Origin of the sequence: Neobacillus citreus, assembly GCF_018343545.2 — a bacterium.
Classification (GTDB): Bacteria; Bacillota; Bacilli; order Bacillales; family Cytobacillaceae; genus Neobacillus; species Neobacillus citreus.
Window position 1 is genome coordinate 1 of sequence record NZ_JAGYPE020000047.1, and the last position, 47,363, is coordinate 47,363.

The window sequence follows — 47,363 nt, forward strand, 5'->3', positions numbered from 1 at the left end:
TTTTACAAAAGTAAAATATACCTTTTGAATAATCCAAATCAGGATAATCAGCCAGATGGCAAGAATAATGGAGCCTGCAATCCAGTTCTTTGGTTTCCCATTGGTCATCATTTCCTGTGCTTTCAAATCGCAATCTTGGACCACATCTTTTGGAATCATTTTTAAGGCCAGCTTGATTCCTAATGGAACTAGAATGATATCGTCAAGGTAGCCAAGGATAGGGATAAAGTCGGGAATGAGGTCGATTGGACTAAAGGCATACGCTACAACACAGATGGCAAAAACTTTTGCATACCAGGAGACTCTTGGGTCTTTATATGCCAAATACAAGACAAATATCTTTCGTTTCAAAGCTTTCGCCCAGGCTTTTAATTGTTTAAACATGTTATTTCTCCGTTGAAATATTTTTAAATCTTATGATTCTTCACAAATGCTTGGATATGTTTCACAGCTTCCTTCAAGGCGTCTATCGTTGCTAAGGTATCCCCTTTTACTTCTAGGCTGTGTTCTGTATTTGGTATTACAACCGTATCTACAAGATGATTAGTTATTATAGCTGAAATCTTTTCCTTGTTATAATGGTGGTCCAGGTCTCCTATTATGCAGAGTGAAGGAAGTTCGGTGTTTAAAAGAGCCTGATACACCTTATCCATTTTGATAAGCGGCGTTAACCAGATTCCAAAAGCATTGCGGATGAATTTTCTTTGTGTCCACTCTATCGCCATTGGAATCGTGCCAATCGATTTGCTTAACAGAAAACATTGGTCATAAGAACGTTCCTTTAATACTTCATCAACAACAGCTTTTACATCCTCATACATCCATTGATCTTGGTCTGGATCAGGAAGCATTTTAAAATGTTCATTTTTTGCAAACTGGTAGTTTATGTGAAGAACATCAATGTTTTTGTCCAGACAAATTCCAGTTGAATAATGAAACAGCGGCCGCTGTGTGGTATAACCAAGTCCCGGAAGCATAATACAGATGCTTTTTGCTGGTTGTTTGCTGCGAATCCATGTGTAGGGAATGGTGGAATTTTCAGTTCTTAGCACTTGCCCTTCTATAAATTCATACATTGATTGTTTCACCTCGATGGTTGTTTATTTACTAGAAAAACTTGATTTCCTCAATCAGCCCGCATTTTTGAAACCCTATATTTTGATATACCTTATTGGAGTCAGGATTTTTCACATCAGCATAGAGCATTGGAATTCGCTTCTCTGACTCTATGATTTCACAAAGTTCAGCGACCAGCGCACTGGCATAGCCGTTTTTTCGATGTTGGATTGGGGTGAATACAGCATTGATTCTAGCATGTCTTGGAGAACGGTGGGAAATGTTCGCTTTCGCCACTGGCTGGCCATTGACGATCCAAAGGTACAACCCGCCACCAGCAATCATCGCCGCAGCCCTTGTCTGCTGAGATGACGGTTCAACAGTGGTCCCAAACGCATCCCTCATAAAGCCCGCGAGATAATCTGCAACAACGTCAACATGCTGTTCCGTTGCTTTAAGGATTTCTCCCTTCACACCTTCAGGCTTTATGAGCTTTGGACAATGGTAGGCTTCCATGGTCATATCCTTTTCGTATTGAACGTTATTTATTTTTGAAAAAATTTCAGTGAACATCCGTGCCGTTTTGGGGTCTCCAGTAACTCCCTGCAAGGGCACTTCTGCGAGCTGGTTTATAAGTTCATTTATTAGGGATGTTCGTTCCTTCGATGGGATATCGTTCGAAATCCACAGCCAGCCCTTATGTCCGGGCGTTTGGGCAAAAATCATTTTTTCGTCTGGTGTTTTGAGACATAGGGAGTTAGGGTCTTCACTGATTCGATGGATTAGATTGTATTGGACTTCATCCGAAGTAAATGGACTTCCTTCTGTGATTGCGGTATCATTGTGGATTAATTTTAAAAACATAGTTTTCCACTCCTCATTAATACCTATTAGGATTGTAGATTTTCATACGTACTTTTATGAAGGACACTTTGCCCCCCTTTTCAAGCGGTTTTGTCCGAAGGCTGCACTAGTTCGGACACTTCCACCTCTTTTTCAAGCAATTTTGTCCGAAGGTTACCTAGGTTCGGACACTTCCGCTCTTTTTCAAACGATTTTGTCCGAAGGTTGCTCTAGTTCGGACACTTTGACCTCTTTTTCAAACGATTTTGTCCGAAGGTTGCTCTAGTTCGAGACACTTTGACCCTTTTTTCAAACGTTTTTGTCCGAAGGCTGCTCTAGTTCGGACACTTTGACCCCTTTTTCAAACGTTTTTGTCCAAAGACTGCACTGGTTCGGACAACTTTGACCTGGGATTTTAGTCGATTTGTCCTTTTTAATCACTCATTCGGTCCGTAGACCCTTTTTGTAATATCCGGTATTTCCCTTTTCTTAATTCTTTCCCCTAAAGTAGTTCGCAGACCTGGCGCTAACAGTTCACACCGAGCAAGCTCAGCCATTTCTTCAAAATTAGGTTTCCTTGCGTGGATGATCTCATTACATTTCTGAATAGTCCACTGCGGATAAGGGCGCTCAATCAACGTAAAGCCCTGCCCGACTTCCACTAGACCTTCCTTTAACACCCGAAAATACCAGCCGGTCCGTCCGGTATTTTGGATAAGCAGTGCGAGGGTTTTGATTTTAAAACGGCGGGCCGGCTTCCAGCATGGTTGGCGGGGCTGGTATACCTGAACAACCGCTTCGCCGATTTGAAAGGTATCACCTATCGAAATCAAATCCTCCCTAGCATTTTCCATCAGAAAATTCTCGCCCATAGCTCCTGGTCCAATTTGAGAGTTGTCCAATTCCTTTTGCCAGTCCACATAATGTTCCGAAGCATACGCAAATACAGCTTTCTCCGGACCGCCATGGTGCTCCGTATCAAATACCCCGTCTCCCGCCAAGCCTGTTTTGCCGACCCAAATAGACCCCTCAACAGGTTCTTTAAAAATCGCACTCGTCCACTCACGGTCCATCAAACTGGCGGCATCCTTATCACCGACTGTTTTTGGCTGCCCGGCAAAAACCTTATTTAATAAAAATTCCATTCTTAATCCCCCAATTCATTCATCATCCGAACCCTATTTAGTGCTCTTATTTTGAAAAAACATTTGGTTATGATATCCAAATTCTATCACAGCAATTTACGAATATTAACAAAAATCGGATTAGGACTATTTATTTTGAAACCTTCACAAGGTAAATTCGTAATAAAATTTACGGGGGGGATGTAAAATGGGATTCAAAATGAAAAAGAAAAAGAAGGAAGAGAAGGGCGACAAATGGGAATTCTTTGAGTCAGGTTTCGATCTCATTGAACCTATATACCTTCTTATCAGATGGGGCGTCCGAGTAATAATAAAAATCCTGCATTAAATAAGGATAGAATTGAAATAGCCCAGTATGAATACCAGGCTAAATAAATCCTATTCTTTTCTAGTCAATCCTCGACTGACTTCACCATATCTCCGCACCGCATTCCTCCACATCAGGAAGCCGGTTTCCATCAACGACATTGTCAGCCCTGTCCAGAAAAACATACAAGAAAGTGGATAGCTTTCAAATTCTTTTGAAAAATCATCGTCTTTTACGGGAGCTGCCGGTTTCGAAGCCTCAATCGGCTCATTATTAACTTCCTCCACAACTGTGGATGTTGCCGTATCAGGTGTTTGTATTTTGCTTTCAACAGGTTTCCGTTTTGCATCCTTGACTGCCTTAATACTGACTACTTTTTTCCTCGGCGTCGTCCTAACAGTTTTCGATGGACCCTGTGCCCGGATAAACGCATCTGCTTCGATGGCCAGACCCGACATGGACTTCATGGCCTCAACAATGACCTTTATTAACTCATCTTTTGAAAAATCTCTTACTGATATCCAGCCGCGTGCATCAACCGTATAGCTATTTTTCCTAATGACTTCTTCAGACATGTACTTGCCAAGCACATAGCCATTGCCGCTCTGCTGCAATTCCCTGGCCAGAACCAGGCCTCTCTGCTTGCTCTCGGGATAGTTAAAGTTCACTCTGCCGTTGCTGATTTCTTTCTCCTCCAGCTTAAACGTGCGGAAAATCTCCTTTTTCTCCTCAAACGATAACATTGGTCTCGACTCCCCTTCCTTTTTAACTTATTTATCTATTTTTTATAGTTGTTATTCAATTTCTAGTAATAGACTTCTCGAAATATATCCTTTTTCCTGCAAAACTTTTCAAAGGTTATGAAAAAAGTAATTTTTCCTCGATTGAGAATGATTTCCTTTAATCAAGGGGAATTTAAGATTGGAAAGGAGGTTCCATTATGCCTTATTTGATTAGAATTCTTCATCTTATTTTACCCTGGTTTTCCATTGCTTTTCTTCCAAGAAAGTCTCTTCGGCAGTTCTTCCCTGTTTCCATAGTTGCTTCATTATTTGTAACAGTGCTGTGCTTGCTGGCTATTCCTTATAAATGGTGGACTGTTAAAGGTGGATGGAAGGGGAAACTTTTAAACGATAGCAGCTTTATTCTGGGACCATTCTTCGTGGGGACCCTATGGATATTCCATTTTACCTTTGGGAAATTCAAACGGTATATGCTGGTTAACCTGATCATGGATGTATTATTTTCTTTTCCATTGAGCTTTCTTTATCAAAAATTAAAGCTTTTTACATTGGTTAACTTTAAACCTAAGCACATCTTTTTATCTTTTATCAGTTTTTCTCTAATCATTTATGGTTTTGAACGATTAAAAAGGGGCCTTAAATAAAAAATTGAGCGGCTGAAAAATTAAACCGCTCAATACTTTTTTTAAAAATTTAACCGATAGGACCGGACGATAATGCCGTCATTTACCGGTTCAAAACCGTATATCTGTCTAGCAATCAATCAAACTAAAACTACCCATAAAATCATCGTTACAACGATAGTAACTGCACCCTGCAATAAGGTTGCCATAGTCTGGGCTTTGTAAGCATCGGTAACTTTCATTCCGCTGAACTGCGTTACAACCCAGAAGAAGCTGTCGTTTACGTGGCTGACTGTCATCGCACCTGCACCAACCGCCATGACAACTAGTGCCAATGGAACGGCTCCCTCAATACCAAGAGTCGGCAGCATTGGAGCGATCAAAGATGAAGTAATAACCAATGCAGCAGTTGATGAACCCTGTGCCGTTTTTAATGCAGCAGCAATAATGAAAGGAATCAATAAGAACAGTGCGCCGCTAAATGTGTCGCCGATTGACCAGCTTTGAATCGCATCCGCAATTCCAGTGTTTTTGATAACGCCGCCAAACGCACCGCCAGCTCCGGTAATTAACAGGATTGGAGCAGATTCTACTAAACCTTCTCCCACCCATTTTGTTAAGGTCTCTTCATCAAATTTTGGCAGCAAGGCAAAAGCAGCGATGACACCGGCAAGCAACGCGACAAGCGGTGTGCCCAAGAATACTAAAAATTTAGCGATATTTCCTTCTGATCCAAGGAAAGTAACAACAGACCCAATACCAATCAAAACGATCGGCAAGACAATCGGCAAGAATGATAGAAACGTAGATGGCATTTTTCCAAAGGAACGAACGATTTCGTCATAGTTCAATTCCTCACCATCGTCTTCTACCTCAATTTTGTTCGCTACTTTTGTTGCCCAGAAATAGCCGACGATGGTTGCTGGAATAGCTGTAATAAGACCAATTAAAATGATAGTTCCCAAGAAGTTGCTTGCGCCAATGTTTCCTGCCGCGGCGATTGGCCCCGGTGTTGGCGGAACAAGCGTGTGAGTAGCGTACAAGCCGGTTGCAAGCGCCACAGACATCGATGCGACCGCTACCTTTGCACGCTTTGCTAGTGCTTTTCTTAAGCTTGATAAAATAACGAACCCGGAATCACAAAATACAGGAATCGAAACAATGTATCCAATTAAACTCATCGCAAGCTGCGGTCTTTTTGGACCTACAACGCGGAGTACGACTTCAGCCATCCTGAGGGCCGCTCCTGATTTTTCAAGGATTGTCCCAATAACGGTTCCGAACACGATAACGAGACCGATTCCCCCCATCAATCCTCCAAATCCGGTATTCACGTTTTCCACAATCTTCATCAGCGGCATACCTGAAGCAAAACCTACAAAAAATGTACCTAATAATAATGACAAAAATGGGTGAAGCTTAAATTTCGTCGTGGCGATGACAACTAACAGTACGCCAATCAATAAAACTAGAAATAACATCTGTATTACCCCCTTGTTGTTTTGTAAAAATCTTTGTCTCTTTACAGTAAGTTTTTTCTCTCTGCCAACCCCTGTTCGTATTCCAAAACCCTTATGTTAGTGAAGCCAAATAAGTCCTCAGCACTTGCTCCGCTGTCTGCTCGAGCAATTCCGCTCCTCGGTCCATGGCCTCTTTTAGCGTCATCGGAGCATTGATGATACTATGAACACTGGAAATCCCATGCTCATAAAGCTGCTCAATCCCTTTGCCAATCGACCCGGCAAGGACAAATACCGGTATGCCCAGTTTCTTCGCCTCTTGAGCCACGCCCATCGGCGTTTTTCCGGAAGCGGTTTGAAAATCCGTCTGGCCTTCCCCGGTAAACACACACTGAGCACCGTCCAGCTTTTCTGCAAGCTTGGTGTACTCGATGACGATATCGATGCCCCTTCTTGTTTCGGCTGGAAAAAAAGCCTGGAAAGCTCCGCCAATTCCGCCTGCTGCCCCGGCACCCGGCTTGTCATGAAGTCGGATACTCGTTTTGGCTTCAACCAAATCGGCCCAATGGCGTAAATATCCATCCAGAATTTCCACCATTTCCGGGGTGGCCCCTTTTTGCGGACCGAACACATGGGATGCTCCGCTCAGCCCCACTAAAGGATTCTGAACATCTGTGGCAATTAGAAACTGGGCCCTGGCAATGCGCAGGTCAAAATCCCGGTCATCAATGGAAGCAATCCGGGCAAGCTCACCTGCACCAGCCCCATCCTGCACAGGATTTCCATCCGAATCCAACAGCTTCATTCCTAGTGCCTGAAGCATACCAATTCCCCCGTCGTTGGTAGCGCTTCCACCTATGGCCAAAATAAATTTTCGGCAGCCATCGTCTAATGCTTTTTTAATCAGTTCCCCTGTCCCGAAGGTGGTCGCCAGCATCGGATTACGCTGTTCAGGCTTAATCAAATTTAAGCCGGATGCGGTCGCCATCTCGATAACACAGGTTTCCTGATCGCCAAGCATTCCATAGGCTGCCTTCACCGGTTCTAATAATGGGCCTTTCACCATGACATCCACCATTCGGCCATTTGTTGCCGCAACTAAACTATCGGTTGTTCCCTCTCCTCCATCAGCAACAGGCACAAGCACCGTTTCAGCTGAAGTGTTCGCCCTTTTGATACCCCGCTCAATCGCCTGGGCAGCTTCAAGTGCAGTAAGTGATCCTTTAAACGAATCGGGTGCAATAACAATCTTCATTGTGTTTTCCCCTTTTTTCTACAATATTCTGCTTAAAACAATTATAATCTTCAGACATTTGACATTCATCAGTCGCCATAAACAAAAAAATAGAAAACTTTTTTGAATTTTTTGTGTATAATAAATAAAAACGCTTACAACGGAATGGTGATGGCATATGCTAACACAAGAAATGGCAGCTGAAATCGTCAAACAAACGATGATTCGTCTCAACCGCAACATCAATATTATGGATCATACCGGGACGATTATTGCATCAGGGGACCAAAGTCGTATTCATCAGCTCCACTCCGGAGCATTAGAAGTTTTGAGAACAGGCAAGCCTTTATTTATCAAAGAAGATGACCCGCAGCAATGGGAGGGTTCCCTGCCTGGCATCAATCTTCCCATTACATTCCAAGACATGATTATTGGTGTTATCGGAATCACGGGTAAACCTGAGGAAATTATGGAGTTTGGTGCGTTGGTCAAAATGATCACTGAGATGATGATTCATCAATCTTTTATCGCCGAACAATTTGAATGGAAGCAGCGGCTGAAGGAGCAAGTCTTTGAAGAGTTATTGAAAGACCAATACGATGTGGAGTCCATTAACCAGCGGTTGAATTTAATAGAAATCAAACTAACTCCATCTTTTCAGATTGCTATTATTGAAGTTTCACAAACCCCGTTAAAAAAACGAGAATTACTGCAAATTCTCGAGAACTCTTTTGACGAGGGCAGCTCGCTGGTGGGATTTTTAAACAGCAGCCGAATCTTTTTGCTGACATCCCAGCTGCCTGAGTCAAAGCTGATACAGAAATTGAAAACTGTTTTAAACTCTACCAATCTATTTTTAAAAATCGGAATCGGTTCAACAGCAATGGATTTTACTCAAATACACCATTCCTTTCAGGAGGCACAGCAGGCTTTACTGTTTGGAGGCAAAGATCAAGCTTTGACCACTTTTGCAGAAATTGAACCACAAGCCCTCTTGGCGGGATTGGATGAGCGGGCTAAGCGGCAGTACCTAAACCGAGTCATCGGGAATCTATCGGACAAGCTGATCGAAACATTGGATTATTTTTTCAAAAGCAATCAAAATATCGGGGAATGTGCCAAGCGCATGTACATCCATCGCAATTCGCTTATTTATCGGCTTAAAAAAATCAAGGAAGTAACTGGACTCGACCCGCAGGTGCTAAATGATGCGGTGACCCTGCAGCTTGCAGTTTGGCTTTTGCAAATGAACCGGAAGGAAAACTAATTCCAACGGACAACAAAAAAGGCTGACTTGAAACGGGCCTCCCTAAACGACCATTCAAGTCAGCCTAATAAGTATTATTTCTTAAGGTTATTCCTCATCAGACCAGCTATAAGTCTATCATTTTGATCAGTCGAGCTTTCCAGCTGCTTGATAACCAATTCCTGACGTTCAACCGTGTGATTTTGACTAAGTTTTGCTTTACCCTCAATTTTGGTAATATTGATCCGAAAACCTACAATACCTTTCGTCATTCCTTCAATGAAACCAGGATCTACATCCTTTAACTGATAGGAACTATTGGGCTTTTCATATGTAGTAACCATTTCTGCTAACGCATCAAGCAGTTCCTGGCCATCTTCCACAATCTCCAATTGGCCATATACATGAACTGCAACATAATTCCAGGTTGGCACAGCCTTATTGGTTTCGTACCATGAAGGGGAGATGTAGCAGTGCGGGCCTTGAAATATGACTAAAACCTTTTGGCTTGCAATATCCTTCCACTGTCCGTTCGGACGGGCAAAATGGCCATATAAAACACCTTCCTTTTTATGAATGGTTAATGGAAGGTGAGTGGCATATGGTTCCCCATTATGCTGCGAAACCAACGTGGCAAAGCTGTTATTTTCCATAAAGTCATAAATAATTTCTTCATCTTCGATTTTGAAATGTTTGGGTATATACATTTTTTCTACCTCGTTATCTAAAATAATTGTATAAATTTAAAAGGGACATTTTAAAGCAAATGTCCCTTTTATGTTAAATGTCAGCTTCGAAATTAGCTTTCTCATAAAGATAATAAACATAGTCGGTCGGTACACCCTTATGTCCTAACTGTCTTAAAACCGCTGTAATATTTCCTCGATGATAGGTTCCGTGGTTTACGACGTGCTGTAGAAGTTCAAAGTAAGTTGTTGTTAATGTCCCAAAACGCGGATGATTTACCACAGTGGTTTCATTAAGGTTTTCAAGACCATCTATAAATTCGTGGTACTTTTTACCCAATTGCAGAAGGTCTTCCTCTAATTGATCCATACTTCTATCCGCATTTTCCTCTTTTAATTGGTTGACACCTTCGATTATTTTTTCAAAACTATCCCCTTTCAGGGCTCTTAACCAAACATAATCAACTTGGTACATATGGTATAACGTATCGTATAAGGTTGGAAATACACTCTGCACCTGTTGAAAACAGATTTCCCCCGGCAGGTTTTTCAAATGATTTAATACAAGTTGATTTGCCCAGAGATGATATTCTAAAATTTGTGCGTTCAAACCCTTTCACCTCCATCAAAACATAACAAAAAGATATTCGCCCAATTGTTAAAAAATCCCTTCAACAGAATCTTAATTTTAAAAAATATCCTGCCTCGGTGCTTACAAATTAAGCGTGAGATACCTTATTCCGGCAGCCCATGCAGGTTGTCCGCAATTCCTTTATAAAAACTGTAGATATCTTTTAAACCGAGATTATCTTCAGATCCAATCCCGATAAAATCAAAATGATCCCAGCCTGACTGCACACCAAAGTGATTCCATACTCCTTTTTCAACATGGCCGTCAAACATCTTATGGGCATGACCGTGCGGGTATTTCGCGGAGACTACATTTACAATCCCGTCATTCGGCCACCAGGCAGAATCAATAACAGGCTCAGGGCTTTTTCTCGAATAAAATCCCATTAACATGCTGGATGCCTTCATTAACGGATTCATCGAATACTGCGGATAAGCACGGCCAGTCAGTACTCCTTTATAGGTGGCATCTCCGGTATAGGAAAAATAGTAGACATCCGGATGTGTCTTTACCCATGCATTGAGCTTCGCCGCCCCGTAAGTAGTTAAATCATTTAAACTGCTGTCTTTGCTGGTCCAAATGGAACTATTAAACACCCTATCAACATATACAAAGTAGGACTCTCCCTCTTCCCGCTGGAGCCCCCATTGGTCAAGTTTATAATCATAGACGATGTTTTCATCACTTGCTCCTGATAAACTCCCAGCGTAAAAGACCATCTGATTCAACCATGGTGTCATCTCTTCTTCGTCCGCAAACGTTGAGCCATTATGCGGAGTCGCAAGGGTTGTTACACTATGGACCCAGTCTTTTCCGCCTTTAAACAAATCGGATAATCCCTCTTCAGGATGCTGCTCGAAGTATTCTCTTTCAGCAGCACTTCCGTTTTCCAGCAGTTCGACCAATGTCCTGATGGTTTGTCCTCCCATACTATGGCCGACAAGGTGAATTTTCTCGGTGGCATCCCATTGGCTGTATATCCCAGGGTAGGTTCTGCCAAACCGTTCATGCCCGTGCTCTTTAGCATGGGCCGCCCCGTAGTCTACCGTTCCGCCTTTGATGTACGCATAAAGCTCAACGGCCCGATCCCAGTTGCTGGAAACAGGTCCCACTGCGGCTGTATAGGTTTTATGTCCTTTTTCATTTAAGTACTCTTCAAGGTCGCGGACCCCGCCCCAATATTTAATTCCCCCCATTTCATCCCTGCCCCAGCCGGTTAATCCATGGACAAGGATAATCGGAAAATCATTCAATTTTTGTGAAGCTCTTGTTTTAGTTTTTCCTGAGAGCGTTGCGAAAAAAGAACTTGTTAATAGACATGGACTTGGAAACAATGTTAAACTCCCAATCATTAAATTGCCCCCCCTTCCTTTTGCTGAATTTTCGCAATTTTTTAACCCTATTATATCATATTGGTATAATCAGTTTTCAAATTAATAGAAGTGTACAGGTACACACCCCGAGTTCTTTTCTGCACTTTTTATCAAACTTATGCAAAAAAACTCTATCTTTAGATGTGGGGATATAAACCTCATCTTTTGTATAAATTAACAAACTTTCGCTCTTGTTTTCGATATACAAACGTACGTTTGTTTTGGTAAATTTATCATAGGGGAGGTGAAGAAAATGAGTCTGAAAAAGAAGAAGAAAAAAGAGGCGTCTGGAGACATTCTAATTAGAAAATTTCCATTGCGTTTAGCTGAAAGTGAAAGAGAATTGGTTGACAGATTAAGAATAGAATCGGCCAGACTTTGGAATGACATTTTGGATCTTCATTGGTGGCTCTATAATGTTTACAAACTTTGGACGAATGCATCAGATAAGAAAAAATGGTTTAATGCAAAATCTCACACTCTTCATTCTCAAACCATCCAAGCTATCATCGAATTACATGAAGAAACTTGTGAACGTACAAAAAAACAACGCGACGAGGGAAATAAAAATTGGAAGTATCCATGGAAGTACAAACGTTTCTTCTCAGTGAAATACAAAAAATCAGCCTTAAGTTTAGAATCAAATGGGTACTTAAAATTTAGTAATGGAGGAAAAGAAAAACCGTTGTATGTTAAAAAACCGAAGCATATTGATTTCGGTTCGATTAAGAATGCAGAAATCGTTTGGCACCAAAATGAATATTGGCTCCACTTTGGTGTAGAATTGACAAAAAAAGAAAAAGTGACAGGTGAAAACAATGCTGGCGGAGATTTAGGTATCATTCATGCCATTACGCTTTCTGACGGTAAAAATCACCTCATCATTTCTGGGAAGGAGCTTCGTTCTTTGCACCGATTAAGAAATAAAACTATAGCGAAACTCCAAAAGAAAATTAGTAAAAAACAAAAAGGTTCCAATGCTCGTTATAAATTGATTCTTCGCAAACGCCGTTTTTTAGAAAAAATGGAACGGAAAATCGAGTACATCGAACATTGTATCTCTAAGCAAGTAGTGAATTGGTGCGAAGAGAACCAAATTAAGATGCTTTTCATAGGGACACCTGAGGGTGTTCAAAGAGGAACGAAGAAAAAGAGAAAAACCAGAAATGAACAAAGGCAACAACTATCCAATTGGAGTTTCGGAAGGCTGACAAAATTAATCACCTATAAACTGAAATTGATAGGGACTGAGGTTTTAGTGCAAGAAGAGAGTTACACTTCAGGGACCTGTCCGAAATGCGGAATTTACACTAAACAGAGTAGTCGTAATTTTAACTGTCCGTGTGGAGAAAAAGGCCATCGTGATGTAGTGGGTGCTATAAACATATTGGACAAAGGGTTGAATGGGGAAATAACGAAAGGAAGAAACCTTCCTAAAATCGAAAATACAAAGTATCGTCGAGTGAATCTTGTACCGATTGCCAAAAACAAGAAGTATAAGCTAACAGTGGCGTAGTGCCTATGATTGGGCTGCGGGATGTGGTTTTAATCACATGTCGTAATGAACTCTGGAGAGGTAGTAAGACCTGGAGGCTAAGGCCGAAAGGCAACCTTGATGAAGGTTTGAAAAAGAATCCCCTGCATTTATGCATGGGGAGAAGTCAATGTTCAATTTTCTTCCCTTTTGGTGAAACTTTATATAAACTAATACGTAATACATGTTTGTACCATTCTAAATATTACGATAGGCAGGAGATATTAAATTGGGTTCTTATATTATGCTAATTGGACAGTATGCTTTTGAGGCATATTATTGGTTAATTTTAATATCAATTTTTGGTTCTTGGTTCCCGCGTTTTCAGGCAACAAAAGTGGGCGAATGGATTTATAAGCTGGTTGAGCCTTATTTAAACGTCTTTAGGAAGTTCATTCCTCCATTAGGTCCAATCGATTTTTCGCCAATCATTGCCCTATTTGTGTATCGATACATCGGCGGATTTGCCCTTGAGGGACTGCGCTCATCCATTAATTTTATTGGGGTTTAAAAAACATATGAAAATTGAAGCGCCTAAAATTCCTGCCGAGTTACGTGACAGGAATTTCCATGAGATTTTTTATGAAGAAGATCCAGAGTTAGAAATGTGCAAGATTAGCGACTCCGTTTTTGAAAATGAAGCGGCTGTCCGGGTCCGGCTTTTCAATGTGGTGTTGAAGAATTGCCGATTCACCAATACTGATTTTCAAAAAATGGACCTAACGGATGTAATCTTTGAAAACTGCGATTTATCCAACGCCGATTTAAGCAAATCTTCCATTCATAGGGTCATCTTTAAGGATTGCAAATTATTAGGGGTGAATTTTGAAGACTCCCGGTTTGGAAACGTCCAGTTCATCAATTCCGTTTTAAACTTAACGGCATTGGCCACTTCCAAGTTTGAAAAGGTACTTTTTCAAGATAGTTCATTAAAGGGTACTGATTTTTATGACTGTAAATTCAAAAGTACCGAATTTCAATTTTGCAATCTGGATGAAGCCAGCTTTGACCATACCTCCCTTAAGGGCGTGGATATCAGTTCCTCGAATTTCAATACACTGACCGTCGCAATTGAAGATTTAAAGGGATGCAAGGTATCAACGCATCAGGCTTTGCAATTTTCTACTTTGATGGGGTTAATTATTAAAGATTAATGATAAAAAAGGAGTTTCGACCACGATTGATTCGAAACTCCTTTTTTATTTTCCTACGCTTGTTCGTTTCTTTCCATTCTCCGCTGCTGCTCGGCGATGATTTCATCATCCTCGGAATTGTCCCTAATGACTTTCTGGGTGAGGATGGAGCCCACGATGATAAGCAGCATAACCGCAATATAATATCCCTTTTCATTCAGCTCTAGGTCAGCGTTATAGATACCAATCGCAAATAAACAAACCCCTGCAAACAGCGTGAAATAGGCCAAGAATGTGAACGCTGCCGTGTTTCTTCTTTTATGTTTTTGTGGATACATCAAGTAGCCCCCTTTTTCTATCTCTTTCTTGAAATAAAAATAACTGCAACTTTATTATAAGTAAAAACAGGCATTTAAGTAAACTATTTCCATATTGGAATAACGAAATATTAGGACCCGTTAACAAATGCAGGCTTTTTAACATACATTTAAAACAGGGGTGAAAAGGATGCCGCGAGCAAAATATAGATCATCGGATGTTAATCTGATGGCAAGGATGATGAGAGCAGAAGCCGAAGGTGAAGGAAAAATGGGTATGCTGCTCGTCGGGAATGTCATCGTTAATCGTCTAAAAGCAGATTGTTTAGACTTTAAAGGACTAAGGACCATTCCACAAGTCATTTATCAAGTACAAGGCGGAAATTATTCCTTTGAAGCTGTTCAAAAGGGTAATGTGTTTTACCAAGCAGCGAGAAGTTCAGAGAAAAGATTAGCCAAACAAACTTTGGATTATTGGAGGAACCAACCGGCTAAACATGCCTTATGGTACTTTAATCCTTATGCTCCATGCCCGCCAACCTGGTATGACCAGCCACATTCTGGGCAATATAAACAGCATTGTTATTATGAGCCGAAAGAATGTCCCAATGCCTATAGTTGGTAAAAAAGGAAAATCCCACAGAACTTGCAACAGGTTTACTTGTGAGGTGCAAAGCGGTAAATCACAACCTTAACCACATAGTAGATCACATAATTTTCACAACACAATTCACTGTATATTGCACAGTCCATAAGGCTTTGAGATGAAAATATCTCTAAGCCTTTTTCAAATTTTTTTTATCTGACTAAAGCAACCGTAAGTTGTATAAGTTCATTAGACACTGTTTGATAAATAAGGGGAGAAATTTCCCTTATTTAGTAAATAAGATTAAGAATAACTTAAATAGGCGGAGAAATTTCCCCTATTTACTCAAAAAACATCAATATTGGAGATTTTTCTTTATTTAAGCGAAAAACCTTCCCTTATTTACGCCGGAATGAGCCCTATTCTCCATTTAGCGGAAAAATCTTCGCTTATTATTGTGAATTCAAGTGTGTTTAGCTGTGTGTTTAAAATGATTGCACCTCCTAAAGTAAACCCGTTACAGAATTTGTGGGATTTTTCTTTTTTAAGATTTTTCTTCATAAATAATAGTTTAAGTTAATGATAGTATATCCCTATATAATCTGGTAAAATTATCAAAATTAACTTAGGGAGGAATTATCCATGATTACCTATCCTTTTTTGAAAAAAGGAGCAACAATTGGAGTCACTGCACCTTCATCGGGTGTCCCTGTTAACTTGCACGATGTGGTCAAGCAAGCATGCAGCCGGCTGGAACAGAAAGGATTTCAAACGATCTGCGGCGAAACAGTTTGGACGCAGGACAAAGCCAAATCAGCACTAGCGATAACACGGGCAGCAGAATTGAATGCGATGCTGAGCGATGCTGAAATCGACCTCATTCTCCCTCCTTGGGGCGGCGAGCTTTTGGCTGAGATTCTTGAGTATATTAACTTCGAAAATATCAAAAACAAATGGGTGTTGGGATACTCCGATACTAGCGCCCTGCTGCTGGCTATTACACTAAAGACAGGGATTGCAACGGCCCACGGGACCAACCTGGTCGATATTCGGGGAGAATATTGGGACGAAACAACTGCGATGTGGGAGAACGTTTTATCGACACCAAGTGGCGGGTCTGTCCTTCAGCACTCCTCCCCCCTTTATCAAAAGGAATGGCAGCACGATAATCCCTCACCATGTGTATTTCATTTAACCGAGGAGACCCGGTGGAAAACCACTTCTAGTAGTACTGTTAAAATTAGCGGCCGCCTGCTCGGCGGGTGTGTTGATATCATCAGACATCTTGTCGGCACTCCATATGGTGATGTGCAAAGCTTTAGAAAACAGCATATCCCTGGCGAACCTATCATTTGGTATTTGGAGAATTGCGAATTAAGTACGACTGATTTGCGGAGGTCATTGGTGCAAATGAAGCTCGCCGGCTGGTTTGACAATTGTTCGGGTCTGCTTTTCGGCCGGAGTTCGGCGAATATGCCTGTAGAGAACTATACTATTGAGGATGTTTACCTGGACCTTGCTGAAGATCTGCAAATACCGATTGTTTATGATATTGACTGCGGCCATGTTCCGCCACAGATTACTTTTATCAATGGGGCTTTTGCGGAGGTAGAAGTTGAGGAAGGAAAAGGGACAGTCCTGCAAATATTTAAATAACGTCGGCAAAGGACCGGTCCATGTTTGCTTAAGTTCCCCCCATAAAAGCAAAGGGTCAGGCTCCCGCTTCACTTTCCCGTTAAAGCGATGGGTCCTGACCTCTAATTTTAAAGCGGATTTTGCCGCCCGGACGAAGCTGGGCGATCTTCCATATATCCTCTTTGGCAATTTTTCCGATTGTGGCATAGCCGCCGATCGTTTGGGCGTCGGCCATTAGGATGATCGGCTGACCGCTGTTAGGAACTTGGATCGTCCCAAATTGAGTGGCTTCCGAGAGGATATCTCCTCCGTTTTTAAACCTTAGCTCAGGACCTTTAAGGAGGTATCCCATCCGGTCCCCGCTCCTCATCGTATACGGAGTTTGGAAAAATTCCTGTAAGCTTTCCGGTACAAACATCTCTGAATGCGGACTAATCCAGACACTAACCTCTACCTCATCCGAGTAATTCGGGATTTCACTTGGAATCAACCCTCGATGAAACCCAGTTGATTTCTCTTTCTTTGCGTAGAGGATACCATCCTTCTTAATGGAACTTCCCAGAAGCCCTTTTGGATAAACCGATGCGCTGCCCAACAGTTCTTCTGAATGGAACCCACCTTCAGGAAACACATAGGCGATACTGCCTTTATTAGGACTAGTAAACTTTAATGACTGCCCTTGATGAATCGAAAAGGATTTCCAGAGCGGAACAGCTTTTCCGTCCACCTTGGCCCCTAGATCCGCCCCTGTGATGACGATTCGATGATCCGACAAAGCCTCGAATTCCTGTCCTCCTAAGAACAATTCCAGCACTGGGCTGCCGGCTGGATTCCCTAAGATGTAATTTCCCATTTCGTATGCATAGGCGTCCATCGGTCCAGATACAGGAACGCCAAAGCGCTGAAAGCCGAACCTTCCTTTATCCTGAATGGATCCGTAGACACCAGCCTTTCGAACCTTCAATAAAGGAATCATGCAGGTGCTCCTACTGACCGGACAAAAACATTTTCCTTTTCTAAAGCTTGGCGAATCAGTGCGGTATGTTCAACCACATTTGCCCCATCCCCATGGAAACAAATCGTGTCTGCTTGCAAAGGAATCCAGCCTCCTGAAAGACCCTTCACCCGCTTATGGAAAATAATCTCTTTCACCTGTTGCAAAATCTCATCATGGTTTTTCAAAACAGCATTCGGCAAAAGCCTTGAACACAGCCGTCCGTCATCCGTATATTGTCGGTCCGCGAACGCTTCGGAAGCTGTTTTCAAGCCTGCTTCTTTTCCGGCCTTCACAAGTTCACTATTGCACAACCCAAATAAATAAGCATCCGGAACCGTATCATACACAGCTTCAGCGATGGCTTTTGCCACTGCCGGATTCTCAGCCGCCGTATTGTATAAGGCGCCGTGAGGCTTCACATGCTGAATAGCCATCCCCTGAATCTGGGCAAATATTTTTAGTGCCCCAATTTGATACACCATGCAATTATAAATTTCCCGCGGTGTCATCTGCAGGTTTCTCCGGCCGAATCCTTGAAGGTCCGGATACCCCGGGTGGGCGCCAATCGCCACGCCGTTTTCCTTTGCTTTTTTCACCGTATCGTTCATCACGTTATAATCTCCGGCATGGAAGCCGCAGGCGATATTGGCAGATGTAATATATTGAAACAGATTCTGATCATCGCCAATGGTATAGGCGCCGAAGCTTTCCCCCATATCTGCATTTATATCGATTCTCACTCAGGAGCCCCTCCCTTCTAAAAATCCCCTTTTTCTAATTCTCTACGATAAACTCACTGATAGATTCAGGATGCTTTGCTAATTGCACTTGTATGGCGCTAAATTCAGTTTGGGAGATGGCTGTAAACTGAAGCGTGTCTCCCGTACGAATAAAAAACGGTTCCTCCCGGTCAGGCCGATAAATCTCAAGCGGTGTTTTTCCGATAATATTCCATCCCCCAGGACATTCTATTGGATAAATCCCCGTCTGGCTCCCGCCGATTCCAACTGTCCCCTTTGGAACTTTTGCCCTTGGGTTCGGAAGCCTTGGTGTCGTCAATTTTGGATTCAATTCTCCAAGGTAGGGGAATCCCGGTAAAAAGCCAATCATGTAAACCGTATATTCCGTTTGGGAGTGAAGCGAGATAATCTCACTGTCCCGCAATCCGGTATGCCCCATCACTCTTTCCATGTCCAAAGCAAACTCTACATTATAGCAAACTGGAATTTGCAGTTTTCTAGGATTCCAGTCTGGTTTCCCTTTTGATTGATGTTCCCATTTTGCTAACAACGACTGAATGAAGGGTTCTTTTTTTTTCAAATCCTTCTTTAAATAAACCGTTACCGTGTGATAGCTTGGGACCACTTCTTCAATTAAAAAAGATTCTTTTTCCAACATGTGACAGAAGCTTTGCACCTGGTTAAAGATTTCTTTCCCAACCTGATTGCTGAAGGCAAAGCGAATGCTGCGTTCCCCCGTGATGTTTACTCTTGGAAAAATAACTTTCGTGTTACTCATGTTCCGCTAACACTTGAATGCAAGTGTAGATCCCCCGTTTTAAATCCTCATGCGACCAGCTTGGGATCTTTCCGTGTTGAATCGCCAGCTCATGGGAGGCAGGAATATGAATAAAACCTGAAGGCATTTTCTTATTTTGTGTTTTAGCATAATGCAGACTTTGATACATAACATGATTGCATAAATACGTTCCTGCTGTATTAGAGATTTCAGCCGGCAGACCTGCCTCCTTCAATTGGTTGACCATGGTCCGAATCGGCAGGGTTGTCATGTAGCCGTCTGCGCCTTCAGCCTGAATCGCTTCATCAATAGGGGTGTTGCCACTGTTGTCTGGTTCTCCGTCATTGACATTGATGGCGATTCGCTCCGGTGTCATTTTAAAGCGACCACCCGCCAAACCTAAGGAAATCACAGCATCCGGCTTAATTGCCTCAAGGTGTTCCAACAGCTGTTTCCCAGCTTTCTTAAAATCTACCGATAAGATTTCACCATGAATCTTGTAGCCGCCAACTTCCTGACCGTTCAGTTCTTCCACAATTCGCATTGTTGGATTGATCGTAAAGGATAGAAACGGTTCAAAGCCTGTTAGTAAAAGTGTTTTCATTGCAAAACCCTCCACCTGGTTTTATAAAAAGTGCTTTTTTAAAAGATATCTGCGAATTTTATACATATATCTGCGGATTTTCAATTTTATCTGCGAATTTCTAAATTTATCTGCGTTTTTTTCATTTTATCCGCGAATTTCCAAATATATCTGCGAATCCTAAAATAACCATGTACTTTATAGACGAATCGGCCTGTTCCGTTCCAAACAGAAGCCGTTTCGGTCATCGCGTTTGACCTCGATTTCAGCTTTTTGCAGAGCCTCCAAAATCGCTAAATCAAAGACGATATGCGCTTCGACGCAGCTTTGAAGCACTTCACCGTATATCACTTCATCCGCTGTTTCAGAAATGATTTCGGCCGCAATCCACTCTGGGTACCTAGAGATTCCAATTGTTCTATACGACGGTGCCACCGAAGCAGAGCGATAGAAATGAATCCCCGGCGCCTCTTCAATTGGAAAAACATTTGGCAGCCACTGGTTTCCGTACTTTATAAAACGCCCCTGCCAGTATCCATTCTCTTCCTCAATCAGCGTCCCACGAATTCGACTGCTGACCTGACAAACAATTTTATCTACATTATCTTCATGCAGTGTCCGATACTCTCCGTTCGATAACCGAGCGATGCCATAGATTTTCGCACTTGGCAAAAAGTAAGATACCGGGAAACGCGGCGGACTATTATAGCCAGCAAACGGCTGTACCCACTCATGTGAAGGGATGCCGTGATCATCAATGATGACATCAGGAGCCCATCTCTTCAGCACTTCCGGATAAATATTAGCTTCTCCAAAAACCGTTTCATGGAAGCGAACCAAGGAATATTCCAAACCTACCGCATTGTACCTGGCCGCATGATGCTTCCATTCCGGATGCTCTTCCGTCAGCTTGGTCAGCAATTCGTATCCATCTGGGTTTGCCAATGGAAGGATCACCACGTTGACTTCCTTCAGCCAGTTTTCATATTCAGCCACGGCACGATTGATAAACTGAAGGATCGCAGGTGTACTGGATACCTCATTCGAATGATGTCCCGCTTCAATGAACACAGTCTTTTTAAAAAGAGACATTTTTAAAGGAGAATAGAACTCTTCCCCAGCATCCAGGAAGCACTCAATGACTGGGATCGCCTTGCCAAGATACGAATGGTCTGGATAGACAACTCGATAAGGTGATGAAGTGTTCAGCCATTGCTGAACGTCGGGATGTATATGCTCAGTCGGTTTTTCAAACTCCTTAATCTCCAGGTTTACGACCACTTCCCCGTTGGTAATGACGGCTTCAGAGAACCTGCCATCTTCCGTAAAGAAAATCGCTTTTGTCACTAAGTTTTCCAGCGGCTTATCTTCCCATTTGTACACGCGAATCTGAGCTTCCGGCTTTTCGCCGACTCTTACATGCATAAATGGATGAACGCCCCCAGGTGCATCAAACGACTTACCTTCCAGTTCTTCTCCCATATAGGCAAAATAATCGAGCGTATTAAAATATAGGTCTTCGTGGAGAGCTTCCAGTGAAGAAATACGTTCCTCGTCCACTCCAAGCTTCTGTTCCTCTTCACTCATCCAGACATCGATTTCAATTCGGTCGAATAATGGACGGTTGCGGCCCTGGCCGGGATTGTACTTCGAAACTTCTTTTCTAAGCTTCGGCAGCACTTCTTCGACATAATAACAGTAAAATCGTTCTCGGTCCGTTTGAATAAGATGTTCTTCTTCACGTCCTCCATCACCACTGATGCGAACAACACTTGAAACAGGATAAACGTAACGCTGATGATCTAGGTAAAGAAGCTTGGATACAGGGACATCCAAACAGCCTGCAAGCTGCTTTTCCTCTTTCTCATTCCATATATGGACCTCATATGTATGGTCAAGGTCCTTCACCAGCTTGAAATGGACACAATCGGCCTTCAGACCGAGCTTCTCTTCCAGGCAGCGGTCTACAGGATACAGCTCTTGAATCCAGCGAATCGGAAGCTCAAGGCCCATCTCCCCTTGTTCCTCCCGCACATAAATATCCATTTTCGTAATGGTCTCCCCTGCCGTTTGTAAGGAAGGCAGAACCTCTTCCATCATCCAATGAAAACCAGGCTTAAAGGCGGAGCGGATGGATAGGGAGTGAATAGCAGGGAAAATTGCTTTCCACTCAGCCACCAGACGGTTTCTCACCTCTAATGGTTCCGATAAGAAAATCTCAACATTCACTGCCTCAAGATTCTTGGATGCTTCTAATACCTTGAATGCTAAATCCACTTCCCGCTCACCGGACCATACCGATTCAAACAAAAGCGGGGCTTCTTTTTTCTGGGATAATAGATATTCCTGTTCCCAATAGCCAAATGCTCCTCCTTCACTCCAATGCTTAGCTTTCGCCAATTCATTCAGAGCGGCAGGCAGTGCTTCCCTCTTCCCTGTTAAGCGGAGTTGGTTTGCTTCTAAAAGCTCGAGCACCGCTGCATCAGAGCCCTCTTTTATATCAAATTGAAACCGGGCAGCCTGATTCCCCGTAATCGGAAAAATGATACTAGTAGAATACATGGCAGCTCTAGCTGCAAAATGACAAATTTCAGGTAATACACTTGTTGTCATAAATGGTTTTTCAACTGATATATTTAAGTTTAATAGCTTCGAAGGAGAGGCTTCTTGATTTTTTCCAAACCCGGAAAAACTCCAAAGATGGCTGAGGCTGTGGATATCAGAATAAACTTTAGGTTCTGATTCAGCACCGGTTTGGGTCCCCTCTTCCCAGCCCCAGTTCACCGCAATCAAGTCGGTACCTGCATATAAGTGGCCGTCTCTTAATTCAACAACCGGACTGTCCATCCCGGCTTCCGGCTTCATCGCTGCAAGTAACTGAAGGAGCAATGACAATTCCGATTCATTTTTATAAGAAAAAATAATTTCTTCGTTTTCCCATCGTGCCTCTGTTTTTGAACTTGAACCGACAAAACGGATATTCACTGCCTCTTCGCTTGGTTCAAAAAAGGTGAATGATAGGGAAGTAGTTTCAAATCCCAGACGGGCACTGAAATCGATTAAACCTTCCGGTGCCAACCCCTCTGGCAAATCGATAAAAACAGAAACTCCGTCAACCACACCATCGCCATTTTTATCCCTTAGAAGTCCATCCTTCGTCCAAATCGCCAGAATATTATTCATGACCATCACCTACATCTTCATATTCGGGTCAAATTTATCTCGGAGCCAGTCGCCAAGTAAATTGAATCCTAAAACAGTCAACATAATCGCAATCCCTGGGAAAGTCGCCGTCCACCAAGCGGTTGTGACATAGTTCCGGCTGTCGGCAAGCATTCCTCCCCAAGAAGGAACGGTCGGGTCAACGCCCAAGCCTAAGAATGTTAACGATGCTTCCAATAAAATAAACTCCGCAATATACATTGTTCCAAGCACGAGAATTGATGACATGACATTCGGTAAAATATGTTTGCGGATAATCCTAAACTGGGTGCCGCCGATTGCTTTCGCTGCCTGAATATATTCCTGTTCCTTCAGCGAAATAACCTGTCCTCTGATGAGGCGGGCAAAGCCGACCCAATACGTTAATCCTAGGATAAGGATAATTTTCCAAATACCCGTTCCAAGCACGCTCATAATAACAATTGCAAACAGGATAAACGGAAAGGCTAATTGAATATCGGCAACCCGCATGATTAAATCATCCATCCATTTTCCAAAGTAACCGGAAATCAGGCCAAGGATGGTTCCTATAATCATGGAAATCAATACGCCAAAAAAACCGACCATTAAGGAAATCTTCGCCCCATAAATGATTCTGCTTAATAGGTCGCGCCCCACCTGGTCAGCCCCAAGGAGAAATACGGACTTGCCGGTTTCGTCTGCCCAGGACGGCGGTGAAAGCCTTGATGAAAGGCTTGCCTTAGTTGGCTCGAACGGTGCAATCCATTGAGCAAACAGCGCACAGCTTACACTGAGAAGAACAAGTAAAATCCCGATAAAGCCGGCCGGATTCTTTTTCACAAAACGCCAAAAGCTTTGGAGAACGGTTCTTTTCTTCGGAAGAATGGCAACCTCCTCCTGAACCTGCTGCTGTAAGGTTGTCATGCTCGTCCACTCCCTCCGGTCTTAATTCTTGGATCAATCAATGAATAGCTTAAGTCGACAATTAAATTCACTACGACCATGATCACAGCTAGGAAAATAACGCCGCCTTGAATAACAGGATAATCACGCTGGTTGATGGCATCGATAATTAAGCGTCCAATTCCAGGCCATGAGAAAATCGTTTCGACGATAACCGTTCCGCCAAGCAAGGAGCCAAATTGAAGACCAAGAAAGGTGATGGTCGGCAGCAAAGCATTACGGAAAGCGTGCTTGATAATGACCGCCCAATCGCTAATACCCTTGGACTTTGCCGTTGATACATATTGCTGATTCATGACCTCGAGCATGGAAGAACGGACAAGTCTTGCCAAAATACCGGACAGAATCATCCCTAATGTAATGGATGGCAAAATCAGATGCTGCGGTCCTTCAAAACCAGAAGAAGGCAGCCATTTTAAATTAACGGCAAAAATCAGAATCAGCATGATTCCTAGCCAGAAGTTAGGAAAAGATATACCAATCAAGGAAAAAATACGCCCGAAGAAATCGACGATGGAACCGCGCTTGACGGCTGAAATAATTCCAACCGGAAAGGCAATTAAGATTGAAACGATTGTTCCGCCGATGGCAAGCGCTAATGTGGCACCGGCTCTTTCCATAATTAAATCCATGACTGGCATATGGCTACGGAAAGATTCGCCAAAGTCAAATGTTACAAGTCCTTTTAAAAAGATTAAATATTGCACATAAAGCGGCTGATCGAGCCCGAGATTTCTTCTTACTTCTTCTATTGCTTCTTTCGTTGGTTCACCTGCGGAAAACATTACCGTCACCGGGTCCCCCGTCAGGCGGATCGAAAAGAAGATTAATAATGATATAGCAAATACAACTAAAACCGTGTGAAGTAATCTTCGAATCACGTAAGCTATCATGTTATTCCTCCGTCCTCTTTGATAAAGAAAGAGATAGCATGAGGACCATACTATCTCTTTTTTAAGCCAATCAGAATTTGTATCCAGCCATTAAAACGCATCGCGTTTAGCATCCCATAAGGAGACCTGAGCGTTAAGCGGGCAGTATTTTTTACTTAACTGATACTTCTTCCAGGCGCATACGGTCCTCGTGCGGCGGTTGGAAGTTTTGAACTCGCTTATTGACGGCATATAAATCTACTGCTTGGTACAGATTAAGCTCTGGAGCCAAGTCATATAGCACTTCTGTTAATTCTTTAAAGATTTTTTCACGTTCTTTTTGGTCAACAGTTGAACGTTCAGCAGCCAATAATTCTTCTACCTTGGCATCTTTAAAGGATGGATTCCATTTCTGTCCTTCGCTGTACATCAGGTACGCGGTGTTATCAAAGTCAAGCGTCCATCCGCCCCAGCCTTGGCGGTACATATGACCAGCCTTGCCGTTTGGAATCAAATCGGAAATTAATGTTGTGCTATCTACACTATTGATATTTAACTTTAAGCCAACTTCTTCTAAATAGAAGGAAACAGCCTGGGCAATTTCTTTAAATGTTGCATCGTTACCAGGAATGAACAGATCAATTTGTGTCCCTTCTTTCACTCCTGCTTCTTTTAACAATTTTTTAGCTTTTTCCGGATCATATTTATATGGCTTCAGATCTGGGTTGTTACCAAATGATAGTTCACTTTGGTATGTGCTGATTGATTTTCCATAGCCAGATAGGATGTCTTTAATAATCGCATCTTTATCCACAGCGTAGTTAATCGCCTGTCTGACCTGCTTGTTGTCAAACGGTTTTTTTGCTGTATCAAAACGCATGGAATAAACAGTTGGTGTACCTACATCTTTCAATTCTAGGAAACTTGATTCTTTAACCGTTTTCGCCTGGGCCACTTCGACACGCTTCATGATATCGATTTTTCCAGTTTGAAGTTCTGCTAATCTAGTAGAAGATTCCGGAATGACTTTAAAGGTAACTTTATCTAACTTCGGTAATCCTTGTTTCCAATAATTTGGGTTCTTTTCTAACACGATTTCTTGGTCGCGCTTATAGCCTGTCATCTTGAATGGTCCTGTACCAACAGGGTTGTTATTGAAGTTCTCGTCGCCTTTTTCCTGAATGTATTTAGGCGGTACGATAACAGCACCGTAGCCGGCAAGTTTCGTTAATAGGACTGGGTCCTTGGATTTCAATTTGAAATTAACGGTATATTCATCCACAATTTCTACATGGTCAATCGAATTATAGTTGGCATACTGAGGACCCTTTTGTCCTTCTGGCCCTAATAAACGGTCAAACGTAAATTTAACAGCTTCTGCGTTGAATGGCTCGCCGTCATGGAATTGAACACCTTTACGCAATTTGAATTGAAGTGTGTTATCGTCGAGGTATTCCCAGCTTTCTGCAAGTCCTGGCTGCAATTTCAAATCTAGCGTACGGTCTACTAATCCTTCAAATACAGAAGTAGCCACTGTGCTCCAATCTAGCAAAAATGTATCAATTGGATCCCAGTTTTGCGGTTCACTTGTAACACCGATAACAATTTCATTTCCACGGTCTTTAACAGGATTCTCTTCTTTACTTTTTCCAGAAGAGCCTGCATTGGATTTTTCACTTTTGCCTGAAGAACAAGCGGATAAAACAAGTGTAAAGCTAAGTAACAGTGCAAATAGTACTGACAATTTCTTCTTCATGCTTTTTCTCGCCCCCTATAATTGATTCGTTGCTATCATTTTTCCATATGGATATGGATGGTTATAGCCTAATTTCTTGGAAATTTCAGCAGCTGCCTCCCAAAGAGGTCCAACAAAATGATCCACCTTATCTCTTGGCAGGCTGGTTGAAAAACTGGCAATGCTTAACGCGTACTGGACAGCTCCGCTGCTATTAAAAATTGGTACGCCAATCGACGCGGTTCCTTCTTCTAATTCCGAGTCGCTGTACGAATAGCCCCTTTCCCGTATTTGCTTGATTAAGAGAAGAACATCCTCTTTCGTTGCCGGAGACTGGCTGGCATACTTTGTCAGAGGCTTGTCCAAAATCTCTTGTATTTTTTCTTCAGGCAAATAGGCGAGAATGGCACGCGGGCATGCTCCCGCATATAACGGGGCGTGTCTTCCCACTTTTGTGTACAGCCGAACGGGCAGTGTACTTTCTACCTTTTCAATGTACACACCTTCGTCCTGCTCTCGGGCAATCAATTGAATAGCCTCATTAAACTGCTCTTGAAGCTTTTTCATATAAGGATAAGCAATTGGGCGGATATCGAACCTTCCGGCTACTCGCTCTCCCATTTCCAGGAATTTCAATCCCAGCCCGTAGCTTTCTCCGTCAATCACGAGCCCTTCCTGCTGGAAGGTCATCTTTTTTAAATAACCGAGTTCTACAAAAGTTCTTAACAGGCGCAAACAGGTTGGCTTAGGGACACCTGTAAAGGTAGAAATCTCATCCAGCTTCCAATAAGGTTTCTGTTCCGTAAAAATATCGAGAAGCTGCAAAGCTTTTTTAACTGTTTTACTCATCGCGATTCACCTGCAGCAATCTGTTCCTTGACGTCTTGATATAAATGGCAGGAAACGAAATGGTCCTCATGAACCGCCTGCAAGCTTGGCTGTTCCGTTTTACAAACATCTAAGCACTTAAAGCAGCGCGGATGAAAGGTACAGCCGCTCGGCGGGTTAGAAGGACTTGGGACATCTCCCTGAAGAATAATCCGTTGCTTCTTCTGGAGTGGATGGGAACTTGGCAATGCTGAAAGCAGGGCTTCTGCATATGGATGTAGCGGAGTATCATACAAACGGTTTTTATCCGCTACCTCTACCATTTTCCCAAGATACATCACGCCAATCCGGTCACAGAAATGCTTAACCACGCTTAAGTCATGAGAGATGAAAATATAGGTCAGTCCAAACTCTTTCTGCAAATCTCTCATGAGGTTAAGAACCTGTGACTGAATGGAAACGTCAAGGGCCGAAACTGGTTCATCGGCGATAATCAGCTTAGGCTTTGAAATCAGCGCCCGGGCAATCCCAATCCGCTGGCGCTGCCCTCCGGAAAATTCATGTGGGAATCTAGTTAGCTGCGCCTTGGTTAAGCCCACTTGGTCAGCCACTTCCAAGACCCGTTTTTCCCGTTCATTTCGGTCGGTCACCCCGAAATTGATCAGCGGTTCCTCTATCGTTTCTTTAATTTTCATTCTTGGGTTTAACGAAGCAAACGGGTCCTGAAAGATAATTTGAATATCTTTTCTCAGCTTTCGCATGTCGTTTTTTGAAAGCTCGGCAATATCTCTTCCCTGGAAAAGAATCTTTCCTTCCGTCGGTTCTAGTAATCTAAGAATCGTCCGTCCGGTCGTACTCTTCCCGCAGCCTGACTCACCGACGATTCCAAAGGTTTCCCCTTCAAATACATCGAACGAAACTCCGTCTACGGCTTTAACTTGCTTTATGGTCTTCTTGCCAAAAACCCCACCCTTTATGGGAAAGTATTTCTTTAAGTCTTGTACTTGCAAAATTGGATTTTGTGTCACAGTACCGCCTCCGAATCACCATTTTCATAGAGCCAGCATTTTACCTTTGAACCGTTCACCTCAAATAATGGCGGTGTGTTCTTGCAGCGTTCATGGGCAAAGCGGCAGCGTGCGGCAAAGCGGCAGCCGGAAGGCATTTTCCCTGGTGCCGGTACCACGCCAGGAATCGAAGAAAGGTACTCCTTTTCTTCATTCACATCCGGCAGGGAGGATAATAACCCTTTCGTGTACGGGTGCCTTGGGCGGTCAAACAGTTCGACCACCTGTGCTTCTTCGACGATTTCTCCCGCATACATGACGATGACACGGTCGCACATTTCAGCCACAACACCAAGGTCGTGTGTGATTAACACAATCGACATATTTAATTGATCTTGCAGCTTTTTCATTAACTCAAGGATTTGCGCTTGAATCGTTACATCCAAAGCCGTTGTTGGTTCATCAGCAATCAGGATTTCCGGATTACACGATAAAGCGATGGCAATCATGACCCTCTGCCGCATACCGCCGGAAAGCTGGTATGGATATTCATCAAGAACCTGCTCCGGTCTTGGAATCCCAACAAGCTTCAGCATTTCTAGCGCACGTTCTCTCGCTTGTTTCTTCGAGACATTCTCATGGCTTAAAACCATTTCGACAATTTGCTGGCCAATTGTATAAACCGGGTTTAGCGAGCTCATCGGTTCCTGAAAAATCATCGCAAGTCTTTTTCCTCTGATTTTTCGCCAATCCTTCTTTTTGAAATCCTTAAAATGTAGGTTCTCCGTTTTGATATCGCCGTCGAACCACTCCACGCCAGGCGGCAGGAGCCCCATTAGCGATAGCGATGTCATACTCTTACCACATCCCGATTCTCCAACAATCCCAAGTGTCTCGCCTTTATTCAGGGAGAAGCTGATTCCGTTCACAATCGCAATTTTATTCCCATCATCATTAATACCGACTTTTAACTTTTCAATCTCTAACACTTTTTGAACCATTATGACACTCCTAACGGTTTCATTTTGTGAAATGCAATTTCATTTTATGATTTTAATAATATAAAATAATTTGAATATTTTCAATAGTATTTGATGGAAAATAATTTAGAAATGTCGAAATAATTAATAGTTTGGTAAAAATTGTCGCATTTTAGCTTTTCACCGTTCTATTAACATAGGGGTCTTCCAATCAATTAGATATTGAGAAATTAGCTAGTTTGTGGTTGGATTAGAATATCTGGGAGGGTTTTACATGAGTGTGAAATTTAGATTAATCATGACGATGCTCATCTTTGGCAGCATCGGGGTGTTTGTTAAGAAGATTGATTTGAGTTCAAGTGAGATTGCTTTTTTACGCGGGGTGATTGGCAGTCTATTCCTGCTTTTAGCTAGTTTTCTAGTCAAACACAAACCGTCTATGAAGGCGCTGAAAGAAAATGCGGTGCTGCTCCTTTTATCAGGCGGGGCAATTGGTCTTAACTGGATTTTTTTATTCGAGTCCTATCGGTACACGACAATATCAAATGCCACAATCAGTTATTACTTCGCGCCAATATTTGTGATGATTTTAGCCCCTTGGGTTCTGAAGGAGAAACTGACGGGTGTGAAAGTCAGCTGTATTGTAATGGCCATGGTTGGCTTATTTTTAATCGTGCAGAACGGCCCTGGCGGGGGAAGTGGGTCACACAATCATACCTTGGGGATTTTCTATGGCCTTTTGGCTGCCTCTCTATATGCCAGCGTAATTTTAATGAACAAATTTATTAAAAATCTATCTGGTTTTGAAATGACATTAGTTCAATTAATGGCGGGAGCTTTAGTACTGTTACCCTATGTATTGTGGCAAGGGCAGCTTAACCTTGTTGGATTGAACTCAACTTCGATTATTTTTATTTTAATACTGGGAGTTGTGCATACAGGTTTGGCGTATTTCATGTATTTTACTTCCATCCAAAAACTAAAAGGGCAAACTATTGCAGTTCTTAGCTATATTGACCCGATTTCTGCCGTCATCATCGCGGCGTTATTCCTGCACGAAAGCATGACATGGTTACAGATGATTGGCGGTGCCCTCGTACTAGGTTCAACATTTTTAAGTGAAAAAGTAGATTTAAAAATCGAGAAAAAAGGCCAGACTCCTACTACTTCTCCGTAATAGGGGTCTGGCCTTTCTTTTTTAATGGGAGACTACACCTGTTAAATCTGGCTTCTGCCCTTGCATAAGATTTAGCTTTTCAATTGCAAATGCAACGTTTAAAACATTTTCTTCCTTAAACGCAGGACCCATTATTTGCAAACCGACCGGCAGACCATTGCTGATACCGCATGGCAGGCTTAGTGCGGGAAGTCCAGTCAAATTGCCTGGTCCCGTGAATCGAATAACCTGGTCGAGGAAACTTTCTTTATTGCCATTAATGTCGACCATATTATCACCGATAGCAGGCGGCAGGAATGGCAATGTAGGCGAAATCAGAGCATCTACATGTTTAAAAGCTTGAGCAAAATCATTGCTTAGTTGAAGGCGGACCTGCTGCGCCTGCAGGTAGTCCACTGCCGGAATAAGTTCACCGAATTCCAACAGGAAGCGAACATCGTCGCCAAAGTCCTCAGGCCTCTTAAGCAAATTGGCATGATGAATGGCACTTGCTTCGGAAACAATCGTGACTAACTCGGCAAATTCAGAAGCAGCAAGGGTAGGAATCTTGACTAGTTCAATTTTGGCACCTAGCTTTTCAAGCCGAATAAGGGCTGAGCGGACTGCTTCCTCTACCGGTTTGTCAACATTTTTAAAGAAGTACTCTTCATTAATGCCAATAACCTTCCCGGAAAGGTCCTCTGATAGCAGCTCGGTATAGTTTTTCACTGGAGTATCCGTGGAGGTCGGATCTTGAGGGTCGTAACCGGAAAGGGTTTCAAGCAGCAAAGCTGCGTCATACACCGTTTTGGTCATTGGTCCGATATGGTCGAGGGACCAAGCGAGCGGGAAACATCCATGCTTGCTGATTCTTCCATGGGTTGGTTTCAGGCCGACAATCCCGCAGCTTGAAGCCGGAATTCGGATGGAACCGCCAGTATCTGTCCCAAGGGAGGCGATTGTCATATCGGCGGCAACAGCAGCTCCCGAACCGCCGCTTGAACCGCCAGGAATTTTGCTTAAATCCCAGGGATTATGGCACGCACCGAAATGCGGATTGGTTGTCGTTGCTCCCCAGGCATATTCGTGCATATTTAATTTGCCTGTAAAAATAACGCCTTCCTCTTTTAATTTCTTTACTACCGTTGCATCGTGATCAGGAATATAATCCTGGTGGATTTTTGAACCTACCGTGACTTTCTCGTCCTTAAAGTACAAAATATCCTTCAAGGCCATCGGTATGCCGTGCAGTCGGCCGCGATAATTCCCCTGCAGAATATCATTTTCAGCATCCGCAGCAGACTTTAAAGCGCTTTCTTTTTCTACTTGAATATAAGCATTGATTTGACTGTCGTATCTTTCAACATTTTCTAAAACAGCTTTGGTTAGTTCTACTGGAGAAATCTCTTTATCTCGCAACAGCGGGGCTGCTTCCCCTATAGACATGGCGGCTAAATTTTTACTCATTCTCATTTCCCCCCGGCACGTGTTTTAAACCAATGTTATAGTCTGCAAGTTTTTCAAGATGCGGGTTGCTCTTTAATTGTTCATAGGCCTGCCATTGTGCCAATAATGGCTGAATATGGTGTTCGGGTACAGCAATTCCCTTCTTTTTCAAATGGTCAATAATTCTTTCACTCATGATTCTCAGCCTCCTTAATTAGATTTGGTATGGGTTATTGATCTTTAACTTTTAAAAAGAACTGCCTGTACTTAGATGCACTCAATTTAAACTATACCTCACGTCCAATTAAAAGATTGTAGGTTCTTGTTGTCGATTCTTGTTTAAAACGGCTATTATATTTCCTGCGTTAGAAATAATATAATTTGAATAATGGAATCGGAGGTTTAATGAATGAGTGTGCCATGGTCGCCTGAGAGGATTATTTTTGTTGAAGAAGCAGTTAGGCTGATTGAAAAACAGTTTCCGCAGTTGAAACCTGTAAGTTTACAGGTATTGGGTGAAGGATTCGACAATTCTGTGTTTCTGGTAAATGAGCAGTTTGTGTTTCGTTTTCCTAGGCGTGAAATAGCGGTTAAGTTGCTTCAGGTTGAGAACCGGCTGCTTCCGGTCGTGGCACCAATGCTATCAATCCCGGTGCCGGATCCGATTTTTCTAGGTATGCCAGAGGGCGGCTTTCTATGGCCATTTTCCGGGTACAAACTTTTAGGCGGAAAGACTTTGTCCAGCTTAACTCCAGAACAGCGGATGCTGTCAGTAGAACCATTGGCTCAATTTTTAAAAACACTGCACGCTTTTCCGATAAACAAAGCGGAAAAGCTCGGCGTTCCTTATGACGAGCTTGGTCGGACTGATATTTTAAAAAGAAAGCCTATGCTGGAAGCAAACATCGAAAAGGCTGTCGATTTAGGTTTGATTGGCGGACATGAACTAGGGCGGCTGCAGTTATTTCTTTCAACGGTTGAGAAACCTTTTGAGCATGATAGCAAAACATTAGTACACGGTGATTTTCATATTCGAAATATGCTGGTCGATGACAGCGGCAGAGTGTCAGCGGTGATTGACTGGGGAGATGCCCATATTGGAAATCCGACGATCGACTTGTCGATAGCGTATAGTTTTATTCCGGCGGAAGGCAGGGATTACTTTTTCCAGTTATATGGTGACGTATCGTTTGAGGTCAAAAAGATAGCAAGATTTAGAGCCGTCTATTCGCTCATCATGCTGCTTTTGTATGGGGATAGCCAGAAGGATGAACGGTTAGTAAACGAAGGCCGGACTGCATTGGGTTTGGCACTAGACAATTAACCATAACATTCACGCTTAGAGTGATAAATTATCTAGGCGTTTTTTTATCCAGAGAAAATTCAAAAAGTTCTTGATTTATTAAATAAAGCATATTAATATTTTTAAATAAGTAATCCTATAGTTATTATCGGAATTTATTTTCAGCATCTTAAAATGGGCTGACTTTAGAGGAATTGGATAAGTGCCCTCCGCTTCCTCATTGCATATATTTATTAAAAGCTAATACCGGTTCGTAACATTCCTGTCCCAGCAATCCATTTAGGGATTTATTTTTAGCAGTGAATGTTGACTGAAATACTCAACATTAAGGAGAGGAATTACATGAAGGTATCCAGTAAAGGTGAATATGCCTTAAGGGCCTTGCTCATGCTTGGAGGTCATCAAGGCAATGTCCTCGGCATCCAGGAAATTGCCGACAAGACCCTGGTAACCACTAATTACCTTGAACAAATCCTGCTTCAATTAAAAAAACTAGGCTATGTAACTAGTAAACGAGGGGCAAAAGGCGGCTACATGCTGCTAAAAGAGCCGCAGGAAATTAATATCGGAGAAATCATCCGAGAATTAGAGGGGCCTCTATCTCCAATGGCATGTGCATCCATTACGAAGTATGAACCATGTCCATTAGAGGTGGGATGTCAGTTAAAGCCGCTATGGTCCTTAGTAAGAGATACCATTGCCTATGTCCTTGACAGGACGACACTGGAAGATTTGTTAGAAAACAAAATAAGTCTATTAAAAGGAGAGGATTTAGTTGTCATCAAAAATACACCTTAATCAGCAAGTGCTGGAAAAACTCGAAAGTTTGTTGGAAGGCTTAGAATTTGGAACCGTCCAAATCACCGTTCACGATTCGCAAATCACGCAAATCGACCGGTTGGAAAGACATCGGCTGCCATTGCAGAAAAAAACAAACCAAGTAATCAACCACAGGAAAAACGAAAGATGAATATGCTGCCGATCGGACCCCCGAAGGCCCTTTAGTTAGATGTACGTGACAATGTACATGTAAAAACTAATGGGCTTTTTTTATTGAAAAAAGCCCGCCAATTCAAAAAAAGGGGAGTTAAAAATGCTCAAAAAAGTCTTAATTACGCTAATTTCACTAATGTTTCTTGTAGAGGTCGCCGGTTGCTCGATCCAATCTTCAACTGAACCATCCAAGTCCAAAAAAGATGCTGCCACTAAGGAAACCAATAAGAAACCGATTGAACTGCTGAATGTGTCCTATGATCCAACCCGAGAATTATACGAAGAATATAACAAAAGCTTTGCTGCTTATTGGGAAAAGAAAACCGGTCAAAAAGTAACGATTAACCAATCTCATGGTGGTTCCGGCAAGCAGTCCCGCTCTGTTATTGACGGACTCGAAGCCGATGTCGTGACGCTGGCCCTTGCTTATGATATCGATGCGATTGCCGGAGCAGGCAAACTTGCGGACGACTGGCAGAAGCGGCTAGTTGACAACAGTTCACCGTATACATCAACCATTGTCTTTCTGGTTCGGAAAGGGAATCCCAAAGGAATCAAGGACTGGAATGACTTGGTGAAAAAAGATGTTTCCGTTATTACCCCGAATCCAAAAACCTCTGGCGGTGCACGTTGGAATTACTTGGCTGCTTGGGGCTATGCACTGCAGCAAAATAACGGAGATGAACAAAAAGCACAAGAATTTGTGGCAAAGCTCTTTAAAAATGTGCCGGTATTGGATTCCGGAGCCCGCGGTTCGACGACTACTTTCGTGGAAAGAGGAATCGGTGATGTATTGATTGCTTGGGAAAATGAGGCTTATCTTGCACTTAAGGAATTTGGCGAAGACAAATTTGAAGTAGTCAATCCATCTGTCAGCATCTTGGCTGAGCCTCCTGTTTCCGTTGTCGATAAAGTAGCGAAAAAGCATGGGACCGAAGAAGTGGCAAAAGCTTATCTTGACTATTTATATACAGTTGAAGGACAGGAAATTGCCGCGAAGAATTTTTACCGTCCGCGCAATAAAGATGTCGCCGAAAAATATGCCAGCCAGTTCCCTGATATCAAACTATTTACGATTGATGAAGTTTTTGGTGGCTGGAAGAAAGCCCAAAAAACTCACTTTGATGATGGAGGCATCTTCGACCAAATCTATAAACCGTAATGAATGGAGGCTTTCACGTGTTTAATCAATCTAAGCGCCGCCGGGTACTCCCGGGGTTCGGACTCTCAATGGGGTATACGGTCATTTATCTCAGTCTGATTGTCCTAATCCCGATTGCGGTTTTATTTTTAAAAGCAACTACCATCAGCTTGGCCGAATTTTGGGAGACTATAACGGATGATAGAGTCGTAGCTTCCTATAAACTGACTTTTTACACCTCCTTTGTTGCTGCAATGGTGAATGTCCTATTTGGAACGCTAATCGCCTGGGTATTAGTAAGATATGACTTCGTTGGGAAACGATTCGTTGATGCGCTTGTCGACCTGCCCTTCGCCCTGCCGACTGCAGTTGCAGGCATAGCGCTAACCGCCATCTATGCTCCGAATGGGTGGATTGGTCAATATTTCGAAGCTGCCGGGGTGAAGATTGCCTATACACAGTATGGCATCATGATTGCGTTGACGTTTATCGGGCTCCCCTTTGTGGTCCGTTCAGTCCAGCCGGTCTTGCAGGAATTGGACCAACAGTTCGAAGAGGCCGCCGCTACACTTGGTGCCTCTTCGGCCCAAATTTTCTTCAAAATAATTTTCCCAGCCATTTTCCCGGCCATGTTGACAGGCTTTGCCCTTGCCTTTGCGAGGGCCTTGGGTGAATATGGGTCGGTCGTATTCATATCCGGCAACATGCCGATGAAAACGGAAATTGTCCCCCTGCTCATCATTACAAAATTGGAGCAATACAACTACGGGGGTGCCGCTGCCATTGCCGCCGTCATGCTCGTCATCTCTTTCCTTCTATTATTCTTAATTAATTTTTGGCAATGGAGAACGGCAAGGAAACATCAAGTGACCTAGAGGAGTTTGAAAAATATGATTGCTAGAGAACATGTCCATCTAAAAAGTCCAGGAGCCAGCCGTTTTGCCCTGGCTCCGATAAGGAAATGGCTACTGATTGGAACAGCCCTCGGATTCTTAGGAGTCTTTATCCTCATTCCCCTAATTGCTGTTTTTACTGAGGCGTTGAAAAAAGGGATCGAGTTATACTTCGCGGCCATCATAGAGCCTGATGCTCTTTCGGCGATTAAGCTTACGCTCATTACCGCGGCTATTGCCGTTCCCTTGAATACCATCTTCGGCGTCATTGCCGCTTGGGGAATCGCAAAATTTAATTTTAAGGGGAAGAATATCCTGATTACCCTGATTGATATTCCGTTTGCTGTTTCCCCAGTCATTGCTGGTCTCGTGTTTGTGTTGTTGTATGGTTCAAATGGGGTGTTTGGTCCGTTACTAGAAGCAAATAATTTAAAAATCATATTCAGCGTACCGGGAATCGTTCTCGCCACTACTTTTGTGACTTTCCCGTTTGTAGTTCGCGAGTTAATTCCAATTATGCAGGAGCAGGGTACGGAGGAGGAGCAAGCAGCGATAACGCTCGGTGCAAGCGGGTGGCAAATGTTTTTCCGAGTGACTCTACCGAATATTAAATGGGGATTGCTTTATGGAGTCATTCTTTGTAATGCCCGGGCGATGGGTGAGTTTGGCGCCGTTTCGGTTGTGTCCGGCCACATCAGAGGGCTTACCAATACCCTCCCTCTTCATGTTGAGATTTTGTATAACGAATACAACTTTACCGCCTCCTTTGCCGTCGCTTCCCTGCTGGCACTGCTTGCGCTTGTTACGTTAGTTTTTAAAAGTATTTTGGAATGGAAAACAAAGAAATAGTAGAGAGGGAGATTACCATATGGGGATTACAATCAGTGGCATAACGAAAACTTTTGGTGCTTTTGAGGCCGTCAAAGATATTAACCTAGAAATACCAACCGGGGATTTTGTGGCATTACTTGGTCCATCTGGTTCTGGGAAGACCACCCTTCTTAGACTGATTGCAGGATTGGAGGGGTTAGATACAGGTTCGATCTTTTTCAACGGTGTTGATTATTCTTTCAAAACTGCGAAAGAACGCAAGGTTGGCTTTGTATTTCAGCATTATGCCTTGTTTAAGCATATGACCATTTTTGAGAACGTCGCCTTTGGGTTGAAGGTGCGGCCTCGCAAATTGCGTCCTTCCAAGAGTGAAATCAAGGATAAAGTACTGGAGTTATTAAGGCTGGTACAGCTTGAGCACCTTGCCGACCGGTATCCTTCCCAGCTTTCAGGTGGGCAGAGACAAAGGATTGCGCTAGCACGGGCGCTTGCCGTGGAACCTGAGGTGCTTCTTCTCGACGAACCATTCGGAGCGTTGGATGCAAAGGTTCGGCAGGAGCTGCGCCATTGGTTACGGGAAATCCATCGAAAGCTTAATATTACCACTGTTTTTGTGACACATGATCAGGAAGAGGCACTTGAGATGGCCGATACTGTTGTGGTGATGAATCATGGGAAAATTGAACAAATTGGTTCTCCTGCGGAAGTTTATGAAAAACCGGCAAATGCCTTTGTTTATAGCTTTTTGGGCCGGGTGAACGAATTCAGTGGGGCTGCTTTGTATAATGATGTTGCAGTTGCGAGGGATGCGGCGGTGGATACGGTCGGGTATATTCGCCCCCATGAGATTGGGTTGAGCAGGTTTTCCAACCGGAACAGTGTGGCATCAGAAGTGTCCCATGTCAATGCGGTTGGTTCCACTCTCCGGGTTGTCCTGAAACGTATTGATACGGAGGATTTTTTTGAAGCGGAATTAACAGGGGACAGCTTTCGGAAACTTGGTCCATTTAAAAAAGGTGATATTCTTTATGCTGATTTTAAAAATATCGTTGTGTTTGAGGCTAAACAGGATCCTGATCATGCAAAAGTAATGGAAAAGGTAGCTGCTGGGGCTTTTTCGGCATTTACGTAATAGAGGTATATTGAATTGTTTTTTTGATAACTACCCGGGGTGGAGGTTCTTTACTTGTTCGGAGGTTATAATGGGTTCATAACTACCCGGAACGAGGCTACTTTTCCTGTTCGGGCGTTATGAGGCGTTCATAACTCCCCGAGATGGCGCGGCTTTTCCCGTTCGGGCGTTATAAAGCTTTCATAACTACCTGGGTAGCGCAGCTTTTCTCGTTCGGTAGTTATAAAAGCTTTCATAACTACCCGGGGTGGCGCGGCCTTTCTCGTTCGGGCGTTATAAAGCTTTTCATAACTACCCGGGATGGCGCGGCCTTTCTCGTTTGGGCGTTATAAAGCTTTCATAACTACCCGGGTTAACGTGGCTTTTCTTATTCGGTCGAATAGCAACATTCTATGCGACCGAACATTTGGTAAATACGTCGGTTTGGAAGCATAGAGCCTTTCTATGCGACTGAACGTTTGGTAAATACGTCGGTTTGGGAGCATAGACTCTTTCTATGTGACCGAACGTTTGGTTAATCCGCAGGTTCGGGTGCATAGACCCTTTCTATGCACCCGAATGATTGGTAAATGCGCAAGTTCGGGAGCATAAACCCTTTCTATGCACCCGAGCGATTGGTAAATGCGCAAGTTCGGGAGCATAAACCCTTTCTATGCACCCGAACGATTGGTAAATGCGCCAGTTCGGGAGCATAAACCCATTCTATGCGACCGGACATTTAGTAAATCCACCAGTTCGGTCGCATAGACCCTTTCTATGCGACCGGTTGTTTGGTAAATCAGCCGGTTCGGGAGCATAAAGTCTTTATATACGATAGTACGATTAAAAAATTGCCCAGCTAGGTTCCCCCACACAACTATATCATCAGTATCTCTCTAATATCCTCTTCCGTCAGTGTCCCCATCGCTTTCTCATCCGAATCAATGATTTCCTCTATTAAGTGCCTCTTTTTATCCTGCAGTTCATTAATCTTTTCCTCGATGGTGCCACGGGCAACAAGCTTGATCACCTGAACCTCATTTTGCTGGCCCATCCGGTGCGCACGGTCCGCGGCTTGCTCCTCAACAGCAGGGTTCCACCAAGTGTCATATAAAATAACGGTATCCGCCCCCATCAGATTAAGGCCGGTTCCCCCTGCTTTCAAGGAAATTAGGAAAAGGTCACGTTCACCGTGATTGAACCGTTCGCAGATGTCCACCCGCTCTTCAGATGGAGTCTGCCCATCAAGGTAAAAGTATGGTTGTCCTTTTGCCGTTAACCGCCGTCCAATCAACGCCAGCATTTTCGTAAACTGTGAAAAAATTAACACCCGTCTCCCAGAAAGCCGTGATTCCTCTAATATTTCCATGAGCTGGTCAAATTTTGCCGACCCGCCTTGATAGCCGTCTACGAACAAGCCCGGATGGCAGCAAATCTGCCGCAGGCGTGTCAACCCTGCTAAAATCTTGATGCGATTTTTTCGAATCGTGTCTTTGTCCAGATGCTTTAATGTATCATGCCGAAGCTTGGCCAAATAAGCGGCGTACAACCTCTTTTGTTCGGGTAGCAGTTCAACTGCTACTAGCGATTCGATTTTTCCAGGGAGTTCGGATAAGACATCCTCCTTCATCCTGCGCAGCAAGAATGGCCGGATTCTCCGAGCGATTTGCTTTCGGGTCAGCTGGCTGAATTCCTTCAGCCCAAGGAAAAGTTCTGGAAAAACGACATGGAAAATCGACCACAGCTCCTCCGATGAGTTCTCAACCGGCGTTCCAGTCAGCGCAAAACGATGATGGGCATGAAGCTTTTTTACCGCCCGGGCTGTTTGCGTCAACGGATTTTTAAAGGCCTGGGCCTCGTCAAAAAACACGGTATGAAAGGTTTGTTTTTCAAACCATAGGATGTCCTTACGCAGTAATGGATAGGAAGTGATAAGGACATCGACATCGGAAAGATCCTGAAGCTGCTTGGTCCGCTCTTCCTTTGAACCATCGATGACCACTGCCCGCAGTTGGGAGTTCCCGGTAAATTTCCTGAACTCGCTTAGCCAGTTATAGGTCAGAGAGGACGGACAGACAACGAGGACCGGCTGCTTTTGCTCGCGAATTTCCGGCAGCACTGAGACAATAAAAGCGATGCTTTGAATCGTCTTTCCCAGTCCCATATCATCGGCCAGGATTCCCCCGAAGCCAAAGTGAGCGAGTGTTTTCATCCATTTAAAGCCAACTTTTTGATAATCTTTGAGAATAGGCTCAAGGCTGCGAGGAACCTTGAAGTCCAGGCTGCCCGGGTTTCGGAGCTGTTCCATAAACTTCCTGAAGGATTCCTCCAGTTTAAAGGCATCGCTCACCTCCACCGTATCCAGCAGCTGCAGACACTGTTCGATAGGCAAGGCCAGTCCATTCTCCAAGTCACCGGCCTTCATAAGTGGTGAATGGAGAAACCGCTGAATCTCCTCGAATTCCCTGGTTTGCAAGGATAGCAGAGAGCCATTCGGCAATCTATAATACTTCCGTTTTTCCTCGAGCGCCTTCAAGATATCGCGAATCTGATTGTCGGAAATACCGTCCATTTCAAACTTGAATTCCAGCCAATTGGTCCGCTCCCTCTTTACCTTCACCCTGATTTTCGGAAAAACATTTTCTCGAAAAATTCGACTGCGGACAGCCGTGGTCGCATAAATTTGGGCAAGCTTTTGCAGCCGCGGTACGACATAGACCAGAAATTCGTACTCAAGATCCTCATTATGCAAAAAATAGCCCCCATCCGTCTTGGCGAATGAGCTGTCCTCCATGATTTGCAAGATCTCCGCTTCCTTCTCGACATCCCTTACAATCATCGAGCCTGCCGGAAGTTCCCTTCCCTCAAGCGGATTGATCAACATGTGTTCATAGTGAAACTCGACTCCGGCAAGGAGCCGGTTTTTCACCCGATCTAAGTAGAGCTTGGCCTTCAACGGTGTTTTCATCCAGGTTTTTGTGATGGAATCGGCAATCTGCACCTGCCCCAGCTCTTTTAATCCCGGGGCGACTTTTTCAAGAAAAAACGGAATTTGTTCGTGCGGGATAGGGATTTTGTTGGTCCCGGAACCATGGAGCATTCGTTTTAGTTCCAATAACCTCTGGAAATCCTGATTCTTCAATTGTGTTATTTTCCCGTCGTAAAGAACGGAGCGATAGGTTTCCAAAATTAGTATCTGGTCAAATCCTTCAACCACCAGTAGATTTTCCGTAAAAGCAAACTGTAATGGCAGCGAACCGTCTGACAGCTGGAGTTCTTCATAGGTTTGGCCATTGTACTGTATTTTGCCCCTGGGAGCCTTTATAAGTAATGGCAGGAGCCGGTCCCATAAGGATGCCGAAATCGGCAGGACTTGCGGATCCAAAGCTTCCTTTCCATAAGCCTGTTCATCTCGAACCATGTTAATCAGCTGCTGAATAACGGCATCGGTTTCTTTTTGAAAGCAATGAAGGCTCGGGTCGTAAGTAAAGGAATCCGATAGAACATATCGATTTCCACTACTGACCTTGTCCAAAAACTCTCTGATATTTTGAACCTCGTTCTCTTCTACCTCTATCTCAATGCCCAGAATACGCCGGCCCTCGCCTGCAGCGACTGGTTTACAGCTAAACCTCGCATCCAGCACGGTTCTTTTTTCAAAATAATTCTGGTGTCCGCTGGTCTGGACGGGCTTATTATCGAAAATAGTCAGCAAACTGGCGGTCAGCTCCTGATTCAGTAAATTCGGTGTTGTTCCTTGCCGTTGATGATCGTATATCGCCAATAAAACCGCCGCAATATGCTGACAATCCTTTTGAAAAGAAGCTAGCTTTGGGCAGCTGCAATTTGTACGAATCTCACCATCTGCATCCGTTTCAACAGTTACATGAAAATCGCCATCAACTGTCGCCTGACAGCGATACAGACCATATTCCGTGAAGGTCACTTTATTCGTCCGATAAAAATAATCTCCTCTTTTGAAGGAGACTGCGCCACACATATCTGTGATGATTTTATAATTTAACTCTATGTTCATGTGGTTTCTCCTTCCTTAGAGATTTCAATATTACGATTTTATCATAAGGGCAGCCCAAATTCATACATAAGGAAATACGGGAGACTTTATCATTTGTTCCAACCTTATAATCATATATAAAGATCAAATACAACTTTTGGTTTATTTTCCTTTTAAAGCACAATTGATTTAATAAGGAAAGAATGATTCAAGGCTTATGTTTGAGCATCAAAGTAGATAGGGGGAACGAACATTGAGTAATACCGACAAAACTCCAACACCACCATACTATGCGGTCATTTTTACATCGGTACGAACCGATGGTGACAATGGTTACGAGAAGATGGCTGAAAAAATGGTCGAATTAGCTTCAAGGCAAAAAGGTTTCTTAGGAATTGAAAGTGCCCGTGACAAAGAGACTGGAATTACCGTCTCCTACTGGGACTCTTTGGAGGCGATAAAGGCATGGAAGGAACATACAGCACATAAAGCGGCGCAGGAAAAGGGCCAAACTGATTGGTATAAGCATTACAAAGTGAGAATCTGCAGGGTGGAGAGAGCTTACTCTTTCGATCAATAGTGGCGCACATTGCTTAGAGTGTTAGCCACATTTTGATCGATTCCAAAGTGAGTTTTGTCCGTAGGAGCGGGGCTTACGGACATTTTGATCGATTCCAAAGAGAATTTTGTCCGTAAGAGCGACCCTTATAAGCAACAATCTATCAGAAAAGAGCGTTTCAATTATACTAGCTCTACAAAAGATTCAGTGCCCTCTCTACTTTATCCTAACAATAACCTTCCCCTTGGCTCGTCCTGTTTCCACGTAATCCAATGCTTCCTGTGTATCGACAAACGGATAAACTCGGTCGATTACAGGGATGATTTTGCCCTGCTCGATTAAACCTTTAATAAAGGTTAACTGCTTACCGCTTGGTTTCATGAAATGATAGAGATACTCTACGTTATACTTCTTTTCTAATGATGCAGTTTTGAGGTTGACGAGTGAAAAGAGAATCATTCGAAATAAACCTAAATTTTCTTTTCTAGCAAATTTGGCATCAGGCAATGCGGCAATGGAAACAATTTTTCCAGGCGGTTTTAAAATTTCAAACGACTTGATCAGCGTATCTTTTCCTACCGTATCAAATACTGCATCGTAATCTTTTAAAATCTCTGCAAAACTTTCTTTTTTATAATTAACGATTACATCCGCCCCTAAGGACTTAACGAGGTCGTACCCCTTTTCGCTGACAGTAGTTGCCACGAATGCCCCCATTTCTTTAGCCAGTTGGATTGCAAAGGTGCCTACCCCACCTGAACCTGCAGGTATAAAGATTTTATGTCCTGCTTTAAGCCCCATCATCTCAAAAGCTTGAATTGTCGTTAATCCCACCAACGGGATGGAGGCAGCTTCTTCAAAGGATAGATTACCTGGCTTTAAGGCGATATCATCCTCGTGAACAGCAACCATCTCAGCAAATGTCCCGATTCTGGTTTTTCTAGGCCGGCCATACACCTCATCTCCGATTGAAAACTTTGTTACCTTCGATCCCACCTGGATGATCGTCCCCGAAAAATCATTCCCCAACGTTAAAGGAAATTCATATTTCGCGAGCAGCCTCACGATTCCATCTCTAATTTTAAAATCTACAGGATTAATGCTGGCTGCATGAATTTCAACCAACACCTCATGTTCACCAACCAGAGGCGTCGGTCTCTCCATTAAGCGTAAAGGAACATTTTTACCATATCGATCTATGACCATTGCTTTCATTTTGTAGTTTATCTTCCCTTCTGTTATCGGAATAAAATTGACAATAAATTTACAATTCCTCCAAAATGGATTAACAAAATTCGTATATACTGAGTTTATCAAACTCAAATCCAAAGGAGTTGTAAGAATGATTGATTTCTTGTTTCGCCTTGTTATATTGACTCCAGTTTGCACGCTGCTTTGCCCTTAACATCCCCTTCTAGGGAGCCCCAAACATTGTAACACTCAGCCCACACTGTACACAGCAACTCTTCATATCAGTAGAAAAAAGCGAACAGCACCAATTTACCGTTCGCCTCTTAAAATCTTAATGGGGCTTTAGACGTACAAAGTTCTATCCCTTCCAGTTTTTTTACGGACAAATAGAATTCTAACCCGGACTTGACAATATCTAATTTGGTTCGGGGGCCGATCGTTATTTTGCGAACCAAAAGCTTACCTTCCCGTGATTCACCTTTTTGGTCAACCACAGGTACTTTAATAAACGGGATAAATGCCCCTCGGGACACCCGAAAATGGATGTGTTCATCGGATTTTGGGATGAAAATGAATCTGAATTCTTCTTCGCAGGCAAAGGTTGGATGCTTAATAAAGCAGCCTAATGTTCCGAAAGTAAATAACAGCACACGCGAAAAACTTTCCTCCGATAAATTGGCGTTTCTTACCAATTTCAGCAGTCTGGTAATCACTTCTTTCACAATTTGCCTTTGTTTCTCCTCATCATAAACCACTTTTCCAACAAAGGTAATTTGTGAGTTAAATGATTGCCCAAAAAATTTCGAGGCGTCGATTCCGATATTGCAGCCCTCATTCGCCCCGTAGTTATACCAGAGCGGCAACGAATCAGGGTTTTCCGTTAAGGAAAAGGCGAAGATGTTTAAATCCTTATAATAACTTTCGGTGGAGGCAAAATCCTTGTATAAGGCAATAAAGGTCTCTTTTTCTTTGCTGTCCTCAATCTCGCCAATAATCGCCCGAACTACTTCCGTCACATAGGCGATCTCTTTGTAATCGTTCATGAAGTCCACACGGGTAATCCAAAAGCACTTTTCCCGGTCCAGGATATTATTCAATGCTTTCATGGACGTATAATGATAAAGCAGCGGGCCCTGCATAATCTTGTCCAGGTTTTCAAAAATATGCTCTTTAAAGTATTCCGCCATTTCTTGGCTGAAATCGTCTAAAATGACTTGTCCCAAAGACTGCTCCTCCTTCAAATTTTTCTTATAGTATTTCTATTTTTTGGAGTGAACATATCGGTTTGGGTCAGTTTTTTGGAAAAACTTCCGAATTCCAAATTAAAAGCGTGGCCGCTTCAGGACCACGCTTAGCTTTTTGGGACAAATTTTACGAAACCGCACTATAAAGGAACTCCTTCATTATTTTGCAGCGCTTTTTGTAAGTAACGGAGCTCTTTTTGGATACTGAAGAATGATTCTATTTTAGGAATCGGTTTTAATGGCGGTGTTTTTTTCAAATGGGCCGCAATCGCCATCGTTTCACACGCTAAGAGCAGCTGGGCAAGTTCATCATCTGCCAGAATCGGACGGCTGCTTAGTTTAGCTGCATTCTCCAGCAGATAACCTAGATGTTCAATAGAATGGACCACCGGCCAGTAATAATCTAATACATCACGATTGACTGGAATCTCACCTGAAGCAGTATTATACAGGATTTTCAAATTCAAAATGTTTGTTCTCATTTTCTTTAACTCTGTGCTATTTCTAGCATTAAACCCCTTTCCTTGGTCAGAGAAAAGTACAAATAAAAATTGCGACTGACTGCGAATGGTTTTGCTGATTAAGTGAGGAAGGCGGCTTGAGGCGGACCTCCTCCCGACCAGCCATACTCCTATTAGACCAATGATACTGCCGATTAAAACATCCATCATTCTTGCCGAGGCAAAATAGGCAAAGCTAAAGCTCCCGTGGCTTGTGCTCTCTGCCATGAGTAACGCATTAGGGGTGAAAAATAATGCCGCTAACGCATAATTTTTTACGATAAACAGCTCAGTAATGAACGTAAACAGTAAAACTAATAAAGCGATTATGTATCCATCAGGATGAATCGAAAGAATCAAGCTGGCAAACAGAATCCCAAGTAATGTACCTATTCCTCTTTGAATGGCACGATGGAACGTGGCGACAATGGAGTAGCCTGACATGACGGCCACGCAGGACAATGGGACCCAAAAGGAACGGGCAAATCCAACTTCAAACGCGAAGATAGCAGCAATGATTGTGATGATCCCAAACCTCATGGCAGCAATAAAAATAATCGAGTTTTTATCAAAGGCACCGCCAAAGACAGTCTTAAGTGACAACTTTGAGAATTCAACCACTTGATTGATTTTGGAAGTGGGTTCATTCATAACTGCATCTGCATCATAAATCAATTTAAATAAATGAGCGACCGAAGCATCCATCTCTTCAGGCTGTAAAATGACTTCAGAAGCAGAGTCACTTTTATTTTTTTTGCCTAACGAGTTTGCTATTTTTCGGACAGACTGCGCAGCTTCTGGCGGTAGTGGTGCTTGGTGTTCTGGAAAATCTTCAAGTAAATAAGTAAAAATATTATGAGCCGAATTGTTTAATACATATAAACGTTTGAAATAGTTCGTTTGCCTGATAGGCGTTTGCCCTGATGCCAATGTTTCGTCCGCATCCATTAAGGCTGACATGACACGGTGCCGCGACTCGTGGAATCGGTCTGTCCCTACTGAATCAAGCAATGCTGCGAGCTCTAACAGGCCCCTTTTAACTACTCCTGTTTCAGGTCCATGGGGATCAGAAAACCAGCCAAGCATGGCCAAAATCCACGATAGACTCCCGCCCAGGAAGACTAGGCCTGCTCTTAATGGAGCAAGCTCTGGTGCCTGAGGCATTCCTGTTACCATTGCAAAAACGAGTACTAGGAAGATAGCAGCAGGGCCTGCAATCCTTAATGCTCCGAAAATAAAGATGGCGGCAGCTCCGATGATTCCCATAAAAATCGCTACCATAATGGGATAAGGGGCCGCCAGTGTACCTAACGCGGTAAGAAAAGTGAGGGCAATGATAATCCAAAATATCTTTTTCGCTCTTTGAGCGTATGGAACATTAAACACATATAAATATGTAAATCCGCCCAATCCGGCAATTAATCCATATTCCAGGTTGCCAAATAACAAGCCAATCAAAATAGGCAAAGCCGCAGCCACCCCTGCAGTAAAGGCCTTTAGCCACGGAAATGGCTTCCTATTAACGGTCAAAGCTTGTTTTAATATAGATGGAGATTTCTCCATACCGACCACTTCTTTCTAAAACTTAAGTCACAAAATACATTCTAAACCAAATGTTTTTTTAAGGAGGAAATAATGCTTATATTATCGGAATAGAAAAGCCTAAATCACAGGATGATTTAGGCTTCAGACTGTCGACAAATTCGAAAAAATTCGGGTTTGCTGGCAGTCTTTTTTGTATAATTAAGGTATAGAGATTTTT

At 43.0% G+C, this 47,363-nt stretch carries 44 protein-coding genes; 16 read left to right on the forward strand and 28 right to left on the reverse strand.

Annotation, left to right across the window (positions count from 1 at the left end; all coding sequences use genetic code 11):
• From KHB02_RS21020 to KHB02_RS21040, 5 genes are all read right to left on the reverse strand, one after another.
• Positions 1 to 384, reverse strand: a 384-nt coding sequence (locus KHB02_RS21020; protein ID WP_213146384.1) for a YkvA family protein, incomplete at its 3' end; no start/stop codon positions are given.
• A 23-nt stretch (positions 385 to 407) separates the two neighbouring features.
• Positions 408 to 1,076 carry an alpha/beta family hydrolase gene (locus tag KHB02_RS21025; protein ID WP_213146383.1) on the reverse strand — a complete coding sequence of 223 codons (669 nt, stop codon included), beginning with the start codon at positions 1,074 to 1,076 and terminating at the stop codon, positions 408 to 410.
• A gap of 31 nt (positions 1,077 to 1,107) precedes the next feature.
• Positions 1,108 to 1,920, reverse strand: a complete 813-nt coding sequence (locus KHB02_RS21030; protein ID WP_213146382.1) for a GNAT family N-acetyltransferase — start codon at positions 1,918 to 1,920, stop codon at positions 1,108 to 1,110.
• Positions 1,921 to 2,336: 416 nt separating this feature from the next.
• The gene (locus KHB02_RS21035) at positions 2,337 to 3,044 is read right to left on the reverse strand and encodes an MOSC domain-containing protein (protein ID WP_213146381.1); all 708 of its coding nucleotides are present in this window, start codon (positions 3,042 to 3,044) and stop codon (positions 2,337 to 2,339) included.
• A 378-nt stretch (positions 3,045 to 3,422) separates the two neighbouring features.
• The gene (locus KHB02_RS21040; RefSeq protein WP_213146380.1) at positions 3,423 to 4,094 is read right to left on the reverse strand and encodes a hypothetical protein; all 672 of its coding nucleotides are present in this window, start codon (positions 4,092 to 4,094) and stop codon (positions 3,423 to 3,425) included.
• Positions 4,095 to 4,291: 197 nt separating this feature from the next.
• On the opposite strand from KHB02_RS21040, the gene KHB02_RS21045 reads away from it, so the two are divergent.
• On the forward strand, positions 4,292 to 4,738 hold the full coding sequence (locus KHB02_RS21045; protein ID WP_213146379.1) for a hypothetical protein: 447 nt from the start codon (positions 4,292 to 4,294) through the stop codon (positions 4,736 to 4,738).
• A gap of 119 nt (positions 4,739 to 4,857) precedes the next feature.
• On the opposite strand, the gene KHB02_RS21050 is transcribed toward KHB02_RS21045, so the two are convergent.
• Together KHB02_RS21050 and KHB02_RS21055 are read right to left on the reverse strand one after the other, a co-directional pair.
• Positions 4,858 to 6,198 carry a GntP family permease gene (locus KHB02_RS21050; RefSeq protein WP_213146378.1) on the reverse strand — a complete coding sequence of 447 codons (1,341 nt, stop codon included), beginning with the start codon at positions 6,196 to 6,198 and terminating at the stop codon, positions 4,858 to 4,860.
• A gap of 91 nt (positions 6,199 to 6,289) precedes the next feature.
• On the reverse strand, positions 6,290 to 7,432 hold the full coding sequence (locus KHB02_RS21055; protein WP_213146377.1) for a glycerate kinase: 1,143 nt from the start codon (positions 7,430 to 7,432) through the stop codon (positions 6,290 to 6,292).
• 157 nt (positions 7,433 to 7,589) lie between these two features.
• On the opposite strand from KHB02_RS21055, the gene KHB02_RS21060 reads away from it, so the two are divergent.
• Positions 7,590 to 8,678 (forward strand): CdaR family transcriptional regulator, encoded by a 1,089-nt coding sequence (locus KHB02_RS21060; protein WP_213146376.1) that lies wholly within the window; start codon positions 7,590 to 7,592, stop codon positions 8,676 to 8,678.
• A gap of 74 nt (positions 8,679 to 8,752) precedes the next feature.
• Here the strand turns inward: KHB02_RS21060 and KHB02_RS21065 are convergent, their stop codons facing one another.
• The 3 genes from KHB02_RS21065 to KHB02_RS21075 form a co-directional block, all read right to left on the reverse strand.
• A complete protein-coding gene (locus KHB02_RS21065) occupies positions 8,753 to 9,364 on the reverse strand; it encodes an FMN-binding negative transcriptional regulator (RefSeq protein WP_213146375.1) in 612 nt (203 codons plus the stop codon).
• Between the two features lie 73 nt (positions 9,365 to 9,437).
• The gene (locus tag KHB02_RS21070; protein ID WP_213146374.1) at positions 9,438 to 9,953 is read right to left on the reverse strand and encodes a DinB family protein; all 516 of its coding nucleotides are present in this window, start codon (positions 9,951 to 9,953) and stop codon (positions 9,438 to 9,440) included.
• A gap of 125 nt (positions 9,954 to 10,078) precedes the next feature.
• Positions 10,079 to 11,326 carry an esterase/lipase family protein gene (locus tag KHB02_RS21075; RefSeq protein WP_213146373.1) on the reverse strand — a complete coding sequence of 416 codons (1,248 nt, stop codon included), beginning with the start codon at positions 11,324 to 11,326 and terminating at the stop codon, positions 10,079 to 10,081.
• 274 nt (positions 11,327 to 11,600) lie between these two features.
• Between KHB02_RS21075 and KHB02_RS21080 the strand changes: the two genes are divergently transcribed.
• The 3 genes from KHB02_RS21080 to KHB02_RS21090 all read left to right on the forward strand — a co-directional run bounded on the left by KHB02_RS21080 (position 11,601) and on the right by KHB02_RS21090 (position 14,035).
• A complete protein-coding gene (locus KHB02_RS21080; RefSeq protein WP_213146372.1) occupies positions 11,601 to 12,863 on the forward strand; it encodes an RNA-guided endonuclease InsQ/TnpB family protein in 1,263 nt (420 codons plus the stop codon).
• A 262-nt stretch (positions 12,864 to 13,125) separates the two neighbouring features.
• Complete coding sequence (locus tag KHB02_RS21085) at positions 13,126 to 13,392, forward strand: YggT family protein (protein ID WP_213146743.1); 267 nt, start codon at positions 13,126 to 13,128, stop codon at positions 13,390 to 13,392.
• Positions 13,393 to 13,399: 7 nt separating this feature from the next.
• The gene (locus tag KHB02_RS21090) at positions 13,400 to 14,035 is read left to right on the forward strand and encodes a pentapeptide repeat-containing protein (RefSeq protein ID WP_213146371.1); all 636 of its coding nucleotides are present in this window, start codon (positions 13,400 to 13,402) and stop codon (positions 14,033 to 14,035) included.
• A 53-nt stretch (positions 14,036 to 14,088) separates the two neighbouring features.
• On the opposite strand, the gene KHB02_RS21095 is transcribed toward KHB02_RS21090, so the two are convergent.
• A complete protein-coding gene (locus KHB02_RS21095; RefSeq protein ID WP_213146370.1) occupies positions 14,089 to 14,352 on the reverse strand; it encodes a YiaA/YiaB family inner membrane protein in 264 nt (87 codons plus the stop codon).
• 169 nt (positions 14,353 to 14,521) lie between these two features.
• Here KHB02_RS21095 and KHB02_RS21100 point away from each other — a divergent pair, with 169 nt between their 5' ends.
• Together KHB02_RS21100 and KHB02_RS21105 are read left to right on the forward strand one after the other, a co-directional pair.
• The gene (locus KHB02_RS21100) at positions 14,522 to 14,956 is read left to right on the forward strand and encodes a cell wall hydrolase (RefSeq protein WP_213146369.1); all 435 of its coding nucleotides are present in this window, start codon (positions 14,522 to 14,524) and stop codon (positions 14,954 to 14,956) included.
• Between the two features lie 603 nt (positions 14,957 to 15,559).
• Positions 15,560 to 16,573 (forward strand): S66 family peptidase, encoded by a 1,014-nt coding sequence (locus tag KHB02_RS21105; RefSeq protein WP_213146368.1) that lies wholly within the window; start codon positions 15,560 to 15,562, stop codon positions 16,571 to 16,573.
• Between the two features lie 79 nt (positions 16,574 to 16,652).
• Here the strand turns inward: KHB02_RS21105 and KHB02_RS21110 are convergent, their stop codons facing one another.
• The 11 genes from KHB02_RS21110 to KHB02_RS21160 all read right to left on the reverse strand — a co-directional run bounded on the left by KHB02_RS21110 (position 16,653) and on the right by KHB02_RS21160 (position 29,239).
• Positions 16,653 to 17,528 carry a 5-oxoprolinase subunit C family protein gene (locus KHB02_RS21110; RefSeq protein WP_213146367.1) on the reverse strand — a complete coding sequence of 292 codons (876 nt, stop codon included), beginning with the start codon at positions 17,526 to 17,528 and terminating at the stop codon, positions 16,653 to 16,655.
• Positions 17,525 to 18,289, reverse strand: coding sequence for a LamB/YcsF family protein (locus tag KHB02_RS21115; RefSeq protein ID WP_213146366.1), 765 nt, complete (start codon positions 18,287 to 18,289; stop codon positions 17,525 to 17,527). Before KHB02_RS21115 ends, KHB02_RS21110 begins: the two co-directional genes overlap by 4 nt.
• A gap of 34 nt (positions 18,290 to 18,323) precedes the next feature.
• Positions 18,324 to 19,067: a 5-oxoprolinase subunit PxpB gene (gene pxpB, locus KHB02_RS21120; RefSeq protein ID WP_213146365.1), complete on the reverse strand. Its 744-nt coding sequence runs from the start codon at positions 19,065 to 19,067 to the stop codon at positions 18,324 to 18,326.
• Entirely contained in the window at positions 19,060 to 19,671 is a 612-nt protein-coding gene (pcp, locus tag KHB02_RS21125; RefSeq protein ID WP_213146364.1) for a pyroglutamyl-peptidase I, read from the reverse strand. The genes pxpB and pcp overlap by 8 nt, the downstream gene beginning before the upstream one ends.
• Positions 19,672 to 19,848: 177 nt before the next feature.
• On the reverse strand, positions 19,849 to 22,839 hold the full coding sequence (locus tag KHB02_RS21130; protein ID WP_241114003.1) for a M14 family metallopeptidase: 2,991 nt from the start codon (positions 22,837 to 22,839) through the stop codon (positions 19,849 to 19,851).
• A 3-nt stretch (positions 22,840 to 22,842) separates the two neighbouring features.
• Positions 22,843 to 23,757, reverse strand: a complete 915-nt coding sequence (locus tag KHB02_RS21135) for an ABC transporter permease (protein ID WP_213146362.1) — start codon at positions 23,755 to 23,757, stop codon at positions 22,843 to 22,845.
• A complete protein-coding gene (gene nikB, locus KHB02_RS21140; protein ID WP_213118368.1) occupies positions 23,754 to 24,689 on the reverse strand; it encodes a nickel ABC transporter permease in 936 nt (311 codons plus the stop codon). Before nikB ends, KHB02_RS21135 begins: the two co-directional genes overlap by 4 nt.
• A 151-nt stretch (positions 24,690 to 24,840) precedes the next feature.
• A complete protein-coding gene (locus KHB02_RS21145; RefSeq protein ID WP_213146361.1) occupies positions 24,841 to 26,424 on the reverse strand; it encodes an ABC transporter substrate-binding protein in 1,584 nt (527 codons plus the stop codon).
• Positions 26,425 to 26,439: 15 nt separating this feature from the next.
• Complete coding sequence (locus tag KHB02_RS21150) at positions 26,440 to 27,252, reverse strand: IclR family transcriptional regulator (protein WP_213146360.1); 813 nt, start codon at positions 27,250 to 27,252, stop codon at positions 26,440 to 26,442.
• Entirely contained in the window at positions 27,249 to 28,259 is a 1,011-nt protein-coding gene (locus KHB02_RS21155; protein WP_213146359.1) for an ABC transporter ATP-binding protein, read from the reverse strand. Before KHB02_RS21155 ends, KHB02_RS21150 begins: the two co-directional genes overlap by 4 nt.
• Positions 28,256 to 29,239, reverse strand: a complete 984-nt coding sequence (locus KHB02_RS21160) for an ABC transporter ATP-binding protein (RefSeq protein WP_213146358.1) — start codon at positions 29,237 to 29,239, stop codon at positions 28,256 to 28,258. Before KHB02_RS21160 ends, KHB02_RS21155 begins: the two co-directional genes overlap by 4 nt.
• A 253-nt stretch (positions 29,240 to 29,492) precedes the next feature.
• On the opposite strand from KHB02_RS21160, the gene KHB02_RS21165 reads away from it, so the two are divergent.
• Positions 29,493 to 30,395 carry a DMT family transporter gene (locus KHB02_RS21165; RefSeq protein ID WP_213146357.1) on the forward strand — a complete coding sequence of 301 codons (903 nt, stop codon included), beginning with the start codon at positions 29,493 to 29,495 and terminating at the stop codon, positions 30,393 to 30,395.
• Positions 30,396 to 30,416: 21 nt separating this feature from the next.
• On the opposite strand, the gene KHB02_RS21170 is transcribed toward KHB02_RS21165, so the two are convergent.
• Positions 30,417 to 31,841: an amidase gene (locus KHB02_RS21170; protein ID WP_213146356.1), complete on the reverse strand. Its 1,425-nt coding sequence runs from the start codon at positions 31,839 to 31,841 to the stop codon at positions 30,417 to 30,419.
• Positions 31,834 to 32,016, reverse strand: a complete 183-nt coding sequence (locus tag KHB02_RS21175; RefSeq protein ID WP_213146355.1) for a hypothetical protein — start codon at positions 32,014 to 32,016, stop codon at positions 31,834 to 31,836. Before KHB02_RS21175 ends, KHB02_RS21170 begins: the two co-directional genes overlap by 8 nt.
• A 213-nt stretch (positions 32,017 to 32,229) precedes the next feature.
• On the opposite strand from KHB02_RS21175, the gene KHB02_RS21180 reads away from it, so the two are divergent.
• From KHB02_RS21180 to KHB02_RS21210, 7 genes are all read left to right on the forward strand, one after another.
• Complete coding sequence (locus KHB02_RS21180) at positions 32,230 to 33,144, forward strand: phosphotransferase (protein WP_213146354.1); 915 nt, start codon at positions 32,230 to 32,232, stop codon at positions 33,142 to 33,144.
• 321 nt (positions 33,145 to 33,465) lie between these two features.
• Positions 33,466 to 33,921: an RrF2 family transcriptional regulator gene (locus KHB02_RS21185; protein ID WP_213146353.1), complete on the forward strand. Its 456-nt coding sequence runs from the start codon at positions 33,466 to 33,468 to the stop codon at positions 33,919 to 33,921.
• Positions 33,899 to 34,093 carry a YezD family protein gene (locus tag KHB02_RS21190; protein WP_213146352.1) on the forward strand — a complete coding sequence of 65 codons (195 nt, stop codon included), beginning with the start codon at positions 33,899 to 33,901 and terminating at the stop codon, positions 34,091 to 34,093. The genes KHB02_RS21185 and KHB02_RS21190 overlap by 23 nt, the downstream gene beginning before the upstream one ends.
• Positions 34,094 to 34,216: 123 nt before the next feature.
• A complete protein-coding gene (locus tag KHB02_RS21195) occupies positions 34,217 to 35,278 on the forward strand; it encodes a sulfate ABC transporter substrate-binding protein (RefSeq protein WP_213146351.1) in 1,062 nt (353 codons plus the stop codon).
• Between the two features lie 17 nt (positions 35,279 to 35,295).
• Complete coding sequence (gene cysT, locus KHB02_RS21200) at positions 35,296 to 36,132, forward strand: sulfate ABC transporter permease subunit CysT (protein WP_338088313.1); 837 nt, start codon at positions 35,296 to 35,298, stop codon at positions 36,130 to 36,132.
• Between the two features lie 15 nt (positions 36,133 to 36,147).
• Entirely contained in the window at positions 36,148 to 36,999 is an 852-nt protein-coding gene (gene cysW, locus KHB02_RS21205; RefSeq protein ID WP_213146349.1) for a sulfate ABC transporter permease subunit CysW, read from the forward strand.
• 19 nt (positions 37,000 to 37,018) lie between these two features.
• Complete coding sequence (locus KHB02_RS21210) at positions 37,019 to 38,113, forward strand: sulfate/molybdate ABC transporter ATP-binding protein (protein ID WP_213146348.1); 1,095 nt, start codon at positions 37,019 to 37,021, stop codon at positions 38,111 to 38,113.
• 856 nt (positions 38,114 to 38,969) lie between these two features.
• On the opposite strand, the gene KHB02_RS21215 is transcribed toward KHB02_RS21210, so the two are convergent.
• Complete coding sequence (locus KHB02_RS21215; RefSeq protein WP_213146347.1) at positions 38,970 to 42,128, reverse strand: DEAD/DEAH box helicase; 3,159 nt, start codon at positions 42,126 to 42,128, stop codon at positions 38,970 to 38,972.
• A gap of 232 nt (positions 42,129 to 42,360) precedes the next feature.
• Here KHB02_RS21215 and KHB02_RS21220 point away from each other — a divergent pair, with 232 nt between their 5' ends.
• Positions 42,361 to 42,687 (forward strand): antibiotic biosynthesis monooxygenase family protein, encoded by a 327-nt coding sequence (locus KHB02_RS21220; RefSeq protein ID WP_213146346.1) that lies wholly within the window; start codon positions 42,361 to 42,363, stop codon positions 42,685 to 42,687.
• A 195-nt stretch (positions 42,688 to 42,882) separates the two neighbouring features.
• Here the strand turns inward: KHB02_RS21220 and KHB02_RS21225 are convergent, their stop codons facing one another.
• The 3 genes from KHB02_RS21225 to KHB02_RS21235 form a co-directional block, all read right to left on the reverse strand.
• Positions 42,883 to 43,881 carry an NADP-dependent oxidoreductase gene (locus KHB02_RS21225; RefSeq protein WP_213146345.1) on the reverse strand — a complete coding sequence of 333 codons (999 nt, stop codon included), beginning with the start codon at positions 43,879 to 43,881 and terminating at the stop codon, positions 42,883 to 42,885.
• A 299-nt stretch (positions 43,882 to 44,180) separates the two neighbouring features.
• Complete coding sequence (locus KHB02_RS21230) at positions 44,181 to 45,080, reverse strand: DUF2971 domain-containing protein (protein WP_213146344.1); 900 nt, start codon at positions 45,078 to 45,080, stop codon at positions 44,181 to 44,183.
• A 161-nt stretch (positions 45,081 to 45,241) separates the two neighbouring features.
• Positions 45,242 to 47,164: an FUSC family protein gene (locus KHB02_RS21235; RefSeq protein ID WP_213146343.1), complete on the reverse strand. Its 1,923-nt coding sequence runs from the start codon at positions 47,162 to 47,164 to the stop codon at positions 45,242 to 45,244.
• Positions 47,165 to 47,363: the final 199 nt, after the last annotated feature.

Coding starts and splice junctions, on each gene's coding strand:
- cysW (WP_213146349.1), top strand. CDS start 36,148: ATGATTGCTAGAGAACATGTCCATCTAAAAAGTCCAGGAGCCAGCCGT.
- KHB02_RS21225 (WP_213146345.1), bottom strand. CDS start 43,881: ATGAAAGCAATGGTCATAGATCGATATGGTAAAAATGTTCCTTTACGC.
- KHB02_RS21180 (WP_213146354.1), top strand. CDS start 32,230: ATGAGTGTGCCATGGTCGCCTGAGAGGATTATTTTTGTTGAAGAAGCA.
- KHB02_RS21045 (WP_213146379.1), top strand. CDS start 4,292: ATGCCTTATTTGATTAGAATTCTTCATCTTATTTTACCCTGGTTTTCC.
- KHB02_RS21215 (WP_213146347.1), bottom strand. CDS start 42,128: ATGAACATAGAGTTAAATTATAAAATCATCACAGATATGTGTGGCGCA.
- KHB02_RS21210 (WP_213146348.1), top strand. CDS start 37,019: ATGGGGATTACAATCAGTGGCATAACGAAAACTTTTGGTGCTTTTGAG.
- KHB02_RS21025 (WP_213146383.1), bottom strand. CDS start 1,076: ATGTATGAATTTATAGAAGGGCAAGTGCTAAGAACTGAAAATTCCACC.
- pcp (WP_213146364.1), bottom strand. CDS start 19,671: ATGAAAACACTTTTACTAACAGGCTTTGAACCGTTTCTATCCTTTACG.
- KHB02_RS21165 (WP_213146357.1), top strand. CDS start 29,493: ATGAGTGTGAAATTTAGATTAATCATGACGATGCTCATCTTTGGCAGC.
- KHB02_RS21050 (WP_213146378.1), bottom strand. CDS start 6,198: ATGTTATTTCTAGTTTTATTGATTGGCGTACTGTTAGTTGTCATCGCC.
- KHB02_RS21100 (WP_213146369.1), top strand. CDS start 14,522: ATGCCGCGAGCAAAATATAGATCATCGGATGTTAATCTGATGGCAAGG.
- KHB02_RS21170 (WP_213146356.1), bottom strand. CDS start 31,841: ATGAGTAAAAATTTAGCCGCCATGTCTATAGGGGAAGCAGCCCCGCTG.
- KHB02_RS21195 (WP_213146351.1), top strand. CDS start 34,217: ATGCTCAAAAAAGTCTTAATTACGCTAATTTCACTAATGTTTCTTGTA.
- KHB02_RS21075 (WP_213146373.1), bottom strand. CDS start 11,326: ATGATTGGGAGTTTAACATTGTTTCCAAGTCCATGTCTATTAACAAGT.
- KHB02_RS21105 (WP_213146368.1), top strand. CDS start 15,560: ATGATTACCTATCCTTTTTTGAAAAAAGGAGCAACAATTGGAGTCACT.
- KHB02_RS21150 (WP_213146360.1), bottom strand. CDS start 27,252: ATGAGTAAAACAGTTAAAAAAGCTTTGCAGCTTCTCGATATTTTTACG.
- KHB02_RS21085 (WP_213146743.1), top strand. CDS start 13,126: ATGCTAATTGGACAGTATGCTTTTGAGGCATATTATTGGTTAATTTTA.
- KHB02_RS21030 (WP_213146382.1), bottom strand. CDS start 1,920: ATGTTTTTAAAATTAATCCACAATGATACCGCAATCACAGAAGGAAGT.
- KHB02_RS21035 (WP_213146381.1), bottom strand. CDS start 3,044: ATGGAATTTTTATTAAATAAGGTTTTTGCCGGGCAGCCAAAAACAGTC.
- KHB02_RS21130 (WP_241114003.1), bottom strand. CDS start 22,839: ATGGTCATGAATAATATTCTGGCGATTTGGACGAAGGATGGACTTCTA.
- KHB02_RS21095 (WP_213146370.1), bottom strand. CDS start 14,352: ATGTATCCACAAAAACATAAAAGAAGAAACACGGCAGCGTTCACATTC.
- KHB02_RS21160 (WP_213146358.1), bottom strand. CDS start 29,239: ATGGTTCAAAAAGTGTTAGAGATTGAAAAGTTAAAAGTCGGTATTAAT.
- KHB02_RS21235 (WP_213146343.1), bottom strand. CDS start 47,164: ATGGAGAAATCTCCATCTATATTAAAACAAGCTTTGACCGTTAATAGG.
- KHB02_RS21065 (WP_213146375.1), bottom strand. CDS start 9,364: ATGTATATACCCAAACATTTCAAAATCGAAGATGAAGAAATTATTTAT.
- KHB02_RS21040 (WP_213146380.1), bottom strand. CDS start 4,094: ATGTTATCGTTTGAGGAGAAAAAGGAGATTTTCCGCACGTTTAAGCTG.
- KHB02_RS21185 (WP_213146353.1), top strand. CDS start 33,466: ATGAAGGTATCCAGTAAAGGTGAATATGCCTTAAGGGCCTTGCTCATG.
- KHB02_RS21060 (WP_213146376.1), top strand. CDS start 7,590: ATGCTAACACAAGAAATGGCAGCTGAAATCGTCAAACAAACGATGATT.
- KHB02_RS21110 (WP_213146367.1), bottom strand. CDS start 17,528: ATGATTCCTTTATTGAAGGTTCGAAAGGCTGGTGTCTACGGATCCATT.
- pxpB (WP_213146365.1), bottom strand. CDS start 19,067: ATGAGTAACACGAAAGTTATTTTTCCAAGAGTAAACATCACGGGGGAA.
- KHB02_RS21175 (WP_213146355.1), bottom strand. CDS start 32,016: ATGAGTGAAAGAATTATTGACCATTTGAAAAAGAAGGGAATTGCTGTA.
- nikB (WP_213118368.1), bottom strand. CDS start 24,689: ATGATAGCTTACGTGATTCGAAGATTACTTCACACGGTTTTAGTTGTA.
- KHB02_RS21090 (WP_213146371.1), top strand. CDS start 13,400: ATGAAAATTGAAGCGCCTAAAATTCCTGCCGAGTTACGTGACAGGAAT.
- KHB02_RS21135 (WP_213146362.1), bottom strand. CDS start 23,757: ATGACAACCTTACAGCAGCAGGTTCAGGAGGAGGTTGCCATTCTTCCG.
- KHB02_RS21055 (WP_213146377.1), bottom strand. CDS start 7,432: ATGAAGATTGTTATTGCACCCGATTCGTTTAAAGGATCACTTACTGCA.
- KHB02_RS21080 (WP_213146372.1), top strand. CDS start 11,601: ATGAGTCTGAAAAAGAAGAAGAAAAAAGAGGCGTCTGGAGACATTCTA.
- KHB02_RS21145 (WP_213146361.1), bottom strand. CDS start 26,424: ATGAAGAAGAAATTGTCAGTACTATTTGCACTGTTACTTAGCTTTACA.